47 protein-coding genes and 1 pseudogene (1 of these 48 running past the window's edge) are annotated in these 57671 nt (G+C 43.9%); 7 read left to right on the top strand and 41 right to left on the bottom strand.

The features are described 5' to 3' along the window. Positions 1 to 106: 106 nt before the first annotated feature. Positions 107 to 2188 (bottom strand): EAL domain-containing protein, encoded by a 2082-nt coding sequence (locus EDM52_RS21885; RefSeq protein ID WP_183185279.1) that lies wholly within the window; start codon positions 2186 to 2188, stop codon positions 107 to 109. 161 nt (positions 2189 to 2349) lie between these two features. Here EDM52_RS21885 and EDM52_RS21890 point away from each other — a divergent pair, with 161 nt between their 5' ends. From EDM52_RS21890 to EDM52_RS21895, 3 genes are read left to right on the top strand one after another with little or no spacing between them, the layout of a single operon-like run. Continuing rightward, positions 2350 to 4242 carry an AAA family ATPase gene (locus EDM52_RS21890; protein WP_122911056.1) on the top strand — a complete coding sequence of 631 codons (1893 nt, stop codon included), beginning with the start codon at positions 2350 to 2352 and terminating at the stop codon, positions 4240 to 4242. Between the two features lie 8 nt (positions 4243 to 4250). Next, positions 4251 to 4412, top strand: a complete 162-nt coding sequence (locus EDM52_RS24860; protein ID WP_183185280.1) for a hypothetical protein — start codon at positions 4251 to 4253, stop codon at positions 4410 to 4412. Then, positions 4412 to 5560, top strand: a complete 1149-nt coding sequence (locus tag EDM52_RS21895) for an McrC family protein (protein ID WP_245997294.1) — start codon at positions 4412 to 4414, stop codon at positions 5558 to 5560. The genes EDM52_RS24860 and EDM52_RS21895 overlap by 1 nt, the downstream gene beginning before the upstream one ends. 70 nt (positions 5561 to 5630) lie before the next feature. Here EDM52_RS21895 and EDM52_RS21900 read toward each other — a convergent pair whose 3' ends face one another. After that, positions 5631 to 6491: a LysR family transcriptional regulator gene (locus EDM52_RS21900; RefSeq protein WP_122911100.1), complete on the bottom strand. Its 861-nt coding sequence runs from the start codon at positions 6489 to 6491 to the stop codon at positions 5631 to 5633. A 109-nt stretch (positions 6492 to 6600) separates the two neighbouring features. On the opposite strand from EDM52_RS21900, the gene EDM52_RS21905 reads away from it, so the two are divergent. Then, positions 6601 to 7383: a SagB/ThcOx family dehydrogenase gene (locus EDM52_RS21905; protein WP_122911058.1), complete on the top strand. Its 783-nt coding sequence runs from the start codon at positions 6601 to 6603 to the stop codon at positions 7381 to 7383. 72 nt (positions 7384 to 7455) lie between these two features. Here EDM52_RS21905 and EDM52_RS21910 read toward each other — a convergent pair whose 3' ends face one another. The 8 genes from EDM52_RS21910 to EDM52_RS21945 form a co-directional block, all read right to left on the bottom strand. Next, positions 7456 to 8733, bottom strand: a complete 1278-nt coding sequence (locus EDM52_RS21910; RefSeq protein WP_122911059.1) for a purine/pyrimidine permease — start codon at positions 8731 to 8733, stop codon at positions 7456 to 7458. Continuing rightward, positions 8734 to 9525 (bottom strand): putative hydro-lyase, encoded by a 792-nt coding sequence (locus tag EDM52_RS21915; RefSeq protein WP_122911060.1) that lies wholly within the window; start codon positions 9523 to 9525, stop codon positions 8734 to 8736. Between the two features lie 83 nt (positions 9526 to 9608). Further along, positions 9609 to 10796: an NRAMP family divalent metal transporter gene (locus tag EDM52_RS21920; protein ID WP_122911061.1), complete on the bottom strand. Its 1188-nt coding sequence runs from the start codon at positions 10794 to 10796 to the stop codon at positions 9609 to 9611. Positions 10797 to 10841: 45 nt separating this feature from the next. Continuing rightward, positions 10842 to 11603, bottom strand: coding sequence for a 5-oxoprolinase subunit PxpA (pxpA, locus tag EDM52_RS21925; RefSeq protein ID WP_122911062.1), 762 nt, complete (start codon positions 11601 to 11603; stop codon positions 10842 to 10844). Positions 11604 to 11614: 11 nt separating this feature from the next. Continuing rightward, entirely contained in the window at positions 11615 to 12619 is a 1005-nt protein-coding gene (locus EDM52_RS21930) for a 5-oxoprolinase subunit C family protein (RefSeq protein ID WP_122911063.1), read from the bottom strand. Then, entirely contained in the window at positions 12616 to 13356 is a 741-nt protein-coding gene (pxpB, locus tag EDM52_RS21935; protein WP_122911064.1) for a 5-oxoprolinase subunit PxpB, read from the bottom strand. Before pxpB ends, EDM52_RS21930 begins: the two co-directional genes overlap by 4 nt. Then, positions 13356 to 14132, bottom strand: coding sequence for an IclR family transcriptional regulator (locus EDM52_RS21940; protein ID WP_122911065.1), 777 nt, complete (start codon positions 14130 to 14132; stop codon positions 13356 to 13358). Before EDM52_RS21940 ends, pxpB begins: the two co-directional genes overlap by 1 nt. 205 nt (positions 14133 to 14337) lie before the next feature. After that, the gene (locus tag EDM52_RS21945) at positions 14338 to 15117 is read right to left on the bottom strand and encodes a sporulation protein (protein WP_122911066.1); all 780 of its coding nucleotides are present in this window, start codon (positions 15115 to 15117) and stop codon (positions 14338 to 14340) included. Positions 15118 to 15306: 189 nt separating this feature from the next. Between EDM52_RS21945 and EDM52_RS21950 the strand changes: the two genes are divergently transcribed. After that, positions 15307 to 16425: a deoxyribonuclease IV gene (locus EDM52_RS21950; protein ID WP_122911067.1), complete on the top strand. Its 1119-nt coding sequence runs from the start codon at positions 15307 to 15309 to the stop codon at positions 16423 to 16425. A gap of 121 nt (positions 16426 to 16546) precedes the next feature. Here EDM52_RS21950 and EDM52_RS25315 read toward each other — a convergent pair whose 3' ends face one another. The 11 genes and pseudogenes from EDM52_RS25315 to EDM52_RS22005 form a co-directional block, all read right to left on the bottom strand. Continuing rightward, a complete protein-coding gene (locus EDM52_RS25315; protein WP_338068337.1) occupies positions 16547 to 16975 on the bottom strand; it encodes a diguanylate cyclase domain-containing protein in 429 nt (142 codons plus the stop codon). A gap of 523 nt (positions 16976 to 17498) precedes the next feature. Next, complete coding sequence (locus EDM52_RS21960; protein ID WP_122911068.1) at positions 17499 to 17762, bottom strand: hypothetical protein; 264 nt, start codon at positions 17760 to 17762, stop codon at positions 17499 to 17501. A 246-nt stretch (positions 17763 to 18008) separates the two neighbouring features. Then, complete coding sequence (namA, locus tag EDM52_RS21965) at positions 18009 to 19034, bottom strand: NADPH dehydrogenase NamA (protein WP_122911069.1); 1026 nt, start codon at positions 19032 to 19034, stop codon at positions 18009 to 18011. Positions 19035 to 19138: 104 nt separating this feature from the next. Further along, entirely contained in the window at positions 19139 to 19795 is a 657-nt protein-coding gene (locus EDM52_RS21970; RefSeq protein WP_122911070.1) for a winged helix-turn-helix domain-containing protein, read from the bottom strand. A gap of 361 nt (positions 19796 to 20156) precedes the next feature. Continuing rightward, positions 20157 to 20984 (bottom strand): DNA alkylation repair protein, encoded by an 828-nt coding sequence (locus EDM52_RS21975; RefSeq protein WP_148038792.1) that lies wholly within the window; start codon positions 20982 to 20984, stop codon positions 20157 to 20159. Positions 20985 to 21103: 119 nt separating this feature from the next. Continuing rightward, the gene (locus tag EDM52_RS21980) at positions 21104 to 21634 is read right to left on the bottom strand and encodes a GNAT family N-acetyltransferase (RefSeq protein ID WP_122911072.1); all 531 of its coding nucleotides are present in this window, start codon (positions 21632 to 21634) and stop codon (positions 21104 to 21106) included. Between the two features lie 221 nt (positions 21635 to 21855). Next, positions 21856 to 24138 carry a bifunctional glutamate--cysteine ligase GshA/glutathione synthetase GshB gene (gene gshAB / locus EDM52_RS21985; RefSeq protein WP_122911073.1) on the bottom strand — a complete coding sequence of 761 codons (2283 nt, stop codon included), beginning with the start codon at positions 24136 to 24138 and terminating at the stop codon, positions 21856 to 21858. Between the two features lie 97 nt (positions 24139 to 24235). Beyond that, entirely contained in the window at positions 24236 to 25069 is an 834-nt protein-coding gene (gene fghA, locus EDM52_RS21990) for an S-formylglutathione hydrolase (RefSeq protein ID WP_122911101.1), read from the bottom strand. A 4-nt stretch (positions 25070 to 25073) separates the two neighbouring features. Beyond that, positions 25074 to 26189 carry an S-(hydroxymethyl)glutathione dehydrogenase/class III alcohol dehydrogenase gene (locus tag EDM52_RS21995; protein ID WP_122911074.1) on the bottom strand — a complete coding sequence of 372 codons (1116 nt, stop codon included), beginning with the start codon at positions 26187 to 26189 and terminating at the stop codon, positions 25074 to 25076. 506 nt (positions 26190 to 26695) lie between these two features. After that, a complete protein-coding gene (locus tag EDM52_RS22000) occupies positions 26696 to 27124 on the bottom strand; it encodes a GFA family protein (protein ID WP_245997286.1) in 429 nt (142 codons plus the stop codon). Positions 27125 to 27465: 341 nt separating this feature from the next. Then, positions 27466 to 28001, bottom strand: a pseudogene (locus EDM52_RS22005) (alcohol dehydrogenase catalytic domain-containing protein); the annotation flags it as partial. A gap of 182 nt (positions 28002 to 28183) precedes the next feature. Here EDM52_RS22005 and EDM52_RS22010 point away from each other — a divergent pair. Beyond that, complete coding sequence (locus tag EDM52_RS22010) at positions 28184 to 28546, top strand: winged helix-turn-helix transcriptional regulator (protein WP_122911075.1); 363 nt, start codon at positions 28184 to 28186, stop codon at positions 28544 to 28546. A gap of 116 nt (positions 28547 to 28662) precedes the next feature. Here the strand turns inward: EDM52_RS22010 and EDM52_RS22015 are convergent, their stop codons facing one another. Further along, positions 28663 to 29493, bottom strand: a complete 831-nt coding sequence (locus EDM52_RS22015; protein WP_122911076.1) for a TnsA endonuclease C-terminal domain-containing protein — start codon at positions 29491 to 29493, stop codon at positions 28663 to 28665. A gap of 173 nt (positions 29494 to 29666) precedes the next feature. Between EDM52_RS22015 and EDM52_RS22020 the strand changes: the two genes are divergently transcribed. Next, a complete protein-coding gene (locus EDM52_RS22020; protein WP_183185282.1) occupies positions 29667 to 30161 on the top strand; it encodes a helix-turn-helix domain-containing protein in 495 nt (164 codons plus the stop codon). Between the two features lie 328 nt (positions 30162 to 30489). Here the strand turns inward: EDM52_RS22020 and EDM52_RS22025 are convergent, their stop codons facing one another. From EDM52_RS22025 to EDM52_RS22115, 19 genes are all read right to left on the bottom strand, one after another. Beyond that, positions 30490 to 30876: a DUF5071 domain-containing protein gene (locus EDM52_RS22025; RefSeq protein WP_122911078.1), complete on the bottom strand. Its 387-nt coding sequence runs from the start codon at positions 30874 to 30876 to the stop codon at positions 30490 to 30492. Between the two features lie 124 nt (positions 30877 to 31000). Continuing rightward, positions 31001 to 31375, bottom strand: a complete 375-nt coding sequence (locus tag EDM52_RS22030) for a hypothetical protein (RefSeq protein ID WP_122911079.1) — start codon at positions 31373 to 31375, stop codon at positions 31001 to 31003. Between the two features lie 438 nt (positions 31376 to 31813). Next, a complete protein-coding gene (locus tag EDM52_RS22035; protein WP_122911080.1) occupies positions 31814 to 32143 on the bottom strand; it encodes a helix-turn-helix transcriptional regulator in 330 nt (109 codons plus the stop codon). 308 nt (positions 32144 to 32451) lie between these two features. Continuing rightward, positions 32452 to 33441 (bottom strand): toll/interleukin-1 receptor domain-containing protein, encoded by a 990-nt coding sequence (locus EDM52_RS22040; RefSeq protein WP_148038793.1) that lies wholly within the window; start codon positions 33439 to 33441, stop codon positions 32452 to 32454. Then, positions 33410 to 34543, bottom strand: coding sequence for a TIR domain-containing protein (locus tag EDM52_RS22045; protein ID WP_122911082.1), 1134 nt, complete (start codon positions 34541 to 34543; stop codon positions 33410 to 33412). Before EDM52_RS22045 ends, EDM52_RS22040 begins: the two co-directional genes overlap by 32 nt. A gap of 30 nt (positions 34544 to 34573) precedes the next feature. Further along, positions 34574 to 35248: a TIR domain-containing protein gene (locus EDM52_RS22050; protein WP_122911083.1), complete on the bottom strand. Its 675-nt coding sequence runs from the start codon at positions 35246 to 35248 to the stop codon at positions 34574 to 34576. A gap of 31 nt (positions 35249 to 35279) precedes the next feature. After that, the gene (locus EDM52_RS22055) at positions 35280 to 36737 is read right to left on the bottom strand and encodes an SIR2 family protein (protein ID WP_122911084.1); all 1458 of its coding nucleotides are present in this window, start codon (positions 36735 to 36737) and stop codon (positions 35280 to 35282) included. 66 nt (positions 36738 to 36803) lie between these two features. Then, on the bottom strand, positions 36804 to 39938 hold the full coding sequence (locus tag EDM52_RS22060; protein WP_122911085.1) for a type I restriction endonuclease subunit R: 3135 nt from the start codon (positions 39936 to 39938) through the stop codon (positions 36804 to 36806). Positions 39939 to 39955: 17 nt separating this feature from the next. Continuing rightward, the gene (locus EDM52_RS22065; RefSeq protein ID WP_122911086.1) at positions 39956 to 41350 is read right to left on the bottom strand and encodes a restriction endonuclease subunit S; all 1395 of its coding nucleotides are present in this window, start codon (positions 41348 to 41350) and stop codon (positions 39956 to 39958) included. Next, positions 41340 to 42863 (bottom strand): class I SAM-dependent DNA methyltransferase, encoded by a 1524-nt coding sequence (locus tag EDM52_RS22070; RefSeq protein WP_122911087.1) that lies wholly within the window; start codon positions 42861 to 42863, stop codon positions 41340 to 41342. Before EDM52_RS22070 ends, EDM52_RS22065 begins: the two co-directional genes overlap by 11 nt. 15 nt (positions 42864 to 42878) lie before the next feature. Beyond that, on the bottom strand, positions 42879 to 44465 hold the full coding sequence (locus EDM52_RS22075) for a restriction endonuclease subunit S (protein WP_183185284.1): 1587 nt from the start codon (positions 44463 to 44465) through the stop codon (positions 42879 to 42881). A gap of 97 nt (positions 44466 to 44562) precedes the next feature. Beyond that, the gene (locus EDM52_RS22080) at positions 44563 to 46173 is read right to left on the bottom strand and encodes a Tn7-like element transposition protein TnsE (RefSeq protein WP_122911088.1); all 1611 of its coding nucleotides are present in this window, start codon (positions 46171 to 46173) and stop codon (positions 44563 to 44565) included. Further along, a complete protein-coding gene (locus EDM52_RS22085) occupies positions 46161 to 47936 on the bottom strand; it encodes a TnsD family Tn7-like transposition protein (protein WP_122911089.1) in 1776 nt (591 codons plus the stop codon). Before EDM52_RS22085 ends, EDM52_RS22080 begins: the two co-directional genes overlap by 13 nt. A gap of 13 nt (positions 47937 to 47949) precedes the next feature. Next, positions 47950 to 49626: an ATP-binding protein gene (locus EDM52_RS22090; protein ID WP_245997289.1), complete on the bottom strand. Its 1677-nt coding sequence runs from the start codon at positions 49624 to 49626 to the stop codon at positions 47950 to 47952. Then, on the bottom strand, positions 49623 to 51818 hold the full coding sequence (locus EDM52_RS22095; protein ID WP_122911090.1) for a Mu transposase C-terminal domain-containing protein: 2196 nt from the start codon (positions 51816 to 51818) through the stop codon (positions 49623 to 49625). Before EDM52_RS22095 ends, EDM52_RS22090 begins: the two co-directional genes overlap by 4 nt. Before the next feature lie 5 nt (positions 51819 to 51823). Then, a complete protein-coding gene (locus EDM52_RS22100; protein WP_122911091.1) occupies positions 51824 to 52648 on the bottom strand; it encodes a TnsA endonuclease N-terminal domain-containing protein in 825 nt (274 codons plus the stop codon). Positions 52649 to 52892: 244 nt separating this feature from the next. Next, complete coding sequence (gene glmS, locus EDM52_RS22105) at positions 52893 to 54731, bottom strand: glutamine--fructose-6-phosphate transaminase (isomerizing) (protein ID WP_122911092.1); 1839 nt, start codon at positions 54729 to 54731, stop codon at positions 52893 to 52895. 462 nt (positions 54732 to 55193) lie between these two features. Next, positions 55194 to 56540 (bottom strand): phosphoglucosamine mutase, encoded by a 1347-nt coding sequence (gene glmM / locus EDM52_RS22110; RefSeq protein ID WP_122911093.1) that lies wholly within the window; start codon positions 56538 to 56540, stop codon positions 55194 to 55196. Between the two features lie 43 nt (positions 56541 to 56583). Further along, positions 56584 to 57671: the 3' portion of a CdaR family protein gene (locus tag EDM52_RS22115; protein ID WP_122911094.1), read on the bottom strand. The gene runs 160 nt beyond the window's last position; 1088 of the gene's 1248 nt are visible here — the last part of the coding sequence; its start codon lies beyond the right edge, outside the window — the gene reads right to left on this strand; it ends in the stop codon at positions 56584 to 56586.

Here is a 57671-nt window from a genome sequence, read left to right on the forward strand (position 1 = left end):
TTAAACTTCTTCCGCTAATCTTTTTAGCGCTTTAGCGCACTTAAACTTTCCGATAGTATAAAAAAATCGCCCAAGGGACGATTGAGTAGGTGAAATCCATCTTGCTTCATCTCGTTGGTGAAATCTCTATAGTCGAATGTTGACCTTCTACGCTAGAAGAACGATAGTGATTTTTAGCGAAAAGAACTTCTTCTATATCTCTTGCCGATAACGGACGGCTGAAGTAAAAGCCCTGGATATCATTACACTCAATCCCTAACAAGAAATTCAATTGGTCCCGCGTCTCGATCCCTTCCGCAATGACATCCAGCTCCAATTTTCTTGCCATCGCAATAATCGTGGCTACGATCACCTGGTTACTGCTGTTTTCTACGATGTTTTTGGTTAACGATCGATCGATCTTCAGTCTATGGATAGCAGAACGCTGTAAATAACGGAGAGAGCTGTACCCGGTACCGAAGTCATCCAAGCTAATCCTCACACCCAAGGCATCCAACGCGCTCAGCACATCCTCGGAAAACGAAGGATCCATCATCGTGCCCTCTGTAATTTCCAAACCTAAATACTGGGGCTCCAGACCTGTCTCCTCCAGAATCTGAACAACCTTCTGTTTAAAATTGAGTTGATAAAATTGTACACACGACAAATTGACCCACACAGGCATAAGCGGCCCGCCTTGCTCCTGCCAAGCCTTCATTTGTCGACATGCCTCACGTAATATCCAAGTCTCAATTTCAAAAATGAATCCTGTCTCTTTTGCCAACGGGATAAATTGTTCCGGAGTCAGCAATCCTCTCGTCGGATGATTCCAGCGTACGAGCGCCTCCACTCCAATCATGGTTTGATGATCTGCATGAACCGCGTAGTATTGCGGCTGGTAGTAAAGGATGAGTTCGTTGAACGCAAGTGCTCTTCTCAAATCACCTTCCAATTCTACCTTCTCTTTCATCTGCGCTTCCAGTTCGTGCGAGAAGAAACAGTATCCGTTTTTCCCGCTTTTCTTTTGCTCATACATCGCCGAATCTGCATTTTTTATCAGCTCTTCTACAGACATTCCATCCTGCGGGTAGATGACAATGCCAATACTGGCGGTCACATAAAAGTCGCAATCCTTCAGATGAAAGGGCTGGCGAACAGCATCCGTAATCTTTTCTGCGATCTGGTTCAGTTCACTTGGATCATCGAATTGATGTACGAGGATCGTGAATTCGTCCCCTCCCATTCTCGCTACAGTTGCATCGTAGTCAGAGAGGCTCACCAGGATCCGATTTGCCATTTCTACTAAAAAGTAATCGCCATAGGAATGACCGAGAGAGTCGTTGATGTTCTTGAATCGATCAATATCAATCGCCATGGCAGCAAAATTTGAAGCTTTCTTGTTACTTTGCTCGATCAGGTGATGCAATTGCTGAATGAATTTCCTTCGATTCGGCAATCCCGTCAATGCATCATGATAAGCCATGTGCGTGATCTCATACTGGAACTGCTTGCGTTCTGTAATGTTTCGCATGACCGTCATAAAGGCTGGTTTTCCTTTATACTGAATCACGCTACTGGCAATCTCTACATCCAAGATCTCATCCTGCAAATTATACACTTGTATTTCCGTCAGTTCAGTACGTTTCTCGGAATGATTTGGGTATATATTTCGACAAAGTACCTGCTCGCGATAATCCTGGGGGATAAATCGGTGAATCGATTCGCCGATCAATTGATCATACGTTCCTCCCATCACTTCTTCCGCTTTTTCATTGATAAACATAATGCGCTCGTTCTGAATGATCATGATCGGATCTAAGTACACATCCAGCAATTGTGTATAGCACGCTTTGATCTCGTCGGAGAGCTCCTGTAGCCGTACATACGGCGTACGGTCGCGAATAAAAAGATCGTACCCCTGTCTTTTTTCATCTGCGTATTTGGGAAAAGCATGCACTTCCCATGTCAACAGCCTGCCCGTATCATCCTTCAGATGAATGGTACTCGCTCCATGCACGTCAGGCTCCCATTCCCCTTCACGAATGAAGGCAGAAAAGCATATGCCCTCCTGTAATCCATTTACATACTGCTCGGCATAGGCAGCAGCCACTTTGTTCATGTACACAATCTGTCCTTGTTCATTTATCGAAATAATCGGTTCAGGGATATTCTCAACCTGCAAAACCTGCGGAATTGTTCTTGGCTCCACGCAAATCCTCCTGCCTCCTTGGTTCATTCCATTCACAAATCAGCAAACTAGCAATTAAGAAAAATATAGATGAGCCTTCTGAATGTTTTCTGAATGAACACAGAATTACGTTGGTGATCCCCCTTTGTGTATACTTAAACTAAAAACCTGGAGCCAATAAAATGATAGATTTAGTCAAGCAACAACGAACCGCCTTTATTCAATGGTTACGGTCACGCACGAAAGCCAATGGTGAACGGTACTCCGAGAACACCATCACGTCCTACACATCTGCTTTGTCCAATGCCCCCAAAAAGCTTACTGGCATTGAAGTTGAGACAAGGAATGTGTTTGAAATTACTTCAACAACTACCTTCAAAAAGGTAAGAGCCATCATGGAAGGGGCAGATAACTTCAAGGAAGTGAACGACCAAGCGGGAAATCGCGCTTTCCAATATGCCCTGCAATACTACGAAGAACTTCTCGTCCAGCAGGAAACAGGCGAGCTTTCCGGGGAGCCTTCTTCCTCCCCGCAACATCTAACAGCAGAAACAGAGGTACGCGCCATGGACAAAAATATCCTATTATACGGCCCTCCTGGAACAGGAAAAACCTATAACACCGTTGCATACGCGGTCGCTATGATCGAAAACAAGACACTGGCCGCCATCCAGCTGGAGATTGCAACAGACGGCTACGAACAGGTGTTGACACGTTATCGTACATACAAGGAGCAAGGTCAGATCGCCTTTACGACCTTCCATCAGTCGTATGGCTACGAAGAGTTTATCGAAGGAATCAAGCCAAAGCTGGATCAGGAAAACCAGGACCAAAGCACAGAAAGCATTTCCTATGAAATCAAAGCAGGCTTGTTTAAAGCATTTTGCGAAAAGGCGGAGGCCCCGATCGTCTCGGAGAGCAATGAATACGGAATTCGCCAAGACCCGACGATCTGGAAGCTGTCTCTGGGAGGCTCTGGGGAAAACGCTGTAAAAAGAGACTGCTTCAACCATGACCGCATTCGAATCGGATGGGATGGCTACGGTGAAAAGATCACGGAAGCAACAGACTTCAGCCCATACGGGGGAGCCAATATCCTGACCCGATTCATCGACGAAATGATGATCGGTGATCTTGTGCTCGTCCTCTACGATGAAAAAACCATTGATGCGATTGGTGTCGTCACGGGTGAATACAAGTGGCTGGACAGTCTCCCCGACCATCGCAGAACACGGAGCGTAAACTGGCTGATCACGGATATTCGCGAAAACATCTATGCGTTGAACGGAAACAAGGTCATGACCTTGGGCTCTGTCTACAGGCTGAACCGGATTACGCTCTCCGATGTGCTGCATATGATTCAAAAGCATAACCCGTCTCCCAGCAGCGCGATCCAAGAGAACAGCAACCGTTACGTCTTCATCATTGATGAAATCAATCGCGGCAATATTTCCAAAATCTTCGGCGAGTTGATCACGCTGATCGAACCGACCAAGCGCATCGGACAAGCTGAGGAATTAAAAGTAAGGCTGCCGTACTCCCAGGTCGAGTTCGGTGTTCCTGACAATGTGTATATCCTGGGCACCATGAATACGGCAGACCGCTCGATTGCCCGACTCGATACTGCTCTGCGGCGCCGTTTTCGCTTTGCAGAGATGATGCCTGACCCTGGACTTCTCCAGGATATTCAAGTAGCTGACCTTGATCTCGTGGCAATGCTGACGAAAATGAACCGCCGGATCGAAGTGCTGTATGACCGCGAGCACACCATCGGGCACGCCTACTTCTTACCGTTGGCCAGCGATCCATCTTTGGAGAACCTTGCCCATATTTTTAAAAATGCCATCCTCCCCTTGATGCAGGAGTACTTTTACGAGGATTATCACAAAATCCGACTAGTGCTTGGGGATCTGAACAAGGCTTACAATGAGCAGTTTATCCACGCCAAGCAGATCGATGTAACCGATTTGTTCGGAAGCGCTAGTGAGATGGATTTGGACGACGAGGTTTCTTATGCAATCAATGAAAGTGCCTTCAAAAATCCTGAAGCATTTCGCAAAATTTACAGCGTGTAGGTGCAGGCATGACTCAACGATTTTTCATGAAAGAATACGATTCATTCACCCGAAATGTCATCGTGTCGTCCAACCACTACCATCCCTTACCTGAGTCTACTTTTGACCAGCTGGAACAGTTCATCCTGTCTATAAAAAACAGGATGGAGCTGCCGATGCCTTGGAGCTGATGAGCCTCTCCAGCAAACGCGGTATCGGCAAAATCATCAGTGCGAAGAACTATGTAGGGTTAATCACCTTGCGCGACGGAACTGAGCTGGAGATATTGCCCAAAGTGTATACGCACGACCAGGAAAGCTCAGCAGACGAAACCAAACGCGTTTTTTTGGACATGCTGAAATTCCTGCAGGAAATCCCGTACAAAACCTTTCATTTCTCCCACGTCAAACTGGAGAACATGAATATCCTCGAAATCTTTATCCGGATGTTCATCGAGGAAGTCTACACCTTGGTCAAGCGCGGACTGAAATCAGACTATGTACCCCATCAGGACAATGAGCATTTTTTAAAGGGAAAATGGCTGTTCTCCCAGCACATCAAATCCAACATCGCCCACAAAGAGCGATTTTTTATCGAATACGATGTATTCAGCATCAATCGCCCGGAAAACAGGCTGATCAAGACTACACTGGAGGCTTTGCAAAGATGCAGCTCCAGCAGCAAAAATAAAAAAGACATTCGCCTGCTATTGGCCGCTTTTGAGTCTGTAGACGTTTCCGTACATCCTGACCATGATTTTGCGCGAGTGGTGTCCGACTCCAGCATGAAGGAATACGCCACGATCATACAATGGTGCACGATCTTTTTGCGCAAACAGAGCTTTACCTCCTTTTCCGGCAATGGATTGGCCTACTCGCTTCTGTTTCCGATGGAAAAGGTATTTGAGAGCTATGTCGCGGGAAAGCTGAGCAAGGCATTGGACAAAGGCATCTACCGCATCAAGACACAGGATCGCGTCCACCACTTGTTTGACGAGCCCAAAAGGTTCTTACTGAAGCCTGACATTGTCGTGCAGCGCGGCGATTCTTCCATTGTCTTGGATACAAAGTGGAAACGGCTTTCGACTGAACAGAGCAACTACGGCATTTCACAATCCGATATGTATCAGGCATATGCCTACCATCAAAAATACGGCGCCAAAACGGTATTTTTGCTGTATCCGTCGACGGGCAGCATGGGTAACACGACAGAGCCTTTCACGTATCGGAGCAAAGATGGCGTGACTGTCCGGATCGGGTTCGTAGATTTGATTCAGATAGACCACAGCATTCAACAGCTTGTGCAGCAAATACATGAAGTCATGCTTGATACCCCATAGTCGGACATGCCGAAAAGGGCTGTATCAGGAGGTCAGGATGTTCTGACTTTCTGGACAGCCCCTTATTTATTCATGATTCCTCCACGTACTTCTGGCAGTGCAAGGCAAATTCAGCGGTTAGCGGCGATATTGTCTGCCAGTTTCGTACAGCGATGAACATTTGGCGTGTGATGGAAGGATTCAGAGGAATCATGCGAACCTTCGCTGTGGTCAAGGGGACGGAAAGCTCAGGCATGATGCTGACCCCGATGCCTTCCTGCACCATGCTGACGATTGTGCTCGGATCGCGCACTTCAATCGTTGCCTTGGGATGAATGCTGTTCTCCAGCAAGATGCTTTTATAGCAGGTGTCCTTTTGCATAATAAAGCACCGCTCTTCTATCTGGTCAAACGATAGATGTGGTTGGTCATGCAGTGGATCTGACTGGGGAAGAATCACCATCAAATTTTCCTGAATCAAGGGGATCGTTTGTAATTCCTTTTCAGGGAATACCGTAATCCCGATATCTACAACCGAATGAGATAGCCAATGATGAATTTCATCGTTTTTTCCTTCAAACAACGTGATCTCTACTGCAGGGTACTTTTTTCGAAACGCGCCAAGCAAACCGGGGAGAATTCGCGAAGCCATGCTCGGGATCGAGGCAATGCGCAATGTTCCCGATGAGAAGCCGCGTGCTGAAGAAGCCTCCTCCGCCATACAGGCCGTGATCTGCAGGATCTCCCGTGTGTGCTGCAGCATGCGCTCACCGATGCTGGTAGTCGTGATGCCATTTCGACTGCGATGGAACAAGGCGACACCTAATTCCTTTTCCAGACTGTTGATCATTTGAGAAACGGCAGACTGTGTCAAGCCGATATCCTCTGCTGCCCGAGTGAACGAACCTGCCTTGGCCGCGGCTACGAAAACCTGAAGCTGTGCTAAAGTCATGAAAAACATCACCCAATCCATTAGTAAAATCTTATTCTATATATTATAAACAGTTGTTTTACTAATGGAAAGGCGGGCGTTATAGTAGGTGGCAAGGAGGTAATATTCGATGAATCCAAATTGGCAACGAATCGCGAACGACTTTATACAAGCAACCTCATACTCTGTGGGAGAATTGGAGAAAGGCTGGGCAGCCCGCTATGACTTCTCCAAAAGACCTGCCACCTACTTGCGCTATGAAGAGTGTTTTACGCGGATCCCTTTGGGCGAGCCCCAGTTTCCGGCTACTCCTGATCTATGGGAGCTTTTCGCAAACCGACGCTCCAAGAGGAATTTCCTTCCTGACCCCCTTTCCTTGAATGAACTGAATATTCTGCTCTGGGGTACCCAAGGGATCACGGCTGATATGGGAGATTATCAATTGCGCACTACTCCTTCAGCAGGAGCCCTTTACCCGATTGAAACATATTTGCTGGTCAATCACGTGGAAGGGTTGGACAAGGGGCTGTATCATCTGGATGTGGAAAATTGGTGCCTTGAGGGCTTAAAGAAGGAAGATCCCGCACAGATTGCTTATCTGTACACCGAAGAACAGGAAATGACGAAACGAGCTGCCGTTAACTTTGTGTGGACGGCGGTGGTCGATCGAACGAAGGATAAATACAAAGAGCGGGCTTATCGCTATATTTGGTGGGATGCCGGGCATGTAGCCCAAAATCTTCAAGTTGTCGGAAATGCTCTGGGTCTGGGAGTCACGACAATCGGTCACTGGATGGATCAAAACATGCACGACTATCTGGGAATCGACGGAGTCTCTCACTTATCCGTTCTCATGGCTTCGGCGGGAAAGGTATCCGGTAGGCATTGGCTGAAGGACCGGAGGCCAGAGTAAAAGAAATACTTTGACCCCTATCCTTCGGACAGGGGTCAAAACACGATAGCAACCATTTTGTCTGAGAAACTGTCAGTACGAACTCTCGGCAGCCTCTTCTTTGCGAACCAGGCGTTCCAGCACCAAACAACTGGCTACTCCCATCAGAAGGCCGTTGCTGATCAAGGGACTCAGGAAAGTGGGAATCAGCATGAAAAAAGAAGCAGGCAAAAACATGCAGCCCGTTCCGATCATGAGTGAAATCCCTACGATATAAACCTGCCTTTCCCCTAGTCCAGCGCGGCCAACCTCTCGCAATCCCATCCCGAGCATGTTCACAAAGGACAGAAAAATACTGGCGTAGCCAACGGACACCGGGATCGAGGCAAATATTCTCGTAATGACAGGGAAAAAGCTGATCACCACCAAAAAGATGTTTCCCAGAAGAAACGGCAGCTTCTCCTTCATCCGAGTCGTCATGATAAACCCGGCCGTATAGGAGAGCGGTACGAAGCTGACCGTAGCAAAGGATGCCGATAAGAGCTGACTTGTACCCATGATCAGTCCTGTGCGTTTCTCACTCCCCTGATCCTTGTGACCGACCACTTGGCCTACTGCCTCCATACTGGCAATCATGTTGCTCAGCAAGAGCAAGGTGACGATCACCGAGGTGAGAATAATGCCTCCATCCCATTGCGGCCAACCGAATGACCACATATCCGGCATGGTGATCACGGGCTCACTCACTTCTCCAAATGGTTCCTGAAGTCCAAAAATTTGAAACAGCGACCATCCGAACAGGATGGAAATCAACACGGAGTAGTTCCTCAAGAAAGCTTTGCTGCTGCGCGCAAGCATAAGAGACAAAATCAGAGTGGCGATGGCAATGGCCGTTGCGCATGAGTCGAAGGACTCGGATGTACTGCCCAGGATGCCGTTTAAAAAAGGACCGCTCATTTGTAATACCAGGAGAATAAAATAAGTACCGATGACTGCTGGTGTAAACAATCGACGAATCACGGCAATCCAACCGCACACACTCATGATCACGAACAGGACCCCGCTGAAGATCAGCCCCAGCCCGAGTACCGGCAAAATGGACCGAGGCTCCTGTCCGATTGCAGGAGCCATGGATCCAAACAAGAGGAATACTCCCCACCACAGGGCTGCTGGTCCTTCCATAATCGGCATGCGATGTCCCCACCATGTCTGCATGAGAGCGACGATTCCCAATACAAACAGTGTACGCTGCACAAACTCACCGATTTCCTGGGGCGACATGCCATATGCCTGGCCAATCGCCAACGGAGCCACTACGCTTCCAGCAAGAATAAACATTGCCCATTGCAGGGTAGAGAGTGCTAGTCTCATTTAAAGCACCCCAAATTGTTCGTCGCGCAGATTGGTAATGAACATATGTCCAGGAGCATGCGTAATCATGATTTCCGGCTTCGATTGCATCGCCACAGCTTGCGGCGTTACTCCACATGCCCAAAAGACAGGAACTTCTCCTTCACGAACGGGAACCGGATCTCCAAAATCAGGTCGATTGATCGCTTGGATCCCGATAGCACTTGGATCCCCGATATGAACAGGCGCTCCGTGAACGGCGGGAAAACGGGAGGTTACTTGTACAGCCCGCACGACTTGATCGTAAGGAACCGGGCGCATGCTCACCACCATCGGACCCGAGAATGCACCTGCGCTTTCGCAAGCGATGTTGGTAACATACATCGGTACATTGCACTCTTGTTCGATGTGCCGCACCGGAATGCCGTTTTCGAGCATCGCCCTTTCAAATGTAAAGCTGCAGCCAAGCAAAAAGGCAACCATGTCATCCTGCCATACGTGTTCAATGCTGGTTGTTTCCTCCGTCAGTACTCCGTGCCTGTAGACACGATACTTCGGAATATCCGTGAGCAGGTTCGCATCCGGTGCCACAAGTCGTGGTATTGCTGAACCCGGATCGGTGACGTCTATCACAGGGCACGGCTTCGGGTTTCGCTGGCAAAATAACAAGAAGTCAAATGCGTGTGAGCGGGGTAAAATGGCCAGGTTCGCCTGCGTATATCCATTCGCCATTCCCGCCGTCGGTTTTTGCCAGCGTTGTTCTCTTATCCATTGACGAGCTTCTTGCGGTGACAGATCAGCAATGGAATGCATATCGAATTCCTCCCTTGGTTTCCATTCCAATAAACGACCGCAGGCCAGTACAATCCATCCTGCGGTTCGTAAAGTTCATCCCATTATAGCATCAGCTTGGGTAATTCGTTGACCAAGGTGTAAACTCCCATAATCGCCATCGAAACCACGACAATTCCACCAAAAACGGTCATCCATACCGGATGCTTGTAGTCGCCGACAATCTTTTTCTTATAGGCGGCAACCAGCATGACCCCCAGGGTGATCGGCAAAATCAGTCCGTTCAAGGCACCTACCAGTACGAGAATCTTGACTGGACGCCCAACGATGAGAAACACCAGCGTAGAGACAACAATGAAGCCGATAATGATCCATTTGTGATGCTTGTCCAGACTGGAATGAAAGGTCCGGATAAACGAAACGGATGTATAGGCACACCCCACGACGGAAGTAATCGCAGCTGCCCAGATCACCACTCCAAAGATCTTGTAGCCGATATCGCCTGCTGCCAGCTGAAAGACGGAAGCTGGAGGATTTGCCGGGTCCAATTGCAGACCTTGTGAGACAACCCCAAGCACAGCGAGGAAGAGCACGACGCGCATGATGGATACCACTACAATCCCGGAAATCGAGCTTTTTGTTACTTCTGGCAAAGCCGAGACACCTTTTACCCCTGCATCCAGGAGACGATGACCTCCCGCGAACGTGATATAGCCGCCGACTGTTCCACCCACCAGGGTTACGATGGCAAGAACGTCAATCGTATCAGGTACAAAAGATTTAATAACGGCCTCGCCAACCGGTGGAGAGGAAACCGCTGCTACGTATATCGTAAGACCAATCATAATAAAACCCATGATTTGCGCAAAGCGGTCCATCAGCTTGCCCGCTTCACGAACGAGAAAAATACCGATTGCGATCACTGCGCTGGCCAGTGCTCCCGTTTCGGCTGGTATACCGAACAGGACATTCAGCCCGAGACCCGCACCAGCCACGTTTCCGATATTAAAAGCTAGGCCCCCCATCACGATCAGGATCGCAACCAGATAACCCATGCCAGGCAGGACCATGTTGGCGATGTCCTGAGCCCTTTTTTCAGAAACGGCGATAATGCGCCATACGTTCATCTGTGCTCCGATATCCAACAAAATGGACATCAGGATGACAAATCCAAAACTCGCAGCCAAGGTTTGTGTAAAGACAGTCGTTTGTGTAAGAAAACCTGGGCCAATCGCTGATGTTGCCATCAGGAAGGCTGCCCCCAAGAGCAAACTCAATTTTGATTGTTTCATATGATGGCTTCACTCCGTTTTACTTTTGTCTTTTTCTTTTTTTCCTTACAGCGACATAGCTCTGACTTTGACTCCGGTTTTTTCCAGCGTCTCACGGATCTCCCTTGCGAATGACAAAGCATGGGCACCGTCCCCGTGGATGCAGACCGTATCTGCTTTAATGGCGAAGTCTACGCCCTGTCTTGTGAGTACTTTACCTTCTTTAATCATACGGATCACTTGCTGTACGGCCTGCTCATCGCTTGTGATCAGTGCATCCGATTGGCTGCGCGGGGTGAGAGTCCCGTCTTGCTGATAGGTGCGATCCGCAAAGACCTCACTTTTGGTTCTAAGCCCTGCTTTTTCTGCCTCTGTGATCAAATGACTACCTGCCAGCCCGACCAGATACAGCTGTGGATTGATTCGATATACCGCTTCGGCAATCGCCTTCGCCAGCTCTGGCTTCGCAGCTGCCATGTTGTACAAGGCGCCGTGTGGCTTCACATGCTGCATCACTCCCCCTTCAGCTTGTACAAATCCCTGCAAGGCCCCAACCTGATAGACGACCATATCATAGGCATCCTCGGCAGTGATCGCCATGTTCCGCCTTCCGAACCCCTGCAGGTCAGGCAGACCCGGATGAGCGCCGATCTTCACATCATTTTTCAATGCCAGCTGCACGGTCTTGCGCATGGTAGCCGGGTCCCCTGCGTGGTAGCCACATGCGATATTGGCCGATGTGATGTATGGCAAAATAGCTTCGTCATTCCCCATCCGGTAGGCACCGTAGCTCTCGCCCATGTCGCAATTCAAATCGACGTAATACACATATATCCCTCCTAGGCGTTTTTGAGCAAAATCCCCATCTTCAGTTGGCGAATTTCACTCTCTCTTAGCATCCACAGCCATTCCGCTTCTTCCCGACTGATTTCCGCAAAGCGAATCCAGTCACCCGGCTTGCTCTGCGCCATCAGCGGCAAATCCACAGTGGCAATCTGAGCTATTTTGGGGTAGCCGCCCGTAGTCTGTCTGTCAGCCAGCAGGACAATCGGATTTCCCTCCGCCGGAACCTGCACGGTTCCAAAAGCCACCGCTTCAGAGATTAGCTCGCTCTGTTCGGTCAGCTCCAGCTTCGGTCCATCCAGTCGATATCCCATACGGTCAGACTGCGGTGTAACACGGTATGGCTCTGAAAAAAAGGCGTTGTGGCTGTCCGCTGTAAACCACTCGTACTGATTGCCACGCATGACGCGAATCAATGGCTCTGAAGAGTAGGATGGAAGCATCTCCTTTGCAATCCCCCACTCTGAAGCAACGAATGAAGTGCCACCTGACTGAATGCTCAATCGCATGGCAATTCTTCCTCCCAATCCGGTCAGCTCCCCCGCCTGCAATTCATCTCCTGTCCGAAGCGCCCGTCCTTCGTGCCCCCCAATACCTGCACGCAAATACGTAGAGCGGCTATTCATGACCAGGGGCACATTCCACCCTCCTGCTATGGCGAGATACGCTCTGGTCCCTGTGCGGCATTGACCAAAGTCCAGAACACTCCCCTTACGTAGAAGAATCGGCTTCCATAAGGGCACCGAGACTCCCGCTACGGTCGGAGACAAATCACCGCCACATATGGAAATCAACGCATCCTCCTGAAACTCCAGCGTCGGGCCTCTCAATGTCATTTCCAGGGTGGCAGCCAACTCCTCGTTGCCTACGAGCATATTGGCCAATCGGTGAGCCAGCGGATCCATCACACCGCTCACAATCACGCCATGCTTCTGAAAGCCATACCTGCCTGCATCCTGTACTGAAGTCAGCAATCCCGGTCGAATCACACGTACGGTCACGATGATCCCTCCTCGAACGCCAGGAATTCGTCATAGGAAATAGGGTAAAAACGAACCCGATCTCCCGCTTGCAACAAACTGGGCGGATCATCCTCGGGACGAAACAGTCGGAGTGGAGTCCGACCAATGATTTGCCACCCGCCTGGTGTTTCCATCGGGTAAATACCTGTCTGCTTTCCAGCGATCCCGACAGAGCCAGATGGAATCGACAGACGTGGAGATTTCCGTCGTGGCGCCGCGATCCGTTCCGACATTCCGCCGATATACGGAAATCCTGGAGCAAATCCGATCATATAGATCAGATAGTCTCCCCCTGCATGGATATCGATCACTTCTTGCTCGGTGAGCTGATTCAACTCTGCTACATCACCCAGATCTGGCCCCAGCTCCCCGCCATAGCAAACCGGTATCTCAATCGTTCTATCTGCTCTTTCGCTCTGGTGCTCGGCATGGTTCAGTTGTTCCCGAATCAGGTTGCAGCATATTTGGTAGAGGGAATCGGCATCCTGTTCCCGCTCTTTGGTTCCCTGACTCTGGTACCAGTCGTATACTACTTGCGGGTTGTAAAAGATCGTAATGGTCGTATAGGCAGGGATGTATTCCACCATCCCTGGTATGGGCTGCCTGTCCAGCATTGAGGCAACTTGCCTGACCTGTTGATATGCCTCCAGACTCATCGTCGTGCCAAACTGCACCACGACAGCCTGATCGCCCAATGGCTGAAACGTTGCTTCCATCAGGAACCCTCTCCTTTCCCTGCTTGATGCCACCCCAGCTTATCCGAAATTTCTTGGGCTGCGGCCACCGTTTTTTGGATGTAGAACGGTAAATTATCGTCTCCGTAGCGATTTTCCGGCCCCACAATACTCAGACCAGCAACGACCTTTCCAGAGTGGTTGTAGATGGGTGCTCCTACTGCGGATGTGTAGTTATAAAGTTCAGAATGACTAATCGTATACCCGTTTTTACGCGTATCTTCAATCACTCTTCGCAACTGCTCCAAATCTGTAATGGTATTATTTGCAATACGCTCCATTTTTACATCTTTGAAGTACGCTTCTATTTCTGCGTCTGGCATATACGACAGTAGAATGCGCGGACAAGCTCCCCCATACAAAGGGGCGCGGCGGCCAATTGCCGTAAATACACGGACTGGTTCCGTCGTATCTACTTTCTCTACATAGATTGCCTCGTGGCCGTCCCTAACAATCAGGTTCACAGCTTCCCCGATCTCCTCCCGAAGTCGCTGCATGACAGGCAGAGCTATTTTGCGAATATCCAATCTTTCGGCAACCGCATGTCCAAATTGTAAAAAGACAAATCCCAGTTCGTAGGCGCCGTCAGCTGTTCGACGCACGAATCCCGTCTCTTCCAGGGAGGAGAGCATCCGATGCACCGATGTTTTCGGCTGACCGGATAATTTGACGGCTTGCGGCAGTGAAAGAGAGGGATGTGACAAAAATAGCTGCAAAAGCTCTGCTGCTTTTAACACGGTACTGTTTTTATCTGACAAACAACCATTCCTCCGTTCCGAATATCGGAATTGTCGTTCCGTTATTTGGTTCTTGAACAACATTATACTTCCTTCGCCAATTGAATGACAATGGTTAATTTTCAATCTATTTAAAACAACATTTACCTAGTCTGCGTAAAAAAAGCCGAGGATAAACAGGACTTGAATACCTGTTTATCGCTCAGCTTTCGTAGTTGTCAAATCGTTAGCGAGAAAAACGTCGAATGACTTGTTCCAGTTGTTTCGAAAGATGACCTCTACCCGCCTGCAAGTCAGCCTTCGAAAAACGAACACGCACCAGACTCTCATCCATCCCTGCGGCTTCTTCCAAAAACCCGAAAAGCCCACGCGCACGGCGATCGATCTCGATAAACACTTCAATCCCATCCGATTCAGGATGGCAGATCACCTCTACCTCATCTAAATGTCCGCGAAAACGGCTATTCGTCGGTACAAATTCGAATTCCTGCACAAATGGCAAACGACGATGAAATCTGGGCGCATATTCGCAATCCGCCTGATACAGACGAAAACCGATGTCCTGTACCGCTTCGATCACGGCAGCCGTATACGGATGGGCAACCACCCGGATCGCATCATTGTCCTGTGTATCCACACCACTTTCAATATCTACATCCGTATTGATCCATACTTTTGTTTTGCCAAAAGTAATCGGTGTGTCCAAAGGCAGCACGAAGGAGAAAGGAAAGCGCCGTTCTTCCTTCGTGGCGATTTGAAAGCCTTCCGTGATCCGATACGAACCGATTTTCACCGTCTGATAGTAACGCTTGTCATCCTTCTCCACCTGATACTGCGTGAACAAATGCAGATCGATATCCTCGATTTGTTGATCTACCGTTCCGCCCTTTACTGTGACAACTCCTTTTACCGTATCACCAGGCGCATATTCATTTTGGTTTAGAACTGTCTCCACCGTAGCCGCTCCCAATCCCAAGCTGGCACCAATGCGTTTGAAAAATGACATGATTCATTCTCCTCACATTACGATTCATGTAGTCATTACCAACAGCTTATTTCACTACTTTCTCCATGATATCAATTATTTGGTTTGATGTAATGACATGGTAAAAAATATATCGATACGCTCCAGATTGGACGAATAAGCAGTCTTGCGCTATTTTAAAGTATAGTAATCGAAGGAGGTTTTTGCCCTATGCTCAAAATAGGATCGCACGTATCGTTCTCCGGCAAAGGTTTGCTGAATGCTGCAGAAGAGGCTGCCACCTATGGTTCAAGCACGTTCATGATTTATACAGGAGCCCCGCAAAATACCCGCCGCAAGCCCATCGAGGATCAATTCATCTCCGAAGGCAAAGAAATGATGGCCAAGATGGGGGTAGATGAAATTGTGGTACATGCCCCCTACATTATCAATCTGGGATCTTACAAGGACGACACATTCGAGCTGGCCGTCCGGTTCCTGCAGGAAGAAATCAAGCGAACCGACTACATCGGCGTCAAGAATATCGTGCTGCACCCAGGCGCCTACACCGACAAGGATGCCGAATACGGAATTGCCCGCATCGCCGAGGGCTTGAATGAAGTACTCGCCGGGGTCAAGCATACCGATGTCAAAATCGCTCTGGAGACCATGGCTGGAAAAGGAACCGAGATCGGTCGCAGCTTTGAGGAAATCGCGGCCATTATCGAAAAGGTGGACGACAACAGCAAGCTTTCCGTTTGCATGGATACGTGCCACATTCACGATGCCGGCTATGATATCGTCAACGATTTCGATGGCGTCCTCGAACAGTTTGACCGTACCATCGGCCTGGACCGTCTGGCTGTCGTCCATCTGAATGACAGCAAAAATTTCCGTGGCGCAGGCAAAGACCGCCACGCCCCGATCGGAGCCGGACTCATCGGATTTGATGCGATGAACTACATCGTGAATCATGAGAAAATCCGCCATTTGCCGCTGGTGCTGGAGACGCCTTGGATCGGTAAGGAAAAAGGCAAGGAACGCCCGATGTACGAGGCAGAAATCGCTCTCCTGCGCGGCGACGTGAAAGGCAGATTTGGCGAAGAATTCCTCGATCATGTGGAACGCCTGGACTTCTTCTTCCGCAAGCAGGATGTGACCAGACGCGACTACATCGTAGGAATCTGGGAGCTGCTCAAGAATGACGCGAAAGCAAAGAAAGCCGATGGCCGCGAGCCGATGGAGCGTCTGTATGACATGGTGAAAGAAGCCAGACTGTTCCCTGAGCTTTCGGAGGAGCAGATCAACCACCGTTTGACTGGCTATTTTGCATTTCCTGCTTTGGCATAACCTACATCATAAGGAAAAAAAGCCGAGCAAAAACAGGAGGACAACCTCCGTTTTTGCTCGGCTTCGTTCATGTATGAGGAGATGTTTACAGCCTTCATATACATGGCAGCATCCGCTTTTTTCAGCAAATCCACGGCATCCGTTCCGTGATCAGGGAACAGCGCAGGTCTACGTCCAGCACCATCACGGCGATTGCAGACGCTTCCCCTTCATGCTGTTCAATCGCTTGATTCAGCTCGTCATAGAACTTTCTTCGATTAGGCAGACCGGTCAATTCGTCATGATAGGCCTGATGCTTGATTTTTTTCTTAACCCGATTCTCTTCCGTAATATCTTTAATAATCAGATGGTTCCCCACGACTTGTCCCTGAATTTCAACAGGTACATTCATGACACTCAGCTCTACACGACGTCCGCTCGGATGCAGCAGAACCGTCTCGTAGCTTTTAGGCATCCGCTCAAAGGATTGATCATACCATGCCTCGGTTTGATCTCTTACTTCTTCCGCAAGAATGGAACTGATGGTGGAAATAGGCTGATTGATATAAATCCTCTTCCCGAAATCCTCCTATCCTGGTGATCGCGGGATTCATATTCATAATCTTTCCAATCGAAGACACAAGAATGGCGAAAACGACAGACAGAATGACCAGCTCTGTATGATACAAAACCTTTACGGGTAGGGTAGCGGTTCGCTATCGGTGACTCGTAAGCCTGTGAAGAAGACTTACTGGCAGGTTTTGTTTCGTTTGTGTGCATAGGGTAGAACCCCCCTCACTGTTTCATACATTACTACCATCATAAAGAAGGCAGGCAGGGTTACACGTAAAGCTTCTGAGCAACTTATGCCACTCTCTTAAACAGTCATTTAACTTGGAATCCTAAGAAAAAGCAGCGATTTTTACCGCTGACTGTGTCTGGTTCTGCCGGGAAAATCCCGGGTGTAGAGTTCAGGAGCGTAAATTTCCATGACCTGCTACTTTCCTACAATCAAAAACCGGTCCTTCCATGTCAGGAAGAACCGATTTTTCTCTTGATTTGGAAAAGGAATACCCTCTAGGGGTGCCTAAGAGCTAGCGATCGTCACGATCCTCGGCGCGGTCAGCGGTTACTGCGTCAGAAGTTGCTGCGTCACCAGCACCCTCGCCGACTTTATTGCCCACTGCTCCACCAACGATAGCGCCGGCAATGGTGCCAATCGGACCAAACACGGAGCCTACCACTGCACCTACACCGGCACCTCCAACGGTTCCCACAGCTTCACCTGCATCCACGCCAGCTGCATCCATCGCGCCATGATTTTCTTCGTTTTGCGTGCGATTATCTCTGTCAGCCATATCGTTCACATCCCTTTTTGTAGTAGGAAAGCATATGCAGATATGCAAACACTATCCAGAACCATAGGATGCCCGACATGAGATGGAATTACTCCGTATAAGCACCTGCTTTGGATGTTAAAATATCATGAAGCGGTTCCTTACAGATTCGCTAGTCGGATTTCGATTGTTGTTCCTTTATCTTCTTCGCTGATTACTTGAGGCATTCCATCATGGTTTTACTACTTTATATGGGTACCTGGTCACTTATTTATTCCAGATATACTCGTATGATGGAGGTGCATCAATGGATACATGAAGCTCCTGTGCAGCCCTTTTTGGCCAGTAAGGATCTCTTAATAATTCTTGGCCAATAAAAATCAAATCAGAATGCCCGTGAGCCAGTATCTCTTCGGCCTGTAATCCCGTTTTGATAATGCCAACTGCCGCTGTAGGAACCTGTACTTCATTTTTTATCTGTGATGCAAAGGGAACTTGATACCCTGGACCAGGACTTTCCGGGAAGTTAGGTGGAACAACCCAACCAGAACTACAATCAATTAAGTGAACACCCTGTTCTTTCATCATCTTTCCATAAATCATATAGTCATTTATCGAACATCCGTCGGGGTGGTAATCGGTCGCTGAAATCCTGACAAATAGTGCGCTGTCCCATACATTTTTAATTTCATGGATGACCTCTTTTAGAAACTGGTACCTTTTTTCCAAATTGCCACCATATTTATCATCACGTTTGTTAGATAACGGAGATAAAAATTGATTAATTAAATATCCATGTGCAGCATGGATCTCCAATACATCGAATCCAGCTTGTTTTGCTCGTCTAGCAGATTCTTTAAAAGATACTATCACTTCACGAATTTGCTCTTCCGTCATCGCTTCAGGGACAATGCTGTTCTCATTGTAAGGGATTGCGGATGGAGCCAATATCTTTCCTGGTACTTTTGATTTTCTACCCCCATGACAGAGCTGAATACCTATTTTGGCACCTTGTTCATGTACCATGGTAACAAGCTCTTTTAAACCAGAGATGTGTGCATCCTCCCAGATTCCTAGATCATCAGGATCGGTTCGCCCATCAAGAGATACTGCTGTTGCCTCCACCATGATGAGACCTACCTGTCCCACAGCCCTACTTGGGTAATGAATTTTATGCCAATTGGTAACTTTTCCATCTTCTGCCTTGCAAGCATTCATGCCCATTGGGGACATGACAATTCGATTTTTTAGAGATACACCACCAATAGTAATTGGAGAAAAGAGGATGCTCATATAACCACCTCAAAATTGAACTGAAATTTAGTTCAAAAAAATTTGAACTAAAGTATTAATAACACAGTTTGGATAGAATTGCAACTATTCTCTAAACTATACATTTAATGAAAAACATAACTTTCTAGCATCAACTTGACGTCATCAAATACTCCAGCTCGAACTCCATATTTATCTTGGTTTGAAAAAGGAACATGGTGTATCGTGATTAATCCCGCTGTTCGCAACAAAGACAGATGATAATGCAAGTTGCTCTTTGACAAATCCGTTAACTGGACCAAATCTGAAAAGCTTCGATTTCCTGATGAAAGGATTTTCAAAATACGGAGTCTCTTTTCGTCTGATAATGCTCTCGTCATTCTCATTAAGCTATTTGGAGGCATGGAATCATGAACTTCAATGGCCTCAACTGGATATAATATGATCATAAACCCTTTGAAATCATCAAATATGACATTCACAGGTTTAGTATGATAAACAGGAATTAAGATTACTTCCTTCAACTCCGGGTGTTCTTCTACTATTAATCCATTGCATAGCATTTCTACTGTTTTTTCAGGGCCGAAATTCCTTAAATGGTCTTCAAATCGGTTCTTTTCCTGTAGAAGAACTTTTTGGATGTCAGATTCCTGATCTTTGTAGTATGCTGAGTACCATTGTTTAAAAACATGGATAGCATTCTTTTTGATTGTCCCAATTTCATTTGGAACATCCTCAAGTAAAAATGGTGAAACTTGTTCTAAAGCATTTAATTTGGACAATCAATGGGTTAAGAAAGTTAAGAATGAGTTGGATAATGATTTCATTACGGAATTGGACAGCATATCACTACCATTTCCACTTATCGCTTTATTAATCTGGAGGTGCCCAGACACTTCCAAAGTGGATGCTATTATAAACTGGTTAGATACCTTAACAGCCGGTGAGGTATTTGAATATTTGTAATATACCATTAAACTTGAAAGAAGATCATAAACAGGGCTAATATGCTATTTTAATTGATACGACATAATTTCTACCTCCTCCTCAGTGAATTAGATTCGATTTTCTATCGATATTCAATTTTCAATCTCTACAGTAAGACTACATCACCTCTTTTTTCTTAGATCGCCTAAAGTAAAATCACGTTTCATATTTGCCAAAATACTTATGGAAGATCTCAGGATCACGTTTCTTTATCGATAGAATTGTGCTTTTGAATGCACTTTTTACTATTTTTCTCTGATCATTTGATAAAATTTTTAACACATGTATCGAATCCTCGATATATTTGATTCCTTCAGCAGTCGAAAAAATTTTCATGATATTCCATCTCACATGTTCGTTTTCTGAATTAATCCAAATATTTAATCGATTGATAAGATGTTTCGGATAGTATTTTAATATTCCATCCCCAATTGCAAACGCTCCTAAGTTCCTTTTAACATATCTGTCTTCATCACATAATAAGGGCTCGATCAAATCAATAAGCAGGTCTGCATAGTTCTCTTCCAATTTCCTTGCTGAATATTTTACCGCTACTACTACAGCTCTTCTGACATTTGGTGAATGATTTTTCGTCCAGCCCAATAGAACAGGGTAAAAGTTTTGAAAGTTATTTGTTAATACAATAGCACATGCACTTGCAACCCACTCTCTTACTTCCCAGTGGGTATTATCCGCTAGTTTTAATAAAACCGAGTTTACTTCTGAAGGATTAACATTGTAATGAGTGGCTAATACTATGGCTCCTAACTCTTCACCTGTCGGACTTTTCGAATTCGCGAGTTGAATACCAACATTGTAGATTGTCGCTGATTGTTGTAAGCCCAGGTAAATTATTTTTAGCGCCTTATCTTTGACTGATTGTTTGGGGGTAATTGCATGTTTTGTGACTTGCATATGCAAAATATCAAGCATTACAGAAATATCACTTCTTACTACAGCATCTTGAAATCGTTCTTCCCACAAATGGCATCGCCTACTCTCTATTTTTCTGCATTAAGGGAGTAATATTCATCCATAGGTTAGGTGAGTCTGCCCTACCTTTACCTCCGATATCGAATGCTCGTGAGTGTAACCTAACAGGATTAGTTTCGTTTGTTATACTCATATTCTGATTTTAAAATGGACATTAGGAAAAGAGATTCAAACTCGTCTCCAATTTTCAAGCATTCTCTTAGTGTTCCTTCTATAGAGAATCCTTCCAACTCATAAACGGATTTCGCACGATCATTATTTACTTTTACATCTAACCATAATCTGTTCGCTTTTAGTTCTTCAAATACCCATTTTTTAATAAGCTTTAAGGCTTCTCTCCCAACCCCCTTTCCCTTCTCAGTAATGACTATCCTCATAAATTCAATACTTTGGTTTGGATTCTGTAAACCAGCAATAATAATGAATCCCAATGGATAGTTTGTCTCTTTATCTTCAATAATCAAATGAGCGATGTCTTCATTGTTAATAGCACTCTCATGTTTCCTTCTTTGCCACGGAATAATAAATTTCTTGTTCTCTTCTCTTGATTCAACACGAATTACGAAGTCAAGGTCACACAAGTTTGTTTGGCGAAGGCGAATTCTTGGTGATTCTTCGAAAATGGTAGTGGATATGTTCATTTTATGCTCCTTTGTAAGATTTAAGCGTAAAAAATTTAAATTCTTTCGCCTAGATAGATCTAAATTATTTTTAAGTGCCAGTTTTATATTATACAAAGTATTTAAACAATTATTTAAACAACCCGTCCCTAACAAGACGGGTTACGCATGTTTGTTTTGAACAGTAAAATAAACTTATTGTCGTTCAACAACTTTACGTTGACATAGTTTTGTCAGTACCCCTAATTTGTTGTTTCCTGACTTTGTAATAGTTCAGGGAATAAATAATGTATAACATGCATGGTTAAACGTCGAGGCTTTCCTTTGTATGGAAAAACATGCATATACATTGATGGATTAAAGTTCGCTTCAATAATTCCGTAAGCGTTTTTATTAGCTGCAGGAACTTCTGTATTTTCAATAATCAAATCAATTCCGCAAATTTTGACTCCAAGTGCGGATACAGCATCCGCTGCTATTTTTTTATAATCCTCAGGTATTTGATCTGTTACATCAATCGAGTCTCCACCTGTACTTATATTAGAGTTTTCACGTAAATAGATAATTTTTCCATTTTCAGGAATTGAATTTATTTGATATCCTTGACCTTTAAGCATCAGGTTCTCCAATTCACCCAATTGTATACTTTCTAAAGGGGTTCGATGATCTCTTCCCCTTAACGGGTCACGATTCTTTTGAATGACTAACTCTTCAATTGTATGGTTGCCGTCACCTTTAACATTCGCAGGAATTCGTAATAAAACAGCATACACTTTTTCATCTAAAACAAAAAATCGATATTCTGTTCCTTTAATAAATTCTTCTATTAGTATAGAGGAGTCCTCTTTAAACGCCAGTGTGATGGCTTTTTGATAATCTTCGTAATTTGCTCCTTCTTTAAAGATTGAAATTCCCAATCCATAGTTTGTTGTTTTCGGCTTCACAACAAAAGATTTGGAAGAAAATAAATCATAGGAACGTAAAGCCTGTTCGATTGTCTGGAATTCCTCACCTTTCGGCACGCGGAATCCATGTTGTTGAAGTATCTTCTTTGTGACTGTTTTATTTTCCATAATTAATGCTGATACATAGCTATCTTTACTTGTCATATTCCCATTTTTCACATATTCAACATGGTCTTTTAGTTGAAGCTTCAAAAATTGATCTTGCCGATCCAAAACCTCTACTTTGATTCCTTGCTGAATCGCATCAAACATTAAAATCTGAGTGGACAACTCCATGTCGATAAATCCTGATAATTGATATGGCTTCTCCCATGATTTTTTATAGTTTTCTTTCGCAATAGAAGTAGCCACTTCGTTTTGACTGCTTTTTTCACTCTCTTCATATAGTCTTCCAGCCAGAGTCTTACTTGGGTTCATTAACATTTCTCTGAGATGAACAAATAACGTATCCGAAACTGTTAAATTTAAGATTTCCACTAAATGTTCCATCTCATGAATTATATTTTTAGCTTCTGCTTCAAATTTGGTAGGCTCTAATGGATGCTCAAGAGCCACTATATCATTGTTAACGTCGCCCATTTTTACCCACTCATCACAATTTTCCCCCTCATCTTTCCATAGTAAATAAATTAAGAAAAGATGGAGAAATTCTGCTTGTTCATAGCTAATTCCATACGTTTCAAAAGGATTTAAATCGATATTACGCAATTCGATATAACGAATACCATGAACTTCTAATTCCGCGGCATTACGCCCACCTCTTAAACGGACAGGTGAATAAAATTCTTTTTCTGCAGATAGAAGTCCTTTTTTAACCATCGAAGAAAGATCTGTTAGATAGTTCTGTATACTGCTATATGACACTTGAACATCATTAGAATTAGTGTAACCATACTTACTGCTGCTTCGAATGCTTCTTACTGCCTCATTCAACAAATCCTTTTCAAAAAAATTTTTTTCACTAATAGGAGATGCTCCATAAAAATAAGTGACTATCCATCGATAATGTAAATAGTTTCTTGTGGCTTTTAGGTAAATCTCTGTTTTAAAATGGATATAATCTTTAATCTCCGATTGTGCATTAAATAATGCTTGAATTAACTCATCGCCAAATTCAAAGTTAAAATGAACACCACAAAGCATTTGCTTACGACGGCCATAAGAATTGGATAAAGTTTGGCGATATCGCACATTTTCATCACTTTTCAATTTTGCAATCACGATATTTTCTTCTTTTTCTGGTAACTGTGGCGGCATGCTCAATGGCCAAAGCATCTCATTTTTACCCATAGAACGATAAGCAACGTCATGGATTGCGGCTAGATAATTAAACAGTTCCTCTAATGTCTCAGCAACAGGTGTAATTATTTCCATCTGTAATTCTGAAAAATCCCGCTGAATATACGGATGCTCATCTTGCTGCGAAATACTTTTAGGGTGATCTGTTTTAGCTAAATTTCCGGATAAGTCAACTCGCTTACTCTCTTTTTCAACTCCATAACGGGCTTTTAATAAATATGGTTTCACTTGGTCATCGACTAACATTTTCTTAAAATCCATAGGTAATTTCCCCCCTAATTAAAGCATTCGTCTTTTTAGATAAAAATATCCACATTCAGTTACAATGTGGATATTTTTATTTCAATTCCTAAATGAATTAACCTAAGTACTTCATATGGAAATCGAAATGCTCATCTAAGAAAGTAGCAATAAAGAAATAGCTATGATCATAACCTTCAACTTTTTGATAATTCACTACTTGATTATTTTCTTTAGCATTATTTAAGAAAATAGTTTCTTTTAATTGTTTGGAATAAAACTCATCTTGAGTTCCTTGCGTAATGAGGATAGGTGGAACGTTAGTTTCTTTGACCAGTTCTGAAGCATCCCATTCTTTCCAGGAGGTTTGGTCTTCACCTAAATAAGATGAGAAAGCTTTTATCCCCCATGGAACTTGACTAGGGCTTAAGATTGGAGAAAAGGCAGAAATCGCTTTGAATCTGGTCGGATTTTTTAAGCCAATCACTAAAGCACCGTGGCCACCCATTGAGTGGCCCATTATGCTTTCTTCTCCTGAAAAGTTTGGTACCAAAGTTGAGGCAACGGCTGTCAATTCATCCACTATATACGTATACATTTTATAATGCTTTGCCCAAGGATCTTGTGTAGCATCTAAATAAAAACCTGCACCTTGGCCAAGGTCCCAGGCTTCATCATCAGCAACATTTTCTCCACGTGGTGAAGTATCTGGAATCATGACTGCGACTTGATATTTTTCAGCCAATCTTTGAAATCCACTTTTTTGACTAAAATTATCATCTGTACAAGTTAAACCAGATAACCACCAAATGAGAGGGATCTTTTTCATTTCTTTATTTGATGGCAAGTAAATACTAAATGTCATATCACATTGCAAGACTTCTGAATAATGACTGTACTTACATTGTTCTCCACCAAAAGAGCGATGTTTTTCAATAAGTTTAAGACTCACTTTCTCACTCTCCATATGTTAAAATCGTTCGGATGGACTCTCCTTTATGAAGCAATTCAAATGCCTCATTGATGTCTTTAAAGTTTAAGTGGTGTGTGATATACGGATCTAAATCAATTTCACCATTCATAAACTCTTTAACCATGCCTGGTAGTTGAGTTCTTCCTTTCACTCCACCAAAGGCTGATCCACGCCATACCCGACCTGTTACTAATTGGAATGGACGAGTGTGAATCTCTTTTCCTGCGCCAGCTACCCCGATAATCGTACTTTCGCCCCAGCCTTTGTGACAACATTCAAGAGCAGACCTCATGACTTCCACATTTCCAATACACTCAAAGCTATAATCGACTCCTCCATCCGTCATTTCAACAATGACTTCTTGGACTGGTTTATCAAATTTAGAAGGGTTTACAAAATCGGTTGCGCCCATTTTTTTGGCTATTTCAAACTTATCCTCATTTAAGTCTACAGCAATGATTCGGCTTGCTTTTGCTTGGACCAATCCTTGAATAACAGCTAATCCAATCGCTCCAATACCAAATACGGCTGCCACAGCCCCTTCTTCCACTTTTGCTGTATTGTGTACAGCGCCAATCCCTGTAGTAACACCGCATCCAAATAGACAAACTTTATCTAGTGGCGCTTCTGGGTCAATTTTTGCTAAGGAGATTTCAGGAACGACTGTATATTCACTAAATGTACTTGTTCCCATGTAATGATAAATCGGCTCTCCATTATAAGAGAATCGAGTTGTTCCATCAGGCATTAAACCTTTTCCTTGCGTTTCTCTTACGGCACTACATAAGTTTGTTTTACCAGAACGACAGAATTTACATTCTCCACATTCAGCCGTATATAATGGAATAACATGGTCCCCTGGTTTTACTGAAGTCACTTCATCTCCTACAGCGACGACAACGCCAGCACCTTCATGACCTAGTACAGCAGGAAATACGCCTTCTGGATCATCGCCTGATAATGTAAAGGCATCTGTATGACAGACTGAAGTATATAGAATTTTTACTAATACCTCTTTTGCTTTTGGTTCTTCTACATCGATTTCAACGATTTGAAGTGGTTCCCCTGGTTTAAATGCAACAGCAGCTCTGCTTTTCAAATGAATCCCTTCTTCCTTTTTATTTTCTAATTTTATATTACCCACAATTACATATTATATTCGATCAAACAATACTGACGTTTTTGTCACTATAAACAAAATAACAACAAAGAAAGGAACATAATAGAAATCATTACGGTAGGAACATTCAAAATGCCACGAAAGGCTTAAATGTTATTCATAGTCATCTTCCAAAAGAAAAGACACAATTCATATTTTAGAATTGCGCCTGATACTCATTTCTTATTATGTCGAAAGTAAGCATAAGAAATGAGTGAGAGTTTTCTTAAGGTTTTAAAACAACTATACTCCAGTATGTTGTTGGCTGAGACCATATTAAAATTTATTATATATAGCTTAATCTCTATAAGTTCCTTTCAATTTAGCTGCTTTGATTGAAATTAAATCCATTAACTCAGGTGACAAAGCATCATAGGTAGGCAGGCCTTTATCGTGTAAAGCGTTTCTAACTTCACTCATTTTTGAAGCTGGTGATCCTGTTTCAATTATTGAAGAAACAAACCCTGCGAATTTAGGTGCTGACCACCTTTTTCGTCAGATAATTCGGTGTGTACAAAATCTAGTCCATAAAATGCGTGGTCCTTATTTTCGATTCTTCCAAATAAGTGAGCTCCACAATCTTTACATGCATAACGTTGAATTATTGATGATTCATCGACAATCTGTAATTTATCTTCATTCTTTAAAACTTTAACATTTTCTCTACCGACAACGGCAACAAGAGAAAAAATAGCACCTTCTGGTTTCCAACATTTAGAACAGCCGCAGGCATGGTTGTGCATAGTTTGTGCCTCAACAGCTACTTCTACAGGATTGTTTTCACATAAACATTTTAATGTTCCACCAGAAAAACTGGGGTCTTCTTCATAAGAATATCCGTTATCTAATCTTGGGTGAAGGAAAATTTTTGACATAAAATACATCTGCCTTTCTTTATTTAATAGTCTTAATGAAAATTACTATGATTCTTTTGTTCCATGATTATACGTGTAATTATTTTCACAAGGGGAGGTGTGGTCGCAATATACCAGTTCGTTTGCATATTTGTGGGAAGATCCTTTTAGACTTAAGTTTCAACCGTACAAGTTGTAATGAAGATATTTGTTGTTCACCGAAATACTCTAAGTGTTTCTATTACACTCGATTTAGTCTCTAGAAGTTAAAATCGTACGATTGGATTTTCCTTTATGAAGTAATTCAAATCCCTCAGTTATGTCTGTAAAGTTTAAGTGGTGTGTGATATACGGATCTAAATCAATTTCCCAAGACCAAATACGGCTGTCACAACCCCTTCCCCTTTTGCTGTGTTGTGTACAGCGCCAATCCCTGTAGTAACACCGCATCCAAATAGACAAACTTTATCTAGTGGCGCTTCTGGGTCAATTTTTGCTAAAGAGATTTCAGGAACGACTGTATTTTCGCTAAATAGTACTTTTCCCCATGTAATGGTAAATAAGTTCTCCATAATAAGAGAATCGAGTTGTTCCATCAGGCATTAAACCTTTTCCTTGTGTTTCTCTTACGGCACTACATAAGTTTGTTTTACCAGAACGACAGAATTTTTCATTCTCCACATTCAGCCGTATATAATGGAATAACATGGTCCCCTGGTTTTACTGAAGTCACTTTATCTCCTACAGCGACGATAACGCCAACACCTTCATGACCTAGTACAGAAGGAAATACGCCTTCTGGATCGTCGCCTGATGAAGTAAAAGCATCTGTATGACAGACTGAAGTATATAGAATTTTTACAAATACCCCTTTAACTTTTGATTCTTCTACATCGATTTAAACGATTTGAAGTGGTTTCCCTGGTTTAAATGCAACAGCAGCTCTGCTTTTCAAATGAATCCCTTCTTTCTTTTTATTTTCTAATTTACACTTACCATAATTACATATTATAATAAAATGAATAATACTGACGTTTTTGTCACTATAAACAAAATAACAGCAAAGAAGGGAAAATAAAAATGGAAATCGAATATAAAGAAAAAACTTTTTTTACTAGCAAAGATTTGGCTTTATCAGTTATAGGTGGACGATGGAAAATAGCGATCATATGGTGTTTGCTCCAACAATCCCCATTAAGGTTAAGCGATATACAAAAATACCTTCCTGATGTCAATCAACGTATGTTAATTAGACAATTAAGGGAATTAGAAGATGATAAAATAATTACTAGATGTGTATACCCGGTTGTACCTCCTAAAGTGGAATATGAACTAAGTGAAATTGGTTTACTTCTAGAACCCGTGGTAACTTCCATTTGTGATTGGGGAGATAATTTTAGATTATTTTTAGAGGAAAATTCCGATGAAGCATCTGTTGAATAAGATTGAATATCCTAGATCTGGAGCTGCACGATCGATCCAAAGGATTCTTTCACAATCTTGCATTTTCCCTTCCGGGGTATCTCGCTTCAGTACGTTATTCACAAATAAGCTCACTTCTATATCCCTCCAACTGGAAAGTTGTTCTCTTTGATTATCAAGGGATTTAAGGTTGAGCTAACCCGTTGCTTCATATCAATCACCCAATATCGATTGGCGATTAGGTGCTTCACAATTTGAATACAAGTTCCCTTAGGAAGTGCATACTGCTTATCTAAAGCTAAGGTCACTTTGGCCAGCGGGGTATCGCTCTGCCTAAGTGCATTAAAGAGATTTGGTTGCATTTCGTTTACAAGATCTTTGTTAACATGTCCTAGAGAACTTAATGTCTTGGCCGAGTGAAGCCACTCGACATTCTTTACTAAATCATAGTTAATTTGTTGCTCAGTGATTAAAAACCACTCAACCCCCATCTCCTTAAGGAACTGCTTCTCGATTTGCATTTTCTCCAGAGTTCTTCTATTCAACTTGCTGATTGGTTTTATAGAGTGCGCGATAAAACTGACGTCTTCTCCATTCTTTACTGTAAGAACCATATCTACTGTCATAACGATTGGATGCTTGGTATTTGGATCAATCGGATGTCGAATTCCAAGCTTCTGAGCGATAAACAGTGTTTTCTCAATAGGTAGTAGCGGGAACTGCTCCCGAATATCGACTACTTCTTCAGACCATTCCATCTGATAATGATGCGCGAGTTCAAAATGTTCCGACAGGTAATGATGAAGCCGCCCACTCTTCCACCCAAGTACCCTCGTTACTACCCCTGTCGAGGGCACATCATGAATCGTTAGCCACGGTTTATACTCAGCAAAGTGCCCCGCTCCTCTCCCCTCCTTTATTCTTCGTGCTATCGATGCTACAGTAGTTCTTGTTCTAGCTTTAGCCACTATTCTCACCTCTTTTTGTTAAATTTTTCTCGACATAAACATGAATCGAGAAGAATAATATTTAACACGGATAATATACAATTATTAATTAACCTGTCAATGGATATTGTTAAAAAAAAATCAACTATGTTATTCTTAAAGGGAAATGCGTGAGATCAATGGAGGTCATTACAATGTCTCAACTCGGGGAACGAATTAAAGAACAGAGAATAAAGCAGAAGTGGACCCAAGATGTCCTTGCTCAAAAAATTGGCACTTCAAAGCACGTTATTTCAAATTGGGAACGCGGGGTGGCGAACCCTGATTACAAACAAATTGTCCTTTTGTGTAATACCCTCTCTGTATCAGCTGATTATTTGCTCGGCATTACAGAGTTTCCAGATCCATACTACAAGGACCCATTTGGTCAGTTACTCTTACTCCCTCATGTCGACTACTCATTTGTTAAGAAGAACGCATGGGATTTACTGAAGCTTATTAACTCTGGAATCGTATTGTCTGTGAACAATGAGAAACTTACCAGTAAAGATAAACTCCTACTTCACGAAGTAATTTCATCGATAGTCAGTAGGCTTCACGAGGTGACTCTGGAGACCGAAGAAAGAGTAAAAGAACAGCTTGCGAAACAAATTTTGGATGAGCCTTCTCCGGACAATTCATTATTTTAGTTTACAACGGTGTCTTCGTTTCTCTTTAAACGCTTATATTTTTTCTAACCCTCCTGCTCTAAATGCCTGAGAAAATGACTATAATCATTTATTAACCTAGATGCCTCTTCTCGTCACTCCAGCTCATCTTTTCTCAGATTGCTGTACTACTCCTTTGATTCTTTACTACTATAATTTTATCCGTTTATCGATATTTTAATCAGCATGAATCTTTCATTTTCACAAGCGCATTTAGAATCGTCTAAAAATCCGAAAACGGCAGCCTTGGACAAGAATCTGTCCTAGACTGCCGCTGTTTTATTGAACTATCGAACCCGTTAGTTGAATATTAGCTACTGTGTCTCAATAATTCTCTTGCTACCTCATCTAATTCACTTGCTGCTTCGGATTCACTTGGATTATATGCAATCCTAATCAGTTCCGGTTTCATTTGTACGATAGTTTCTTTAGATAGTTTACTCACTAAACCAGTTAAAACAAAGTATTTCCAGTCTTCATCGGTTGTTTCTAATACATACCTTATGTGGGGTACCAGCTCATTACCTAATGGGAGCAAAACATCCCTTATTTCAGGATATACAGGCCAATTTCCATCTTGAAGCCATGTCATTAATTCTGGAATAACAGATCTTATAAGATCTTTATCAAGCTTCTTAAGCTGGCCAGTCTTCTCGTGATCCATTTTATGTTGAGGAATAAAATCTCTTACGTTCAATTCTATACCTCCTGCCTCTATGTGTTTTTGTTCCCTATTCTTTCAGAGTGGCATGAATTTGTCTCACTATCCTGTCCAACAGCTTAACGACAACATTGCAATCATCGTAACAAACAGCCAATATTTAAGCACGAAATAGAATATCAATATCTCCATCCACAAAACCAATTCCAATTGCAGATGCACTTTTGAGGATGTTTGCAAACTCTCCTTCTTTAAGGTAACGTTCCACTAACATCGTAATGTAGTTTAAACCTTGTTCCCAGTGTTGAATATCTCCTGATCTCTTTATAGAGAAAATATCTTCTTCCGAAGAAAAATAGTCGGTACAAGCCCAATCTGAGTCATCCTCATCGAATTCATCTGAACCAATTAAATGTATATCGTAAGTCTCTCCGGAACCTTCATATAAGTTAAAATTGAATGCTTTTATTCCTTTGGGGATTTCTTGCTCTAAAATATGATTTAACCAATTTGAAAACAACTTATAATTCTCCACAATACATTCCCCCCTAGTCTTGTTCAATTTACTTTACTATAACATCTAAATTCCACTCAAAAGTATATAAGTAGATTGTTCTACTAAACTGCTCGTTAGCGTAATGCCCTGCCGTATGCATATACCGTTATTTCCATAGTCTAACATTTTATCAATCTAAGACTCTTTTCTTTAAACATTGCAATGCAATTGATCTCGCCACCTCCTTTCTAATTAAACACTGTTCGACAAGCAATGTCCCGGAAGCATAAGGAACTCGAGAGTTAGTTAATTATCGATGAGGTCTCTTACCCAGCACGTTTGTCATCACAACTGAGTACAAAATGTCTTCATAGGTTGAAGCATCAAGCTTGTTTCAGTGTGTCCGAGATTATGGGCCACCAGAAAACACTTAATCTTGTAAAAACTACGCATATCTGTACAATTTCATATATTTTTTCAGGAATTCTTTAACTTTATGATATTCATAATCTCCCTCTGGTCTCGAATTGATAACATTCTGAATCCATTGACTAGTAACAACTCTACTTTATTAAGTTCTTCGGCTAACTCTAGAATACCGTCTTTGTTTGCTACATCTCCAAATAAGAGCCATGTTGCATTAACGTTAAACACTTTAATAATTGCGAGAATAGTCTCAAGCGAAGGATTATATTTGTTCTGTTCTAGCTCACTCAGAGTTCCCTGAGATACACCAATAAGTTGTGAAAACTCAGTTTGGTTCATCTGATTTCTCTTTCTAGTTTCCCTAATTCGCTCTCCTAACATTGGCTACACCTCCTTCTTCATAAAGAAGTCCCGATGACCTAACAAAGCGTCATCGGGACTGTACTAGGAGTTCCACACTTTTTTTACTGGTTCCACAGTTTCTTTACTGGTTCCAGACTTTTTTTACTGGTTCCACACTTTTTTATCACCAGACAAAATTGTCTAAAGAAAATAAAGTTGTAGACTGGAGTCGTTGATTTGACACGGTTTTTGAGTTGGAAAATCGTCAGTTTTTGAGAAATAAGTTTTAGACTGACAACATAAGACTCATCTCATCAACACCGAAATGAGAAAATAAAGTATTAGACTTAGGTTTCTATAACAACACCTATTGAATGTCTATATTTAACAATGGTTTCATTAATTTTCGTTATACAATCATCCATATCTTCATGCAAGTCTATCATATGCTTTTCGTCAAATCCTTTGGGTGTAATCGCTCTGTCGAATTGATCTAACGAAATAGGAATGCAAAATAAAGAGCCTTGGCTTCTTGAACGCATTAGTTCACTTATTATTTTTAATTCTTCTTGAAAATAGCCCGTTTGAATAATCGACTGTTCAGAGAAACATACGATAACAAATTCTGACTCTTCAAGTGTCTGTCGTATTTTCATCTTCCAATCCTCACCAGGGAGGATATCTTCTGTATCGATCCACACTTCTATTGCATACTCTTTAAGTTGCCTATACAATTGTAACGCAATATTCTTATCAATTCTCGAATATGAGATGAATACCTTAGCTGGATTTACTATATGTCTAAGTTCTTTACGCAATAACTTTGTTTCTTCCAATAACTCATTCACTCTATTGTCTTCCCAAACAAAATTATTTAGTGTAAACATAAGCACTTTCGCAGCTTTTTCATGAATATCCCATAACTCATTAAGAACTCTACAGGCACGTTTGGCATCAAATAACTCAAGATTTTTTCCTTTTCTTAGGTAGTATATGAACCAACCTGCTTGCAAATTTGTTCTCCATGGTTTAATTAAAATAATTGACAATATTTCGGATAATAATTCAATATCCTCATCTGATTTAGCATTCTCAACTAATTTTGCAAAATGAGCTCGTCTGCGTTCTGGTTGTGAAAGTTGATGTAATTCCCAAAACCTCAACAATTCATCAAAATCAGCTGCTATGATACCTATTCCGCCGTGAGTGTTCTTTATTTTCTCTTTTAGTTCTCTCCATCCTTGATCAATAAATTTATCATTCTCATCCCAAACTAAGCCTTTTTCATACTCATGAATTTTAATGTCAATCACTCCGAATCCATTGAACAGTTTCATTCTCGGCACTATAATCAAGTCCTGTAAATAGCATGTCTTCTTCACCTGAAAGATTGATACAAAATATTGGTTTTCCTAGTCTGCTAAAATAGTCTAATTCAAAATTAACCCAATCAGACTCAATGGAGTTCTTTGTTTTAACAAATACCAAGTTTCTTGATTGCTCTAACCTTTTTTGTAATACAACTTTTGTATATTCACTAACGAGCTCTCTTTTTAGGAAGTCATTGTCACTTGTCCAGTCACAATATACATTAAGAGAATGCTTATTAAAGGCTTTCATTATCTTCTTTATGATTACGGAGTCTTTGTAACTATGTGAAATAAACAAATCATATACTTTTTTGTTTTGTACATTGTTACTTTCAATTCTGTTTAACAAATCGAGAGGAGTCATGTAAAACTGACTTCTCTCTGTCATATATTCTTTCTTCTTACCTTTGTAGTGTTTTCTTAATTTAACGTAGCTTCCTGTCGATTGTAGGTGCTTAAACGCCATTTCCCTAATTTGGTTATTCCGTTCGCTATCATTAAGCTTGTAAAAAAACTCAATAACTTTTCGTGATTTATATTTCTGTAGTTCTTTAAATATCTCCAGCTTTCCGTCAATACTTATGCCTCTTTTGTGATAAGCAGCAATAAAGGCATCAATATACAGTGGTTCAACATTTTGAATAAGTTCATTCGCTTTGGCAATCTTTTCATTCCTACTTTGAATAGCGCTTTGCCTTTTAGCTTTGAAATTATCGAGTTTTTGTTGATAACTATTCATGACAAAATTAGCCTGATGCTTGGCAATTGCACCCTTAGATAACATGTGTTTCACTTTAGGCAAATTAAGAAAATGTTCTCTCGGTGGATCAGGCTTGTATCTGATCTTCTTACCGTTCTTTAATAAAAATGCATCTTTCTTTTTATATAGATTATAACGTTGATCTAATTCCATCCACTCTCTAGGATACAGATCTTGAAATAACTTCAACAGCGTTTCAGCACTGTAGTTATAAGGTAATACATCAGATAAACGTCTCAATATTTGACTTAAAGTCTTATTGATTCGCATTGTTTCACCAACGTACTTTCTTTGGGCTATACCAGGCATACTTGCGATTCCCCTAGTTTCGAGTAAGTTTTAAACACTTTTTCGGATGTTATATTCGTCTATATTCTCATTAATGTTATATGCTATTTGAAGATATCCATCGATATTATCAATAAAATCAGACCACTTAACAGAACGAATGTACGAGGACTCTCCTATGTATATTTTGTTACCTTCACTATGGTTGCTACAATCATTGTAAGTAGGTGACTTAATATTAAACATATTTTCTCTTAATATTGTAAATAAGGTATTGGTTTTCAACGTCCTGCACTTACAATAGGGACACGAATTATCCTGAATGAAATACTCATAGCTGTTATATTGGTCTGGTAAAACAACTGCCAGTAATGCATTAGTCCTGCTTGTTTTTCCGTTTCTCGTAAGCTCTTTCAGTGAATATGAAATCTCCCAAGGTATCCACTGGTCTTCTTCACTAGTAAAAATCGACTTCATATTTTTTGAAATAAACACAAGGGTGATGCTGCTATCAAAAATCTTGTCCTTCAAGCTTGTCCATATTGTATCATCCTTAAAATCACTTAGATCCTCACCATCAGCCTCACCTTTGTTAATGTGGTCTTCTTCTTTTAACTTACTTTGCAACTCATCTACGTAATGTCTTACGGTCGTGGAATAGTTACCGTTGAGAGGATAAACACTACTATCAGAATATTTATATGAGATAAAAATTTTTCTTCCCATTATATTCACTCTCCTAATAGATAGTTTTTAATCATCTTCCATTTTTAAGAGTAGTAATAATCTTTATTACTCTGTTGATAATTTGTTGATGATCTTGAGTTGCATCCCCAATGAATTCGAAGTCGGATTTCAGTGCCGGAAAATCACTATAATATTTATCGAAATCCGAAATTACTTCATTCCATAAAATCTTACTCATATAACCGGTAGCACCAACTGGGATAACCTTAACCCCTTGAGTGACAGCAATATCAAACTCTTTTCTGACACCATCTGCATCTAATACTTGACCATCTACAATTTTATTGCCGAATATAAATATTGCACAACCAACATCTGATATAAAATCACGTCTATACTGATCCCACAGATCTTTTAAATCCTTACCATTTGTGGCATATTGAGGGAAAGGTCTAAGGATTAAGTAATCACCAATCTTTCTCTTATTTGTGGAGTACACAAAATCTAACGATCCATTAATAACAGCACTGCCTACTCCTAGTCCAAAGCCAGATGCGATTTTGAAACCAGCCTTTACTATTCCATGACTTAAAGTATGAATAAACATCTGTGCGTTATTGTCATCTTCAACAAATTGGCTATACTCCGCTGCGCTGCCAGATATGAGTATCTTCGATCTGCTATATCGCTCGAGTATAGTTTTAAGAATCTCAGTAATATCTTCGTACTTTTCAACCAATACAGGAATAATATGATACCTCTTCAAATCAGCGCATTTAAGTTCCTGTTTAATGGAGTCGTACCTAAACTTCTCATCTGCTTCTTCTGGAGGAAGATGACTGTAATCGTTCCTGTTAATCTTCTTAAAGAAGCAGTAATGTTTTCTTCCATCTTGCCCCAGCAAGACCCGAATCCGGCTTAAAATATATTCTAGGTCAGGATCTTCAAAACTATAACCTATGAAAAGAAAGGTTTTTGAAATCAAATCGCCCTTAAGCCCAATAGAAAACAACTGATTCTTATCATGAAACGTTTCATACTCATCTTTTATCAAGACGGTTTCATTCGCCCTTTCAATATCACCGTGCATCTTATACACAATCGCGTCTCTTTTGGGTTTCAAGAGAGCAAAATCGGCTTGTGCTATTTTTACATCTGGGTTTTTCCCAGCATCGGTTAATGATTTTTCAATAAGTCTGTCGTAATTTGTAGTCCAATATGTATCTATAGGTAGCTGTGCAAGTATTTTGTGGTTTTCATTTATTTGTGCCTCGGCAGAAAAGTTATCAATTACCAACTGTGAGAGTCTTTGGCGACCATTTTTATTAAAGAAATACTGCGCCAAAGAAATCAAATCGGTTTCTTTATCTATATCAAGCCCTAGCTCCTCCGCAGCCTCTTTAAGAAGCACCTTCCAATTAACAAATCCTGAAGCAGCAGATAAGCCAGCACCCGCAAACACTGCTGCGTTATCTTCATGAATAGCTTTTAGATATTCTTTTATTAAAACTTCTTTATCCGTACTCATTGAGTTACTCCTCCTAAATAAAAGGCGCAGCTAAATAAAAGTAATTTTAGCTACGCCTGATGTCTGTTAGTATTTAAATTCTGTCTCCGCCTGAGCCATTAACTCTGCCTGTTGAAGTACCAAATCAATTGCCATTTTTTCAAGATCAGGCGGATACCCGTATTTCTTCAACAGTCTTTTAACTGTAATCCGCATCTGAGCCCGTACATTCTCCCGCAGAGTCCAGTCCACCTTGATATTGTTCTTGATAGCCTGGGTCAACTCGTGAGAAATCTGTTTGAGAACCAGATCACCCATAAGCTCCTTCGCTGTTTCATTCGAGGCCAGCGCATCGTAGAAGGCTACTTCTTCCTTGATAAGTCCAAGATCCTCGCCGCGCTTAACGGCAGCGTTCATCTCCTTAGCCATCTGGATTAACTCTTCTATGACCTGCGTTGTCTCGATAGTGCGGTTGTTGTATTTACGAATAGCTTCCTCAAGCATTTCAGAGAATTTCTTTGACTGCACAATGCTGGTGCGAGATACAGCCTTTACTTTGCCCTGAAGGAGCCTTCTCAGCAATTCAACAGCGAGGTTCTTCTGCTTCAATCCTCGAACGTGCTCCAAGAATTCATTAGACAAGATGGCGATGTTCGGCTTCTGCAACCCGACTGCTTCGAGAATATCGACTACTTCGTCGGACATAACCGACTTGGAGATCAGTTGGTTCAGCTCCGCATCCAACTCATTCGTTGTCTTCTTCTTGTTCTCCGTCGTGATAATCTTGACGATTCCTGATTTTACAGCCTTGTAGAAGCTAATTTCTAGGTTGACCAGTTCAGCAGCTTCTGTTGTAGAGCATAGAGCGTAGGCCTTCGCCAGCTCCGTCGTCCAATTCACAAAGTTAAGTTTGCCTTGATCGCCAAGACCAAGCACATAGTCCACCGTCTCGACGATAGCTTTCATCCGCTCGGAGGCTTTCTCCGATTTAAACTTCGAGAAGTCATGCCCATGTAGCTGCTCACGGATAAGTTGAATTCGCTCCAACATGAAATCAACAGCTTGATCAGTATCAATACCCGCTGTTTTACGATCATTTTCCGTGTATTGCTGGAGTGCCGACTTCAACATATCCGCAATACCGATATAGTCAACGATGAGGCCGCCCGGTTTGTCACGGAATACCCGATTGACGCGAGCAATCGCCTGCATAAGGTTATGACCCTTCATCGGCTTATCTATGTACATCGTGTTCATACTCGGGACATCAAAGCCGGTCAACCACATATCGCGAACAATGACGATCTCTAGTGGATCGTTCAAATCCTTCATTCGCTTGGCCAGATGTTCCCTGCGCCGCTTCGTCCCAATATAAGGCTGCCATTCGGCTGGATCGCTTGAGCTTCCGGTCATGACGATTTTGATTTTGCCTTCATTGTCATCATCACTGTGCCAGTCCGGGCGAAGAGCGATAATCTCTTTGTAGAGATCGATGGCAATGCGCCGCGACATGACGACGATCATTGCTTTGCCGAACATGGCGCCTTTGCGCTGTTCATAGTGCTCAACCATATCTTTGGCTACTTGTTTAATCCGTCTCGCCGAACCAGCAAGTGCCTCAAGACGTGCCCAGCGGGACTTCAGCTTCTCTTGCTGCGAATACTCCTGATACTCGGTAATCTCTTCATATTCCTCATCAATAACTGGACGCTCTGTATCCGATAGCTCCAATCGTGCGATACGGCTTTCATAGTAAATCTTGACGGTCGTACCATCTTCCACAGCCCGGGTCATGTCATAGATGTCGATATAATCACCGAAAACAGCTGGAGTGTTTTTATCCGTCAACTCAACCGGCGTTCCAGTATACCCAATGTAAGAAGCATTCGGCAATGCATCACGCATATATTTCGCATAACCATACTTGATGCTTGCTTCATCATCCGATGCGACCATTTCAGCTTGAAAGCCGTATTGACTGCGATGTGCTTCGTCTGCCATTACGATGACATTGCGACGGTCCGTGAGCACGGGGTACTTGGATTCACCTTCTTCAGGCGCAAACTTATGAACGGTTGTAAAAATAATTCCACCCGATTCCACCGATAGCAGCTGTTTTAAGTGAGCGCGGTCTTCGGCGTGTTGCGGGGTTTGACGGAGCAAATCTTTCGACCTGCTGAAAGTAGCATACAACTGATCGTCGAGATCGTTACGGTCTGTTACGACGACAATCGTCGGGTTATCGAGTGTCAGAACTAGTTTACCGGCGTAAAAGACCATGGAAAGGCTCTTACCCGAGCCTTGCGTATGCCAGATAACTCCTATTTTGCGGTCGCCATCTTCCAGTGTCGCTCTTTCCGTAGCGGCTATCGCCTTATTGGTGGCATGGTACTGATGGTAACCGGCCAATATTTTGAATAGACGTTCTCCATCAGTCTGAAACAGAACAAAATGCTTGATGATGTCCAGCAGACGATTTTTCTCGAACATGCCCTTAATCAACACTTCGAGCTGCGGCAGGGAGGAGGAGGCCACATCCTCGCCATCAATGGTGCGCCACATCATGAACCGTTCCTCGTCAGCCGTCAGTGTGCCAACTCTGGCATTGACCCCGTCGCTGATGACCATGAAGGAGTTGTATGTGAATAGGGACGGGATCGCCTTTTTATAGGTCTGCACTTGATTGTACGCATCACTGATTCCCACTTCTTCATTGGAGGCGCTCTTCAGCTCCAGAACTGCAATCGGAAGGCCGTTGACGAACACCACGACATCCGGGCGCTTATCGACTTGGTTCTCAATAACTGTAAACTGATTCACAACAAGAAAATCGTTATTGTCAACGCGGTCTGGATGCGTGTCGAACAACCAAACTTTTTCGGTCGGATAATCACCATTGGAATTTCGATACTGAACATCAATGCCGTCCGTGATCATTTTCTGGAACGCTTTGTTGTTGATCATCAAGCTCGGGCTGCGAGGCACTCCGATGATGCGAATCGCTTCCTCGATGGCCTCACTCGGAAGTTGCTTGTTGATCCTGATGAGCGCTTCGCGAAGGCGTTCTTTGAGAATGACATCCTGATAGAATTGCCTCTCCGGATATTCACCTTCAGGTGAAATCTCAGGACCGTAAGCTTTGTTGTAGTTCATTTCTTCGAACCATTCCAGAGCAGCCTGCTCCAGGTCGCTCTCGGCATAAGATGTGGTGTACAGGGCCATGGGTGCACCTCCTTCGGTTAGGTAGTGGAGTATTGCGCCTTGTTTTCTGCTGCCATTGGCAGACTGGCAGTGCCTACATATTCTTGCTCTAGTGGTACTCTAATTTCGCCTGACATGAGTTTGGGTAGGAGGGAGTCGCGAAGGAGTATGAGAGAATCATTTTCCGACTCGCATTTCTCAACCAATTTCCCAAGTGGTTCAACAACCTCGTTGAATTGTTCAATAACCCTAGATATCGGAATAAGTACAGGGATTCGCTTCATCTCACTACCAGAAATCTCTTTAAACGTTGAACCAGATGCTCTGCTTTCAATCATCTCAGTATTGAATTTCAACACATAATAGAGAAACTCTGTGCCAATGTGCTTAAAAGGAATTAGTGATTTAAACCCTTGATTTGTAGTCATTTCATTTTTTGAAATTGCAATATATCCGATTGGAGCTCTAGAACTAAAAAGAATCGTGCCTTTTGGAACTAACTTCGTACTTGAATTCTTAAACCCATCTTCCGTTATATCAATTTGACCTCGCGAAATATATTTATTCTTATTTATCGAAAGATCTTTGGGTGTTATCCACGGAATTCCCTGAGTTGTATAATATTCTTCCTTATTCTTTGAAGGAGTTGCTCCACCAACAACTTCCCCAAGTTCAGATAGTAATCCGACTCTCCAGCCCTTAGGAATCAACCCTAGCTCACTTTCCTCAAACTCACCGCCGCTGGTCTTATACGGTTCTCCGTTTTCATTCGGAAACTCAAAATCCACAAACCAGCGTTTGAAAAGGGCTTGGGCCATTTCTTCAAGGTTTTTGTTGATGGCGTTGTTGAGTTCAATCTTTTCATCAAGGCTATAGAGAATATTTGAAATAGACCATTGTTCTTCGATAGGAGGTACGACGACAGGCAATTTTAATTGCTCAGTAATACCAATATAACTTCTGGTTGAGCCTGCTCCCGACCAAAGATACAATAAATTTTTAAAATTATGATACTCGAAGTAAAATTTTAGGAATTTATTATCAAGCTTTTTTTTGTTAGCGACTCTATAGTAAGTAACTTGAGGAGTTAACATGATGAATTTATAAGGATTTTTCTTTACCAGAGCAACCCTACCAATTGTTGCTTTATGAGTGATTAAAACATCACCTTCTATTGCAAATCCTTTTCGAAGCTGATTAGCTTGCAATTCCGTAATAAACTTACATTCATTAAATGATAACGATCCATTGTTTATGTCTGAAGCCATAATAAAAGGGATTCCAGTTGTAACAAAATCACTCCCTTTTGGGTGTATTCCTCCGTGGTTTCCATCTAATGGCTTGAAAAGAACTCCTTCATTCACAAGTTCCCCCACCGAAAAGATTGACCAATCACTAGGGATTTGTCCTACCAATGTATCTTTAAAACTCAAACCCAATCCCTCCTAGCTGCTTGCGAATCTCGGCTTCCAAATGCCGCGATTTGGTGAACTGCTCTGCCAACTCCGATGTCAGCCGAACCATTTTGTCCTCAAAAGGCTCGCTATCTTCCTCGACATCTTCAATCCCAACATACCGTCCCGGAGTCAAAATATATTCATGCTCCTGCACTTCCGCAAGTTTCGCCGCTTTGCAGAAGCCTTTCAAGTCTTCATATGCCCCGGCTTCAGACTGACCGCGCCAAGCGTGATATGTATCCGTAATTTTCTTGATATCTTCCGAGGTCAATTCACGGTGCGTGCGATCGACCATTTGTCCCATTTTGCGGGCATCGATGAACAGGATTTCACCGCGGCGGTCACGCAGTCCTTTAGGAGCCTTGTTCTTTGCCATAAACCAGAGGCAGACCGGTATTTGCGTCGAATAGAACAACTGCCCTGGCAGCGCCACGATGCAATCCACCAAATCCGCATTGACCAGCTTGCTCCGAATTTCGAATTCGGCTGTCGTGCTCGTAGACATCGAACCGTTGGCCAAAACGAAGCCGGCAACGCCGCTCGGAGCAAGCTTATTTACCATGTGTTGAATCCAAGCATAGTTGGCATTTCCGGCAGGAGGAATACCGTAAGACCACCGTGCGTCTTCTGTCAGCCTAGCACCGCCCCAATCGCTGATATTGAATGGGGGATTCGCCAGAATGTAATCCGCCTTCAGGTTCTTATGCAGATCGTTATGGAACGTATCCGCATGATGCTCACCCAAGTTGCTGTCGAGACCACGGATCGCCAAGTTCATTTTGCACAGCTTCCATGTCGTCGGGTTCGACTCTTGGCCATATACCGCGATATCGCCAAGCTTGCCTTGATGTTCTTCGACGAACTTCTCACTCTGAACGAACATTCCCCCGGAGCCACAGCAAGGGTCATAAACCCGGCCTTTGAACGGCTCGATCATCTCAACCAGCAACCGGACGACACTGTTAGGCGTATAGAACTCGCCGCCATTCTTACCTTCCGCGCTGGCAAACTTGCTAAGGAAATATTCATAAACCCGGCCGAGCACGTCTTTGGAACGGCTATTTTCATCGCCAACTTTGAATGAAAACAAGTCAATGACTTCACCAAGTCTCGTTTTATCTAGTGCGGGTCTAGCATAATCCTTTGGCAAGACCCCTTTGAGCGAAGGGTTTTCTTTCTCGATGTCGATCATCGCTTGGTCGATGATCTGCCCGATTTCCGGTTTCTTGGCATTGTTTTTGATATTGCTCCAACGAGCGTCCTTCGGCACCCAGAAGATGTTAGCAGCAACATATTCATCCCGATCTTCCGGATCCGCATAGGGCTCATTTTGTAGGGCCGTGTACTTCTCTTCAAAAGCATCCGATACGTATTTAAGGAAAAGCAGGCCCAACACTACATGTTTATATTCTGCAGCATCCATGCTGCCGCGCAGCTTATCGGCCATGCTCCATAATTTCTCTTCAAACCCCAGGTTAGCTGTTGCCATATCCTAAGTTCCTCCTCAGTATAGTTCACTGTAAAGCTTGTTCTTCACTTGCTCCCAACGAGCCGTTGCATTACGAACAGCCGCCTTGAAGCGTTCTTTCTCTTCCACATATCGATTAATACGAACCATCTGTTCCTCTTTAGAGAGGAGTGGTATTTCGATTTCTGCAACATCAGCAGGATTCAAATTCATTACCGTTGTACCGCGTTGGAAGCTCTGAATAAGCGTCGTTCCAACCGGACTTTCTAGAAATATTTTCGCAAATCCGCTTAAGATCGATGACTTTAACCGTATGACGATGATGTTGGCAGAAGCAATGACCGTGCTCTCTGATTCCGGAAAAATGGCGAGCTTATTCACCGTACCACGGCAAGCCATGACGAGATCGCCCGGAAGAATCTCATAGCGCTTAACCTTCCGCTCTTCCTCGTCAATAGTCTCCAACTGTTCCAAGCTTACCTCGCCGTCTTCCAGGTTGGAGATATTCAGCACCTTGATGTTTCCTGCTTTTAAATCCTGCTTCAGAATGGATTTCCCTCGGAAAATATCCGCAATATCCCGTAGCTTCACCTTAGGGACAGGGGCCTGCTGGAAGGAACGCAGCGTGTCTTGATCTTCATCCAGCAGCACATCGATTCGCCAGTTATCGAGCTGAGCGAATGTCTCTGCATGGATCGCGATTTCTCGCTCTATTGCCAGTGACATTTTCTGAAGCTGTAATTGGCCGAGAAGCACTTCGTCCGCAGGTGATTTTCCGAATTCAATCTGGTAAGTCTTGACTGACGTATAGGGCCGGAATAATCCATCCGGCAGCATATGTATGGATTGGATAGGGAACGACTCGTTCGTCTGTCCTCGCCATTTCGCGATACTTCCCGATTGAAACATCATACGCGCAGGGAACGTGACGCTAATTCTCCCTCCGTCCTGCAAAAGGGGGAGTAAATGATTCACTGCCACACCTTCCGAGTCTCTAATGGTCGCATCGTCGCCTTCGTCCATTTTCAATCCGAAGTTCGGAATGGATAAGATGGCGTCGAATTTCTCTGTCAGAGGCAAAGGTTGATAAATCGACCCTTGAATGACTTGAACGTTAGGATACGGATCAAAATAGGTCTTCAGCAGTTTAGCGATGACGTAACTCTCTGTCAGCAATGTAATCGCAAAAGAATGCTTGTAAACTTGCGTTTCCACGAGTCCACGTAAATATTTCTCAGTTTCCGTAATGAGCAGGGTTCGGTAGTGGTTGCGTTCACACATCGTTTTGAATCGTTCCATAATCCCGGAATGAACGATAATACCGCCTGTAACACGATCCTGCTGAAGCGTCTGCAAGGCGTAATCCAATAAGTCCATGTCCTTGCCAGCTTGGTACAACCTATAGAATAATTCCCGATCTCCGGGAAAGTGTCCCAACTCTCGTTCTCCGATATGGTCCTTCATCCATCGAAACAACACTTCCGGCTCCAGGACCGTTGCATGCGCTGCTCCTTGAAGCTCCAGCATCCTTCTCGTTTGTACAACCCGGACCGCTTCCCGAAGCAATTGATCCCGGGAGCTAATGTCATGGAGCAAGCAAATATTCCAGAACGTGTCAATCAATGAATCACCCTCTAGCACTAGGAAGTTATACCTAAATAATACCACAGCGAAATCTAGTATTACAATACCAAAAAAAGAACCTATCCAAGTCGGTTCTTTAGGACATGAATTTGCCCGCAAGTCTAAACGCCCAATCACGTATAGTGTCGCTCTGATAATGCTTTAGCTTTTCTATATTCATTCCGCTACATTGAATGAGGAAATTCTGATCCCAATGGCCGCTCTTACGAACTAGTCCGTCCAGTAGCTGCTTAATGTTTTGCTCAACAGCTCTAAAAGCAATTTGATTTGATGAGCGTAGAATGAGTGTCGATACGGACCAATCATCGGGTCTTGCCACTTCGACAACGTAAAATGTCGAGCCGCTGTATGTCACCTGAACAATAGCACAAGTCCTGCGGGCTCCATTCGTACATACAGAGAAGCGCTTGCCGGGCGGCACCCTGATGATCGACATTCTTATGCTTACTGGAAATGACTTCTTTAAAATCTCAATCATCTGAAAGAACAGCTCAAGACCCATTGCTTCATTGGCAGGAATCGTCTCCAAGGTTTGAAAGTCGATAGGAGGGGTATCGCCACCTACCATTGTATCTTGAGTGCTGACTTCTTTAGCTCCAGTGTGTTTGCCGCCCCGCCCTGAGGTAACAATAACCTCAGTCCCAGTATTTGAATGTTTTACATTTAGGTGACGAGTCTTAATTGCAGGAGAATTAATGAACTTCATGATCGTAGGTGAAGTTTCAAGGACATTCTGATTGATATCTTCTTTGGCATTGTCGCTTTGATCATTCAGTACATAGTCGTTATCCTTGGCTCCGGATATGATTCTGACGGATTTATCGCCTGAACTCCATTCACGCTTCTTCTTGGAAGGATGCCAAAAGAGGATCTCGTCCGACGGATGCCGAAAACCGCCGATGGCCAGAATCTCTTTTACCAAAACATAATTCATAAACTGAACGCCTCGAACATGCAATTGAATGGGGCCGATCGTAGGCAGATTTACTTCAAGTGGTATACCCTTTTTAAATGCTTCAGTAGGATTGAATGGCGAATTCTTAACCGCTTGCCTGAACATGTTCTGATAAACGGAATCCCACAGAGATCTAATCCTCGAGTCTGTATGTATCCATGATAAATGACGTGCATTATTGTCGGTAGCTAATTTGGCCGGAACTCGATTGCTCATATCGAAATGAAGGATTCTCCCCTGAGAATAACTATTATCAACAAGTAAATCCAAGCCATGCGGTTGAAGCACATAATAGGCTAAGTACCTCGAATTAATGAACATTGCTCTGATTAATTCAATGACTGGAATACAATACGTTGGACCACTTGTTCGATAATGTATAATATTCTGCAGTCCGAGTTCTGGATTTTTGCCAAAATCGATTAGACGTTTAGGCAGCTTAAAACTGTTTGTAACTGTCCCTTGATCTAGGGAATCCATCGTAAATTGGAATGCTGAACCGCTCATAGGTCTGACCTGATCATAAACGCCATTCGAATAGATTTGACCTATGCGTAAATAGGGGAGCGTGCCCCAAGGGTAGGAAACAATTTTTATCCCCGAGGCGCTCGTTCTGAATGCCACACGAATGCGCCAGTTCCCCTTGTAATCCATAAACGGAGAGCCAAACCAAACTAACTCTGCCTCCTGGTTCTCCGGAAATGGCCAAGATTTCAGTTTCATTGCAGCCATGAAGATGTCCCCTCTGAATATATGACTGTGTACATAAATCTGCTTTGACCGATACAACGATCTATTTCATCGGATACTTCTTGCGAATAATCCGGTCTTAGCCCTGCAAGTTTCTCAATTTTCCACCGTTTCAATGGCCATTCACCTGTCAGTTGTTCTGCTGCCCAGCGTACTCTGCGCTTCTGAAACTGAGTTACCGATTCCAAATAGTTTGACATGATCCTCATTGTTACTGGAAGCTTATCGCCGTGCTTCTCAAGCCAACTTAACTTGCCGATACGTTTGCCGATTAAAGCAATCGAAATCCGAATAGGCTTGGAGTTGAGATCGGATAAAATAGATTTGCACGCCGATTCAACCTCCCAGCTTAGCTCCAAATCGCGTTTTTCCCAATCAACGCGTATCTTGGGTGCATTCCTTAAAACGGGCGAGGAAAGATTCCTTCTTGCCTTTTGGGATCTCCTTTCATGCGGCTGTTTAACAGTTTCAGCTATGTCGGTGTGAGCATATTTGATCACCGTATTCGTATCTACCCCAAGAATTCTAGCGACGGCGCGATAGGATAACCCCTCTTGAATACATTGTTCAAGTTTACCTACCCATACGGGACCAAACGACTTAATGCGTCCTCGATGGAACTTATCTTCTTCCGAACTATCAGGCCCTCTCCGAGAATAGGAGAAGCCGCACGAACACATGAAGGTCCCGACAGGGCGTCCAGTATCAGAGCAACGAGTAATGTTGCATTGCGTTACAACAAGCTCTTCATAGTGTTCAGCTGCTTTATTGAGACATGGCCAAGGGCCAATACCAAATGGCCCGTCATTATCTTTCGCACAATTTAGGAAATCGCCAAATGAACCATACAAATAGCGGATAAGAAGTAGTTTTCGCAAAGGATGAATGGCCCAACGCACTTTTCTTGTTGAGATCGCCAACCAAGAGTAGTCCCTATCCGCCAGATTGCTCTCGAGCAATTCTAATAGCTCGGGGCTATAAAAACGGACAAGCTGTTCTTCCAGTTTTTGTTGTCGAATATGTTCTCCCGCCGTCACGTATCCCTGCTCTGCTAGTCTAGGAAGGATTTTCTCCCGTGAATCATATAAAGCTGGTGGCTCGTCCAACTGGACGAGCATCTGAATATCATCTGCAATACCCATTAGGCGATCGATTAATTTATTTGGTAAAGATTCAATGATTGGTACCGAACGAAACATATGTCTGGAAATCGGTAAAACAGTTAACCCATGTCGATCAGACAATGGTGCCGTGATTTCATGTAAAATCCTTTGATGCACATGACAAAGATATACGCCAGGTAATTGATGAATTCGATGCCAGTAGGGTTCACCATACCTTTGAATATCTTGCTCGTAACACGAAGGGCAAAAGCGCAAACGATTGGTTCTATCAATCGTGCTTGCAGTAATACCTACCAGAGCATGGATACCCGATCCATCCGAGCTTTTCATTAATGTTCTTAAGCGATTAGCGCGCTCCTTAGGTAAAAATGGAGCGTAATACGGGAAGAAGGTGTGGCGGTCGATCCAATCATCGGCACTCATTCCTTGAAGTTCGCTTCTTCTCGCTAATGCTTCTAGATGGCTCGGAAGATCAATTGTTGGAATTACGTTCTCGGTCCCGTATATTTCCCTGAAAGTCCATTTTGGACTCTCGTTGTTGGTTCGTAGGTGATATCGAGCAATGACACTATAGAGGAGTTCATCCGGATATGGAATTGGAAGCACGTCACCTCGTATCATTTGCACACAACCTTTAACTGAGAAATTCTAAGGGATCTTTTATGTATCCCGCAATCTTAAGCGATTCGTAGGCGGTCATCTTTTTCTTCTTTCCTTGAGATACGATAACACGCAAATCTGTTGGTTCCGAGGGTACAATTTTCGGATTCCTTCTTTGACGCAGCCCCGATGACTTGTCAGATTTCGGTTTTTTCTTCTGAATAGCCAATGCATGCTTCAGTGCTTCTTTATGTAAATCCACATGATCAAGTTCGTGCAAATGAGCTTTTGTAACTTCTTTCGCTGACTGAAGAGCAATTGCCTGGTCTACTCCAGCATCAATAAGCCATGCACTTAACTCGTTAACCGTTTGCTGGGTCACATCGTAGCCAAGCTCTGTACGGATAACTTCCAATCGTTCGGCCTGCCGTTGTTCAGCTTCAATTCTGTCCAAGTAATCATCGATGGACACGCTGTCGTAGATGTCGGCAAACTTCTGAATTTGTTTCTTCTTCCCTGAACGCAAAGCTTCTAAAGCCGGTCGAATGAGGGTCAATCTATCCTTCGCTACAGAACGGATTAATTCCGGTGTAATATGATCAATTTCTTTATCAAGTGCTCTCCATTGGGTTAACATGAACAATTTAATCGCGATGTCTGATATCCCTTGAGACTCGTCATACATGACATCGATGAAGGTTTGGTCTAAATCCACTTTGTTGTTCGTCCATTGGTATTTCCATAATCCTTGCAGTAACCACGTCCATTCGTCGTCCTTCTTGAAGTGGTGCCATGTGGCGTCCCCCTGACCACTGTTACGCCGGGCATTCCTGAATTCTCCGTTAAGTGCAGGAAGAGCCTTATACGTTCCAACCAGAATGACTGGCAGGCCAATGGTGTTAACCAATTGAACAAAGAAGTTAAGCATTTGTGCCGCTCGATCATCCTTGGCCTCTTGCAGGTTCTGAATTTCATCGATGACAAGCACTCCCAGGCAATGCACAGCGGCGGCTTGAGCCATTAAAGGGAGCAATTCATCCGGATTCTTTGTCGCGTTTTTCTTGTAATACTTGGTTCCGACTAAGCTATCTACCGCTAGAAGGAAGTTCAGGCATAGTCCTCTAATCGAGCCGTCATGTGGACAATCCATCTTCAACCATACAATTTGATACGGTGCAGGCATATCTTGGGCTTGATATTTGCGATGCAAAATCACTTGCGGATACATCTGCAGAATGCGAAGCAAGCTGCTAGATTTGCCGATGCCGGATATTCCAACTAAAGCGAACCCAGCTGAAGTGGGTGTATTCACCGGATACCCACTTGTGTTTCCTTGCATAATGAGTTCATAGGCGTCTTTACGAGCCCTGAATGCATAGTTGGGGGTAAGTGGGTTACGCCCTACATAACCGTCTCTAATCAACCTGGAGATGCTACTCTGCAATTCCAAATGTCTGGATAAAGGCCGGAAAAAATCTCGAGAAATGCGTTGAACACAATGAAGTCGGAGATGGACAGGTAGATCTCGCTCGGATACTTGGAAAATCGGTTTGGAGGCCAGTTTGTTCACGACCGTCTTATCGTCCCAGATCGCCGGCAAGGCTTCTAAGAGTGGATTACCACGATAATCCTCCAGAAGGGGATCTTGATAATCTGCCTCTACAAACTCGCCGCGGCTGAAATGAAATAAGGGAACATCGAATTCGCTCACTCGTCATCACCCTCTTCATTCAAAAAAGCTTTGATTTTCGATAGCTTATCCGCTGGCGGAATATACGATTGTTTCATCTCATTGTGATTATCACGTTTCAAGGGGACCACATTATCGCTTGGACGCTCCGTAGGCTGAGCCTTCTCAGATAACTGAAACGCTTCTTGTTCTCGATTTAATAGTTTCTCGTTCGTCCGGCGTTGTCTTGAGCCCTTAACGCGCTGACTATTGCTTTCCTCGCTGTGCTTAATGGCCTCGTTCGTCTTCTGGGTTGCCTCTTTCACAATAGCTTCCCGCTGGGCGTCGAGCTCTACTTTGGAGTACATATTGCTCGTTTCTTGATGTCGTCCTTGATATCGTTCGATTTCCAGTAAATCTTCAACTTCCTCGAATCTCTTATTTTGATATCGCTCTTCGCGTTCAAGAAGCGTACATGTCTCAAACTGATGACCATTATCCAGCCACAGATAGATTTCATTCGTCGAGCGAGGGTCATAGCACACCTTAACTCGCCACGTTTTTCCCGCACGTGCCTTAACGAACCATTGCTCGCGCATTGCCAGATCGCATCCGTAATGCATACCTTTAAATTGAATCCCCGCAGAAGTTACTGTAGCTTCTCCTTGCAGCATCAAATTTAACTTCACAATATGCTCAGGCTGTTTCTTGAGTCGGCCATTCCGATTAATGATTCCCCACCGCCACAACTCTCTCGGGATGGGTGTTACATCTTCTGCAACCATGAATTCATTTCGGTCATACCAGAGCATGTGATGATGATTATTGTGGTACAGAACATTTTGAATCATGATCTTAGTGAATTCACGGAGGGTTAACTTCGCATCCAAGCGATAATCTCTCTCTCCTCGTTCTCGAAATCGCTCTTTGATAGCTCCCGGAATGAATCGAATGCTTCGCAGGTTGGTTAAGCGGAATTGTTGTTCTACGATTCCCTTCCAGTCAGCACGATAAGGAGGGGCGTTTTCTACGTCCACACCCAATACATCGATAAGATGACTTGGTTTATTGCCTTCAAGCTCTCCACGGTCAGCCGTCAGTTTCTGAGGCAAATGGCTGCTTACCCACTCTTCAGGCTCAATAGCGATGCCATATTGCGCGCAAAACTGAACCTTATCGGACGTCGTATTGGCAAGCGCCATCATGGCTCCAATCCAACTCGGACCTTCTAACCCAATATAAATTCCAGCAATGTATCGGCTGAATACATCGATTACGATGTATATAATCGGGCGGCCAATAATCCACTCCCGTCTATACTCACTAACCAGGTAAACGTCAGCTACTGTTGCGTCAATCTGAAATCGGGAGCCGGGACCGAAGCTTTCAAAGGTGGAGCTTCCTAAAATCGGACGATACTCTAACGCGAATCTTTTCTTTCCATGTCGACTTTTTAACGAATTCTCTAAGTCCATTTCTTTCTTAAACCAGTATTTGTACTGCCCGAATGTAGGTAACTTTTCAGGTGGAGGGAGAATGGGTACAAGAGCGTTTTCGTTTTGTCTGAATCCGGATGCAAAGAACTTCTCGAGTGTCTTTTGATAGGCATGCTTTAGCGGCGCTTTATCCTTGTTGTTATAAAATAATCGGATGCCGGAACGAAGTAACTGCTTGGTTTCCTCGTCGATATTAATGCCTACAGGCGCGTCTTCAAACTTTCTCGGACGACCACGCTTTATCTCTTTTGGTTTCCTATCATTTCCGTAACTCCCGCAATTATTGAAATGGGGCAGCAGAGCGTTTTTCATCTTTCCACCTTGCCAGTATCTACGTAAATAACGGTAAAGCGTGCTCTTGTGTAACCCTGTCCGTTCTTGCGCTTCTCGAATTCGTGCTCCTCGAAACCTCTTATCGAAGCACGCTGGTTCATCCACTACAATTTCTTTAATTGCGTCCCATGATTTATCTCGCAAAGACAGATGTTCGCTATCAATCCCGGAATCCAATAAAGGGATGCTGTCGTTGATCCATTCAATTTGTCTGCATATATTGGACTCAAAACCGATTGTATACTCAGTAAAAGTTTTCATAACTGGAAACGCCTTATCATCTTGCATCGCAATGCTAAAAAGCAAATCTCTTGAAGGAGAGATCCATAAAATACGCTCTATATAACGCTCTTCAGTGTCGGGTAATCTCCATTCAACAACCATATTTTCAAACAGAGTTTGCATGATTTTTACCCGCCTTTCGCAAGCCTTTCGATTTCTAGGGTAACCATGAAGTCCTTCGCTGAAAGCGTCGGCTGAATTCTTTCATGCATATTGACCGACCATATTTTACGAGCAATAAAATGACGAAACATCGCCAATGATGTGCCTACTTCCAATCCTAGTTGTTCATCGCAGGCTAAGCAGGCTCTAGCAATTGTTTCTCCATCTTGCAAACGAGATGCCAGTATTCGCTGCAAATTCTGAACGACAAATACACCTAATTCGGAAATATCATCGTTATGATACTCTTTGTGAACCCATTCGATATTTCGAATCAATGCTTCAGGCAAGTCTTGATCCGTGATCATTCCCCAATCGATATGTCGAGATTCCCAGTACAACCTCTCAATTTCGAATTTTTCCATCGTACGTTCATCACCGATTTGGGAGGAAGGTTTTACCGTTCTAGCATAGTTTTTATCTTTGAACGTAATCAGGAAGTCCGTTGTCATGACAATCGGGATTCCGGTTTTAGGATCTGTTGGATGCCTAATGCCTACTTTTTCTGCAATTAACAAAGTTTCTTCGAGTGGAAGAAGAGGGAACTGCTCGCGGATATCCGATACATCATCGGAATAATCCAGCAGATAGCAATAATCGCGTTCGATATCAGAAAGTAACTCATGTCTTCGGCCAGTCGTCCAACCAAGTCCACGAGTTGCTCTGCCTTCCGAGGGAACGTCTTGTATTCTAAGCCAAGGAAGGTATTCCTTGCCCGTCCCTTGGCCTCTTCCTTCTTTAATGAATCTTTCAATCTTTGCTTCCGTGATCTCGCGTTTTCGTTTTGCCATGATGTCACCTCCAAGAACATAAAAATAGGGCTACCCGAAGGCAGCCCCAAATGGAGTCATGTTGATTGTTCTGGATGTCGATTCTGTAGACAGTAAAAGAGCTCCTAGTAGCAGTATGGCCAGAAATGTGAGTCTAATACTTTATTTTCTCAGTCTACAACTTTATTTTCCTAGTCTAATACTTTATTTTTCAGTCTAATACTTTATTTTCTTTTGACAAAAATCTATGCTGTAGGATCTCCCCTTACTCCACCGTCACACTCTTCGCCAAATTCCGTGGTTTATCCACGTCCAGGCCGCGTGCGACAGAAGCGTAGTAAGCGAGCAATTGCAATGGAATGACGGTCAGAATCGGTGTCAGCATGGGCAAGGTGGACGGCATGTAAATCACTTCATCCACAGCTTTTGCCAGGTCTTTGTCGCCTTCCGTAGCGAAGCCCAGGATATGTCCGCCACGAGCTTTGACTTCGACGATGTTGCTCACCATTTTTTCAAAGATGTCCGGTTGAGTAGCCAGTGCGACGACCGGTACATTTTCTTCGATTAGCGCAAGGGTGCCGTGTTTTAGTTCTCCAGCAGGGTAAGCCTCGGAGTGAATGTAAGAGATCTCTTTCAGCTTCAGGGAGCCTTCCAGCGATACCGCGTAGTCAAGGCTGCGTCCGATGAAGAAGACACTGCTTACTTCTCTGATGCTCTCTGCGAATTCACGAACACGAGCTGCCTCGGATTCTTCCAGCATGGAAGCGATTTTGCCCGGGATGGCTTGTAAATGCTCGACGACATTTGCAACCTCGTCCGCTGGCAATGTACCTTTTACCTCTGCAAGATACAGAGCAAACAGATACAGGGTGACCACTTGGGACGTATACGCCTTGGTAGACGCTACGGCTACCTCGGGACCTGCCCATGTGAAAAGAACTTCATCTGCTTCACGGGCCACAGAGCTGCCGACGACGTTGGTGATGGCCATGACCTTCACATTGCTCTTCTTCGCTTCCCGAAGCGCTGCTAGAGTATCTGCAGTCTCTCCAGATTGGCTGATGACGATCATCAAGGTTTTATCCGTGTAGATTGGATCGCGATAACGGAACTCCGATGCTACGGCCACTTCGACAGGTACACGCGTCCATTTTTCGATGACGTCTTTACCGACTAGACCCGCGTGCATGGAAGTACCGCATGCTACGATGTAAATCCGATCATAGGTCGCCAGCTCGGCATCGCTCATTTTCAACTCAGGCAGCACGATGCGTTTTTGCGCTTGGTCGATGCGAGGTCCCATGGTATCGCGAACAGCTTGCGGCTGCTCGTAGATTTCCTTGAGCATGAACGAATCATATCCGCCTTTTTCCGCTTGTACCAGATCCCATTCGACATGGAAAACATCCCGCTCCACTTTCTTTCCTGTCTCCACGTCCAAAAGCTCCACGCCATCGCGCGTCAATACGGCCATTTCGCCTTCATTCAAAATGTACACATCGCGTGTATGCTCCAGAATTGCCGGAATATCCGACCCGATAAAGCTTTCTCCGTCACCAATCCCTACTACGAGAGGACTCGCCAGGCGAATCGCCACCAGCTTATCTGGCTCATGCTTGGTCATGATCCCGAGCGCATAGGCACCGCGCATCCGCTGCACAGCTTTACGAGCAGTGGAGACAATATCTCCGTCGTACATGTCAGCCAGCAGATGGGCAATGACTTCTGTATCGGTCTCGGAAGTAAATGTGTAGCCTTTTGCCAACAGCTCTTCCTTGATCGGCATGAAGTTTTCGATGATCCCGTTGTGCACAACGGCAAAATCGCCCTTTTCATCCAGGTGAGGGTGGGAATTCTCGTCAGACGGCTTTCCGTGTGTCGCCCAACGTGTGTGCCCGATCCCAACAAAGCCTCCCAATGGATGAGACTCCAAACGATCCTCCAGGACAGCGAGACGGCCCTGTGCTTTATCCATTTGCAGACCCTGCTCGTTCAATACAGCAATCCCTGCGGAGTCATAACCGCGATACTCCAGCTTACGCAGTCCCCCGATAATAACCTCTTGCGCTGATTTATCTCCAATATATCCAACGATTCCGCACATAAGTAAGTGATCCCCTTCCATATTGACGGGGACACAACCCAATGCCAATGGTACGGGGGTGTGCCCCCGCCATTCCAGTGTATTTTTAAATGGTGCTCCATTCTATTCAGACAATGACCAAAACGTATCAGGCGCAGGATTTTGTCCATCCGATCACTCAGATGTTTTGTCCCTGCGCTCCGCGGCAGTGATACGGCTGCCGGGAGGTACCCGCCGAATTCCTCGATAAACCTCCACCTCGTCCACTATGCTCCATGTCGGGCAGTCACAGTGCTGGCGCTTTACAACAGTTATTCGTTTTAACACACGCTCTCTTCTTCTGTCCTCGCCTCCTTTACCCGATTGCATATGATGATCATACACATACACTTTACCACAATGCCTGCGAAACAACAATCCAAATATTCCCATTATTATTTATAGATAAGGGAGTGGCTGTTCACCACCCCCTTGCTTTTATATTCACACGAGCTCTTGTTTGACAACGTCCACGATCCGATTGACCAAGCCTTCCAGCTGACTCTCATCAGGTCCTTCTGCCATCACGCGAACGATCGGCTCGGTTCCAGACGGCCTTACCAACACGCGGCCATTGCCTGCCAGCTCTTCCTCGACCTCGCGAATCGCTTGTTCGATCGCTGTATTGCCAGCGAGCTTGGACTTATCCTTTACGCGTACGTTGATCAAGAGCTGTGGATACTTGACCATCACTTGCTTCAGCTCGGACAAAGATTGGCCGGATTCCTTGATGATATTGAGCAGCTGCAGTCCAGTCAACAATCCGTCTCCTGTGGTATTGTAGTCCAAAAAGACGATGTGACCCGATTGCTCGCCTCCAAGGTTGTATCCGCCACGAATCATTTCCTCGACGACGTAACGGTCTCCTACAGCCGTTTTTGTCGTGTTGATGGCGCATTCCTCCATGCCCTTGAAAAAGCCCATGTTCGCCATCACAGTGGTGACCACCGTATTGTTGTTTAGCTTCCCTTTTGCTTTCATCGCACGGGCACAAATAGCCATGATGTAGTCCCCATCCACGATCTCGCCGTTTTCATCGACAGCGATGCAGCGGTCAGCGTCCCCGTCAAAGGAAAGACCCAGATCCGCCTTGTGCTTCACCACTTCCTCCTGCAAGCGCTCCGGATGTGTGGAACCACAATTTTCGTTGATGTTTACGCCATTCGGATTTGCCCCGATGGTGATGACTTCTGCCTCTACGTCTGCAAACAGACGAGCTGCCAGGGAAGAGACTGCTCCATTGGCGCAATCCAGTACAACCTTCAAGCCGTCAAAGCGCTCAGAAACCGTACTTTTCAGGTGAGACAGGTATTTTTGTCCACCCTCCAGGAACTCCAGTACCGTTCCGATCTGTTCACCAGTCGGACGAGGCAAAGTGTCCTCTGTAGCATCCAGGTATTGTTCGATTTCTGCTTCCATGACATCCGACAGTTTAAAGCCATTGCTGCCGAAGAACTTGATTCCGTTATCCGGAAACGGATTGTGCGAGGCGGAAATCATAACCCCCGCATCCGCACCCAACGCGCGTGTGAGATACGCAACTCCAGAAGTGGAAATGACCCCCAGTCTGACTACTTCCGCTCCGACCGACAGCAGGCCAGCCAACAGAGCACTTTCCAACATCTGTCCGGAAATGCGCGTGTCGCGCCCGATCACCACTTTTGGTTTCCCTTCCAGTTTGTGCCTTGTCAGAGCATACCCGCCTACACGACCGATTTTAAATGCCAGTTCTGGTGTCAACTGCGTATTAGCCACGCCGCGCACACCGTCAGTTCCGAAATACTTCCCCATGTTTGTCCCTCATTTCCTTCCTTGTGCACACAACAGCTTATGTTTACCTTTGCTTGTTCGTGATTTCCACTGTGACCTGCTTCGGCGCATTCGAAGCTTGTTTGATGTAATCGGACTGGTTAAAGATGTAGTTCAGCGCCACCTCATACACACCAGCCGGCATATTGCTTACATCTGCCACGATTTGCAAATCTTCCTGCCTGAATTGATCCAGCACCTCAGCTGCACCAATAATATCAAAGTCTACTGTTGAAATTTCTTCACCGTCAGTGGAAAGCACCTTTGCTTGCATGCTCTCCGATAAACCGCTGATCCGGATCGGGATCTTCTCCAAACGTTTTGTCGTGGATGGAACCACTTTCAACGACACCTTCAAATACTCCGGTTCCACCTTCACGATGTTCTCCATGAGCGGCAGCTTTAACTCCAAAACTCGATCTGAGGTAAGGTTGCTCAGGTCAATGCTTGGCCCTGTGTAGGTGCTTGATTTCAATGCATCCACCACTTCTTTCGGGCCATATACGGTCACTTCGTCCACACTGCTATCCACACTAGCCAAACTATAGCCATTCGGCATTTCGTTCGTCAAGTTTATTTTCAGTGGCACTTTTACGAACGGACTCGTGACTGGAATGTTCACTTCTACGGTTAGTGGAACGACATCTGCTCCTTGAATGACATTGCCTGACTTGTCCACTACTTTCAATGGGACTGTCGTCTTAATCGGCGATGTAGCCCCCTCCAGATCCACGGATGCCTTGACGGCCGCCACGGTATCTACCTGGCTTTCCGGCACGCGTACGAGGGCTCGAAACGGCTTGACGATCGGTTCTCCTGCGGAATATCCGGGTGCCACCTGTCCGAGCATTTCGACGTTCACTTCACGCTCCACCGTCTTCTTTTCTTCCAGCGTGATTTCCACCATATTGGGGATGATCCCGACCTTCACTTCATCTGGAAAGCCTTTGTACTGAACCGGTACTTTATGCGTCCCTTTGCCCAAACCCGTTGCATCTACATATACTTCCCATGAATCGGACGGAAAAAAATTGTGCCGATAAAACGGGTTGTTGCTTTGCAGGGCCACTTGCACCGTTCGCTGCTGCTTTACGACCTGGAATTGATCCGTGT

Source organism: Brevibacillus invocatus (assembly GCF_003710915.1).
GTDB classification, from domain to species: Bacteria; Bacillota; Bacilli; order Brevibacillales; family Brevibacillaceae; genus Brevibacillus; species Brevibacillus invocatus.

What these genes read in the sequence shown, in the direction of transcription:
- EDM52_RS21890 (WP_122911056.1), top strand. Translation starts at nt 2,350, where the DNA reads ATGATAGATTTAGTCAAGCAACAACGAACCGCCTTTATTCAATGGTTA.
- EDM52_RS24860 (WP_183185280.1), top strand. Translation starts at nt 4,251, where the DNA reads ATGACTCAACGATTTTTCATGAAAGAATACGATTCATTCACCCGAAAT.
- EDM52_RS21895 (WP_245997294.1), top strand. Translation starts at nt 4,412, where the DNA reads ATGAGCCTCTCCAGCAAACGCGGTATCGGCAAAATCATCAGTGCGAAG.
- EDM52_RS21900 (WP_122911100.1), bottom strand. Translation starts at nt 6,491, where the DNA reads ATGACTTTAGCACAGCTTCAGGTTTTCGTAGCCGCGGCCAAGGCAGGT.
- EDM52_RS21905 (WP_122911058.1), top strand. Translation starts at nt 6,601, where the DNA reads ATGAATCCAAATTGGCAACGAATCGCGAACGACTTTATACAAGCAACC.
- EDM52_RS21910 (WP_122911059.1), bottom strand. Translation starts at nt 8,733, where the DNA reads ATGAGACTAGCACTCTCTACCCTGCAATGGGCAATGTTTATTCTTGCT.
- EDM52_RS21915 (WP_122911060.1), bottom strand. Translation starts at nt 9,525, where the DNA reads ATGCATTCCATTGCTGATCTGTCACCGCAAGAAGCTCGTCAATGGATA.
- EDM52_RS21920 (WP_122911061.1), bottom strand. Translation starts at nt 10,796, where the DNA reads ATGAAACAATCAAAATTGAGTTTGCTCTTGGGGGCAGCCTTCCTGATG.
- pxpB (WP_122911064.1), bottom strand. Translation starts at nt 13,356, where the DNA reads ATGGAAGCAACGTTTCAGCCATTGGGCGATCAGGCTGTCGTGGTGCAG.
- EDM52_RS21945 (WP_122911066.1), bottom strand. Translation starts at nt 15,117, where the DNA reads ATGTCATTTTTCAAACGCATTGGTGCCAGCTTGGGATTGGGAGCGGCT.
- EDM52_RS21950 (WP_122911067.1), top strand. Translation starts at nt 15,307, where the DNA reads ATGCTCAAAATAGGATCGCACGTATCGTTCTCCGGCAAAGGTTTGCTG.
- EDM52_RS21960 (WP_122911068.1), bottom strand. Translation starts at nt 17,762, where the DNA reads ATGGCTGACAGAGATAATCGCACGCAAAACGAAGAAAATCATGGCGCG.
- namA (WP_122911069.1), bottom strand. Translation starts at nt 19,034, where the DNA reads ATGAGCATCCTCTTTTCTCCAATTACTATTGGTGGTGTATCTCTAAAA.
- EDM52_RS21980 (WP_122911072.1), bottom strand. Translation starts at nt 21,634, where the DNA reads ATGAACATATCCACTACCATTTTCGAAGAATCACCAAGAATTCGCCTT.
- gshAB (WP_122911073.1), bottom strand. Translation starts at nt 24,138, where the DNA reads ATGGATTTTAAGAAAATGTTAGTCGATGACCAAGTGAAACCATATTTA.
- EDM52_RS22000 (WP_245997286.1), bottom strand. Translation starts at nt 27,124, where the DNA reads ATGTCAAAAATTTTCCTTCACCCAAGATTAGATAACGGATATTCTTAT.
- EDM52_RS22010 (WP_122911075.1), top strand. Translation starts at nt 28,184, where the DNA reads ATGGAAATCGAATATAAAGAAAAAACTTTTTTTACTAGCAAAGATTTG.
- EDM52_RS22020 (WP_183185282.1), top strand. Translation starts at nt 29,667, where the DNA reads ATGTCTCAACTCGGGGAACGAATTAAAGAACAGAGAATAAAGCAGAAG.
- EDM52_RS22035 (WP_122911080.1), bottom strand. Translation starts at nt 32,143, where the DNA reads ATGTTAGGAGAGCGAATTAGGGAAACTAGAAAGAGAAATCAGATGAAC.
- EDM52_RS22040 (WP_148038793.1), bottom strand. Translation starts at nt 33,441, where the DNA reads ATGAAACTGTTCAATGGATTCGGAGTGATTGACATTAAAATTCATGAG.
- EDM52_RS22045 (WP_122911082.1), bottom strand. Translation starts at nt 34,543, where the DNA reads ATGCCTGGTATAGCCCAAAGAAAGTACGTTGGTGAAACAATGCGAATC.
- EDM52_RS22050 (WP_122911083.1), bottom strand. Translation starts at nt 35,248, where the DNA reads ATGGGAAGAAAAATTTTTATCTCATATAAATATTCTGATAGTAGTGTT.
- EDM52_RS22055 (WP_122911084.1), bottom strand. Translation starts at nt 36,737, where the DNA reads ATGAGTACGGATAAAGAAGTTTTAATAAAAGAATATCTAAAAGCTATT.
- EDM52_RS22060 (WP_122911085.1), bottom strand. Translation starts at nt 39,938, where the DNA reads ATGGCCCTGTACACCACATCTTATGCCGAGAGCGACCTGGAGCAGGCT.
- EDM52_RS22070 (WP_122911087.1), bottom strand. Translation starts at nt 42,863, where the DNA reads ATGGCAACAGCTAACCTGGGGTTTGAAGAGAAATTATGGAGCATGGCC.
- EDM52_RS22080 (WP_122911088.1), bottom strand. Translation starts at nt 46,173, where the DNA reads ATGGCTGCAATGAAACTGAAATCTTGGCCATTTCCGGAGAACCAGGAG.
- EDM52_RS22085 (WP_122911089.1), bottom strand. Translation starts at nt 47,936, where the DNA reads ATGATACGAGGTGACGTGCTTCCAATTCCATATCCGGATGAACTCCTC.
- EDM52_RS22095 (WP_122911090.1), bottom strand. Translation starts at nt 51,818, where the DNA reads ATGCAAACTCTGTTTGAAAATATGGTTGTTGAATGGAGATTACCCGAC.
- EDM52_RS22100 (WP_122911091.1), bottom strand. Translation starts at nt 52,648, where the DNA reads ATGGCAAAACGAAAACGCGAGATCACGGAAGCAAAGATTGAAAGATTC.
- glmS (WP_122911092.1), bottom strand. Translation starts at nt 54,731, where the DNA reads ATGTGCGGAATCGTTGGATATATTGGAGATAAATCAGCGCAAGAGGTT.
- glmM (WP_122911093.1), bottom strand. Translation starts at nt 56,540, where the DNA reads ATGGGGAAGTATTTCGGAACTGACGGTGTGCGCGGCGTGGCTAATACG.